The 57671-nt window shown below is 72.1% G+C and carries 49 protein-coding genes (2 of these 49 only partly in view); 29 read left to right on the top strand and 20 right to left on the bottom strand.

What is annotated here, in order from left to right; translation table 11 throughout:
* Window positions 1-1189, bottom strand: the 5' portion of a protein-coding gene (locus KZ829_RS33080) for a DEAD/DEAH box helicase (protein ID WP_220147748.1). The gene continues 476 nt to the left of window position 1, outside the view; the window shows 1189 of its 1665 coding nt (coding positions 1-1189); it begins with the start codon at window positions 1187-1189; its stop codon lies beyond the left edge, outside the window.
* Between the two features lie 158 nt (window positions 1190-1347).
* Between KZ829_RS33080 and KZ829_RS33075 the strand changes: the two genes are divergently transcribed.
* Complete coding sequence (locus KZ829_RS33075; RefSeq protein ID WP_220147747.1) at window positions 1348-2214, top strand: sigma-70 family RNA polymerase sigma factor; 867 nt, start codon at window positions 1348-1350, stop codon at window positions 2212-2214.
* Between the two features lie 52 nt (window positions 2215-2266).
* Here the strand turns inward: KZ829_RS33075 and KZ829_RS33070 are convergent, their stop codons facing one another.
* Complete coding sequence (locus KZ829_RS33070) at window positions 2267-2845, bottom strand: hypothetical protein (RefSeq protein ID WP_220147746.1); 579 nt, start codon at window positions 2843-2845, stop codon at window positions 2267-2269.
* A 175-nt stretch (window positions 2846-3020) separates the two neighbouring features.
* On the opposite strand from KZ829_RS33070, the gene KZ829_RS33065 reads away from it, so the two are divergent.
* The gene (locus KZ829_RS33065) at window positions 3021-5327 is read left to right on the top strand and encodes a HelD family protein (RefSeq protein WP_183215552.1); all 2307 of its coding nucleotides are present in this window, start codon (window positions 3021-3023) and stop codon (window positions 5325-5327) included.
* Window positions 5328-5455: 128 nt separating this feature from the next.
* On the opposite strand, the gene KZ829_RS33060 is transcribed toward KZ829_RS33065, so the two are convergent.
* The gene (locus tag KZ829_RS33060; protein WP_220147745.1) at window positions 5456-6373 is read right to left on the bottom strand and encodes a sigma-70 family RNA polymerase sigma factor; all 918 of its coding nucleotides are present in this window, start codon (window positions 6371-6373) and stop codon (window positions 5456-5458) included.
* 202 nt (window positions 6374-6575) lie between these two features.
* Between KZ829_RS33060 and KZ829_RS33055 the strand changes: the two genes are divergently transcribed.
* A complete protein-coding gene (locus KZ829_RS33055) occupies window positions 6576-7076 on the top strand; it encodes a DUF456 domain-containing protein (protein WP_220147744.1) in 501 nt (166 codons plus the stop codon).
* A 24-nt stretch (window positions 7077-7100) separates the two neighbouring features.
* On the opposite strand, the gene KZ829_RS33050 is transcribed toward KZ829_RS33055, so the two are convergent.
* Complete coding sequence (locus KZ829_RS33050; protein ID WP_372453937.1) at window positions 7101-8324, bottom strand: D-alanyl-D-alanine carboxypeptidase family protein; 1224 nt, start codon at window positions 8322-8324, stop codon at window positions 7101-7103.
* Entirely contained in the window at window positions 8321-8752 is a 432-nt protein-coding gene (locus tag KZ829_RS33045) for a hypothetical protein (protein WP_220147743.1), read from the bottom strand. The genes KZ829_RS33050 and KZ829_RS33045 overlap by 4 nt, the downstream gene beginning before the upstream one ends.
* Window positions 8753-9019: 267 nt before the next feature.
* Between KZ829_RS33045 and KZ829_RS33040 the strand changes: the two genes are divergently transcribed.
* Window positions 9020-9370 (top strand): histone-like nucleoid-structuring protein Lsr2, encoded by a 351-nt coding sequence (locus KZ829_RS33040; protein ID WP_183215542.1) that lies wholly within the window; start codon window positions 9020-9022, stop codon window positions 9368-9370.
* Window positions 9371-9565: 195 nt separating this feature from the next.
* On the opposite strand, the gene KZ829_RS33035 is transcribed toward KZ829_RS33040, so the two are convergent.
* The 4 genes from KZ829_RS33035 to KZ829_RS33020 form a co-directional block, all read right to left on the bottom strand.
* Window positions 9566-10444: an LLM class flavin-dependent oxidoreductase gene (locus KZ829_RS33035; RefSeq protein ID WP_220147742.1), complete on the bottom strand. Its 879-nt coding sequence runs from the start codon at window positions 10442-10444 to the stop codon at window positions 9566-9568.
* Between the two features lie 14 nt (window positions 10445-10458).
* Window positions 10459-10923 (bottom strand): MarR family winged helix-turn-helix transcriptional regulator, encoded by a 465-nt coding sequence (locus KZ829_RS33030; RefSeq protein WP_220147741.1) that lies wholly within the window; start codon window positions 10921-10923, stop codon window positions 10459-10461.
* A gap of 90 nt (window positions 10924-11013) precedes the next feature.
* The gene (locus KZ829_RS33025; protein ID WP_220147740.1) at window positions 11014-12153 is read right to left on the bottom strand and encodes a PP2C family protein-serine/threonine phosphatase; all 1140 of its coding nucleotides are present in this window, start codon (window positions 12151-12153) and stop codon (window positions 11014-11016) included.
* 122 nt (window positions 12154-12275) lie between these two features.
* A complete protein-coding gene (locus KZ829_RS33020; protein WP_220147739.1) occupies window positions 12276-12668 on the bottom strand; it encodes an ATP-binding protein in 393 nt (130 codons plus the stop codon).
* A 135-nt stretch (window positions 12669-12803) separates the two neighbouring features.
* Here KZ829_RS33020 and KZ829_RS33015 point away from each other — a divergent pair, with 135 nt between their 5' ends.
* Together KZ829_RS33015 and fgd are read left to right on the top strand one after the other, a co-directional pair.
* Window positions 12804-14609, top strand: a complete 1806-nt coding sequence (locus KZ829_RS33015; RefSeq protein ID WP_220147738.1) for a sigma-70 family RNA polymerase sigma factor — start codon at window positions 12804-12806, stop codon at window positions 14607-14609.
* Window positions 14610-14656: 47 nt separating this feature from the next.
* Window positions 14657-15655 carry a glucose-6-phosphate dehydrogenase (coenzyme-F420) gene (gene fgd, locus KZ829_RS33010; protein ID WP_220147737.1) on the top strand — a complete coding sequence of 333 codons (999 nt, stop codon included), beginning with the start codon at window positions 14657-14659 and terminating at the stop codon, window positions 15653-15655.
* Between the two features lie 17 nt (window positions 15656-15672).
* On the opposite strand, the gene KZ829_RS33005 is transcribed toward fgd, so the two are convergent.
* On the bottom strand, window positions 15673-16827 hold the full coding sequence (locus KZ829_RS33005; protein ID WP_220147736.1) for a glycosyltransferase: 1155 nt from the start codon (window positions 16825-16827) through the stop codon (window positions 15673-15675).
* 236 nt (window positions 16828-17063) lie between these two features.
* Between KZ829_RS33005 and KZ829_RS33000 the strand changes: the two genes are divergently transcribed.
* Genes KZ829_RS33000 through KZ829_RS32990 form a run of 3 tightly spaced genes read left to right on the top strand, consistent with a single transcriptional unit; the run spans window position 17064 to window position 19679 of the window.
* Window positions 17064-17717, top strand: coding sequence for an HAD family hydrolase (locus KZ829_RS33000; RefSeq protein ID WP_220147735.1), 654 nt, complete (start codon window positions 17064-17066; stop codon window positions 17715-17717).
* Between the two features lie 57 nt (window positions 17718-17774).
* Entirely contained in the window at window positions 17775-19412 is a 1638-nt protein-coding gene (locus KZ829_RS32995) for a sodium:solute symporter family protein (protein ID WP_220147734.1), read from the top strand.
* A 12-nt stretch (window positions 19413-19424) separates the two neighbouring features.
* Window positions 19425-19679 (top strand): hypothetical protein, encoded by a 255-nt coding sequence (locus tag KZ829_RS32990; RefSeq protein ID WP_220147733.1) that lies wholly within the window; start codon window positions 19425-19427, stop codon window positions 19677-19679.
* 4 nt (window positions 19680-19683) lie between these two features.
* On the opposite strand, the gene KZ829_RS32985 is transcribed toward KZ829_RS32990, so the two are convergent.
* Entirely contained in the window at window positions 19684-20766 is a 1083-nt protein-coding gene (locus KZ829_RS32985) for a PQQ-dependent sugar dehydrogenase (RefSeq protein ID WP_220147732.1), read from the bottom strand.
* Between the two features lie 148 nt (window positions 20767-20914).
* Here KZ829_RS32985 and KZ829_RS32980 point away from each other — a divergent pair, with 148 nt between their 5' ends.
* The 3 genes from KZ829_RS32980 to KZ829_RS32970 all read left to right on the top strand — a co-directional run bounded on the left by KZ829_RS32980 (window position 20915) and on the right by KZ829_RS32970 (window position 24937).
* Complete coding sequence (locus KZ829_RS32980; protein WP_246636659.1) at window positions 20915-22399, top strand: alpha/beta fold hydrolase; 1485 nt, start codon at window positions 20915-20917, stop codon at window positions 22397-22399.
* Between the two features lie 82 nt (window positions 22400-22481).
* Window positions 22482-24278, top strand: a complete 1797-nt coding sequence (gene ggt, locus KZ829_RS32975) for a gamma-glutamyltransferase (RefSeq protein ID WP_220147731.1) — start codon at window positions 22482-22484, stop codon at window positions 24276-24278.
* Between the two features lie 29 nt (window positions 24279-24307).
* The gene (locus KZ829_RS32970) at window positions 24308-24937 is read left to right on the top strand and encodes a hypothetical protein (RefSeq protein ID WP_220147730.1); all 630 of its coding nucleotides are present in this window, start codon (window positions 24308-24310) and stop codon (window positions 24935-24937) included.
* Between the two features lie 9 nt (window positions 24938-24946).
* Here KZ829_RS32970 and KZ829_RS44220 read toward each other — a convergent pair whose 3' ends face one another.
* From KZ829_RS44220 to KZ829_RS32945, 5 genes are all read right to left on the bottom strand, one after another.
* On the bottom strand, window positions 24947-26929 hold the full coding sequence (locus KZ829_RS44220; RefSeq protein WP_308285761.1) for a sensor histidine kinase: 1983 nt from the start codon (window positions 26927-26929) through the stop codon (window positions 24947-24949).
* Window positions 26930-27300: 371 nt separating this feature from the next.
* Window positions 27301-27918 carry a tRNA (guanosine(46)-N7)-methyltransferase TrmB gene (trmB, locus tag KZ829_RS32960; protein WP_220147728.1) on the bottom strand — a complete coding sequence of 206 codons (618 nt, stop codon included), beginning with the start codon at window positions 27916-27918 and terminating at the stop codon, window positions 27301-27303.
* A 336-nt stretch (window positions 27919-28254) separates the two neighbouring features.
* On the bottom strand, window positions 28255-29220 hold the full coding sequence (locus KZ829_RS32955) for a TolB family protein (RefSeq protein ID WP_220147727.1): 966 nt from the start codon (window positions 29218-29220) through the stop codon (window positions 28255-28257).
* A gap of 147 nt (window positions 29221-29367) precedes the next feature.
* Window positions 29368-30276, bottom strand: coding sequence for a DMT family transporter (locus KZ829_RS32950; protein WP_220147726.1), 909 nt, complete (start codon window positions 30274-30276; stop codon window positions 29368-29370).
* A 213-nt stretch (window positions 30277-30489) separates the two neighbouring features.
* On the bottom strand, window positions 30490-31104 hold the full coding sequence (locus KZ829_RS32945) for a hypothetical protein (protein WP_220147784.1): 615 nt from the start codon (window positions 31102-31104) through the stop codon (window positions 30490-30492).
* Between the two features lie 165 nt (window positions 31105-31269).
* Here KZ829_RS32945 and KZ829_RS32940 point away from each other — a divergent pair, with 165 nt between their 5' ends.
* Both KZ829_RS32940 and KZ829_RS32935 read left to right on the top strand, forming a co-directional pair.
* A complete protein-coding gene (locus KZ829_RS32940; protein WP_220147725.1) occupies window positions 31270-32013 on the top strand; it encodes a class I SAM-dependent methyltransferase in 744 nt (247 codons plus the stop codon).
* Window positions 32010-32459, top strand: a complete 450-nt coding sequence (locus KZ829_RS32935) for a GNAT family N-acetyltransferase (RefSeq protein WP_308285760.1) — start codon at window positions 32010-32012, stop codon at window positions 32457-32459. Before KZ829_RS32940 ends, KZ829_RS32935 begins: the two co-directional genes overlap by 4 nt.
* Before the next feature lie 72 nt (window positions 32460-32531).
* Here KZ829_RS32935 and KZ829_RS32930 read toward each other — a convergent pair whose 3' ends face one another.
* Complete coding sequence (locus KZ829_RS32930) at window positions 32532-33437, bottom strand: proteasome assembly chaperone family protein (RefSeq protein WP_220147724.1); 906 nt, start codon at window positions 33435-33437, stop codon at window positions 32532-32534.
* Between the two features lie 213 nt (window positions 33438-33650).
* Between KZ829_RS32930 and KZ829_RS32925 the strand changes: the two genes are divergently transcribed.
* Genes KZ829_RS32925 through KZ829_RS32910 form a run of 4 tightly spaced genes read left to right on the top strand, consistent with a single transcriptional unit; the run spans window position 33651 to window position 36819 of the window.
* Entirely contained in the window at window positions 33651-34316 is a 666-nt protein-coding gene (locus tag KZ829_RS32925; RefSeq protein ID WP_372453935.1) for an EcsC family protein, read from the top strand.
* Between the two features lie 31 nt (window positions 34317-34347).
* Window positions 34348-34950, top strand: a complete 603-nt coding sequence (locus tag KZ829_RS32920) for a fibronectin type III domain-containing protein (protein ID WP_220147723.1) — start codon at window positions 34348-34350, stop codon at window positions 34948-34950.
* Window positions 34951-34984: 34 nt separating this feature from the next.
* Window positions 34985-36559, top strand: a complete 1575-nt coding sequence (locus tag KZ829_RS32915) for a Na+/H+ antiporter (protein WP_220147722.1) — start codon at window positions 34985-34987, stop codon at window positions 36557-36559.
* A complete protein-coding gene (locus KZ829_RS32910; RefSeq protein WP_220147721.1) occupies window positions 36556-36819 on the top strand; it encodes a UBP-type zinc finger domain-containing protein in 264 nt (87 codons plus the stop codon). The genes KZ829_RS32915 and KZ829_RS32910 overlap by 4 nt, the downstream gene beginning before the upstream one ends.
* A gap of 16 nt (window positions 36820-36835) precedes the next feature.
* On the opposite strand, the gene KZ829_RS32905 is transcribed toward KZ829_RS32910, so the two are convergent.
* Both KZ829_RS32905 and KZ829_RS32900 read right to left on the bottom strand, forming a co-directional pair.
* Window positions 36836-38089: a glycosyltransferase family 4 protein gene (locus KZ829_RS32905; protein ID WP_372453934.1), complete on the bottom strand. Its 1254-nt coding sequence runs from the start codon at window positions 38087-38089 to the stop codon at window positions 36836-36838.
* A gap of 14 nt (window positions 38090-38103) precedes the next feature.
* On the bottom strand, window positions 38104-39990 hold the full coding sequence (locus tag KZ829_RS32900; RefSeq protein ID WP_220147720.1) for an amylo-alpha-1,6-glucosidase: 1887 nt from the start codon (window positions 39988-39990) through the stop codon (window positions 38104-38106).
* A 183-nt stretch (window positions 39991-40173) separates the two neighbouring features.
* On the opposite strand from KZ829_RS32900, the gene glgX reads away from it, so the two are divergent.
* The 8 genes from glgX (at window position 40174) to KZ829_RS32860 (ending at window position 52419) form a co-directional block, all read left to right on the top strand.
* Window positions 40174-42285, top strand: a complete 2112-nt coding sequence (gene glgX / locus KZ829_RS32895) for a glycogen debranching protein GlgX (protein WP_220147719.1) — start codon at window positions 40174-40176, stop codon at window positions 42283-42285.
* A complete protein-coding gene (gene treY / locus KZ829_RS32890) occupies window positions 42285-44561 on the top strand; it encodes a malto-oligosyltrehalose synthase (protein ID WP_220147718.1) in 2277 nt (758 codons plus the stop codon). Before glgX ends, treY begins: the two co-directional genes overlap by 1 nt.
* Window positions 44558-46285, top strand: coding sequence for a malto-oligosyltrehalose trehalohydrolase (gene treZ, locus KZ829_RS32885; RefSeq protein ID WP_220147717.1), 1728 nt, complete (start codon window positions 44558-44560; stop codon window positions 46283-46285). The genes treY and treZ overlap by 4 nt, the downstream gene beginning before the upstream one ends.
* A gap of 135 nt (window positions 46286-46420) precedes the next feature.
* On the top strand, window positions 46421-46672 hold the full coding sequence (gene yidD / locus KZ829_RS32880) for a membrane protein insertion efficiency factor YidD (protein ID WP_188126736.1): 252 nt from the start codon (window positions 46421-46423) through the stop codon (window positions 46670-46672).
* 44 nt (window positions 46673-46716) lie between these two features.
* The gene (locus KZ829_RS32875; protein ID WP_246636657.1) at window positions 46717-47895 is read left to right on the top strand and encodes a transporter substrate-binding domain-containing protein; all 1179 of its coding nucleotides are present in this window, start codon (window positions 46717-46719) and stop codon (window positions 47893-47895) included.
* Window positions 47892-48932, top strand: a complete 1041-nt coding sequence (locus KZ829_RS32870; protein ID WP_220147716.1) for a hypothetical protein — start codon at window positions 47892-47894, stop codon at window positions 48930-48932. The genes KZ829_RS32875 and KZ829_RS32870 overlap by 4 nt, the downstream gene beginning before the upstream one ends.
* 81 nt (window positions 48933-49013) lie before the next feature.
* The gene (locus KZ829_RS32865) at window positions 49014-49736 is read left to right on the top strand and encodes a PP2C family protein-serine/threonine phosphatase (protein WP_220147715.1); all 723 of its coding nucleotides are present in this window, start codon (window positions 49014-49016) and stop codon (window positions 49734-49736) included.
* A 28-nt stretch (window positions 49737-49764) separates the two neighbouring features.
* Window positions 49765-52419 carry a putative bifunctional diguanylate cyclase/phosphodiesterase gene (locus KZ829_RS32860; protein ID WP_220147714.1) on the top strand — a complete coding sequence of 885 codons (2655 nt, stop codon included), beginning with the start codon at window positions 49765-49767 and terminating at the stop codon, window positions 52417-52419.
* Between the two features lie 908 nt (window positions 52420-53327).
* Here KZ829_RS32860 and KZ829_RS32855 read toward each other — a convergent pair.
* Window positions 53328-56048, bottom strand: coding sequence for an ATP-dependent RNA helicase (locus KZ829_RS32855; protein ID WP_220147779.1), 2721 nt, complete (start codon window positions 56046-56048; stop codon window positions 53328-53330).
* A gap of 259 nt (window positions 56049-56307) precedes the next feature.
* Here KZ829_RS32855 and uraD point away from each other — a divergent pair, with 259 nt between their 5' ends.
* The 3 genes in view from uraD to pucL are tightly spaced (at most 3 nt apart) and all read left to right on the top strand, a layout consistent with a single transcriptional unit that may run on beyond the window.
* Complete coding sequence (gene uraD, locus KZ829_RS32850; RefSeq protein WP_220147713.1) at window positions 56308-56814, top strand: 2-oxo-4-hydroxy-4-carboxy-5-ureidoimidazoline decarboxylase; 507 nt, start codon at window positions 56308-56310, stop codon at window positions 56812-56814.
* The gene (uraH, locus tag KZ829_RS32845) at window positions 56804-57163 is read left to right on the top strand and encodes a hydroxyisourate hydrolase (RefSeq protein ID WP_183215469.1); all 360 of its coding nucleotides are present in this window, start codon (window positions 56804-56806) and stop codon (window positions 57161-57163) included. The genes uraD and uraH overlap by 11 nt, the downstream gene beginning before the upstream one ends.
* A gap of 3 nt (window positions 57164-57166) precedes the next feature.
* Window positions 57167-57671: the 5' portion of a factor-independent urate hydroxylase gene (gene pucL, locus KZ829_RS32840; RefSeq protein ID WP_220147712.1), read on the top strand. 365 nt of this gene lie beyond the right edge of the window; only the first 505 of its 870 coding nucleotides appear in the window; its start codon is at window positions 57167-57169; the stop codon falls past the right edge of the window.

The following is a 57671-nucleotide window of genomic DNA, read 5'->3' as shown; positions in this document are numbered from 1 at the left end:
CCGGCGGGGCGGTCACCGGGGCGGTGAAGGTGCGCTCGCCCGGCGCGAGTTCGGCGAGCAGGGCGTCGCCCGGCCGGGTCCGGGTGGTCACCGGCCGGATACCGGCCTTGCGGGCCAGGTCACGGACGTCGGCCTGCTGCTCGTCGGTCATCAGCGTGATCACCGTGCCGCGGGCGCCGGCCCGGGCGGTACGGCCGGAGCGGTGCAGGTAGGCCTTGTGCTCGACCGGTGGGTCGGCGTGGATGACCAGCGCCACGTCGTCGACGTGGATGCCGCGGGCCGCGATGTCGGTGGCGACCAGGGTCCCCGCGGTGCCGTCGGAGAACGCCGACAGGTTGCGGTTGCGGGCGTTCTGCGCCAGGTTGCCGTGCAGTTCGACGGCCGGCACCCCGGCCGCGTTGAGCTGCCGGGTCAGCACCTTGGCCCGCCGCTTGGTCCGGGTGAAGACGACCGAACGGCCGGGCGCCGCCAGCAACTCGACGAGCACGCCGAACCGGTCGTCGTCGCGCACGTGCAGCACGTGGTGGTCCATCTCGACGGGCGCCTGGGCGGCCGAGTCGACATGGTGTGTCACCGGCTTGTGCATGAAGGACCGCACCAGCACGTCCACCCCGTTGTCGAGGGTGGCCGAGAAGAGCAGCCGCTGGCCGCTGGACGGGGTCTGCGACATGAGCCGCCGCACCACCGGCAGGAAGCCGAGGTCGGCCATGTGGTCGGCCTCGTCGAGGACGGTGACCTCGACGGCCTCCAGTGAGGCGTGTCCGCCGCGGATGTGGTCGTCGAGCCGGCCGGGGCAGGCCACCAGCACGTCGACGCCCGCTTTCAGGGCTTTGATCTGTGGGTTCGGCCCGACGCCGCCGAAGACGACGAGGGTACGCAACCCGGCCGCGTCGGCGAGCGGGCGCACGGTGGCCTCGATCTGGGTGGCCAGCTCCCGGGTGGGCGCGAGGATCAGCGCACGCGGGCGGCCGGGCCGGGCTGGGGCCCTGGACGCGGCGAGGCGGGCCACGACCGGGATGGCGAACGCGTACGTCTTGCCGGAACCGGTGCGTCCTCGGCCCAGCACGTCGCGGCCGGCCAGTGAGTCGGGAAGGGTGGCCGCCTGAATGGGGAACGGGGTGGTGATCCCGAGCCGGTCCAGTGCCGTGGTGAGGACGGCGGGCACGCCGAGCTCGGTGAAGGTCTGCATGAAGATGGGAACTCCGGGTGGTCGATTGCTGATCATTTTACCCGGACACTGTCCGCAACCACTTCGCACCTCAAGGTGAACCCCGCGGCACTCAGCGCGCCGCATCTTTTCCTCAGCGCCGGAGATCCCCTGCCGGCCGGTACCTGAGGAGACCCCTGATGAGTGGTGAAGCGCCTTTCATCGAGCGGCGTGGCGAGGAGCGGCGTGGCGAGGACATCGTCCGGGCGAACATGCCGCTCGTCGGGCACCTGGTGAGGGAGATGCTGGCTCGCGTGCCGTCGCACGTGAACCGGGACGATCTGCTCTCCGCAGGCTACGCGGCACTGGTCTCGGCGGCACGTGGTTTCGACGCCGAGCGGGGGGTGCCGTTCGCCCGGTTCGCCGCCGCCCGGGTGCGCGGCGCCCTGCTGGACGAGCTGCGTGGCCTGGACTGGGCCAGCCGCTCGGTACGCCAGCGGGCCCGCCGTGTCGACGCCGCCCGGGAGGAGCTGATGGCCGAGCTCGGCCGGACGCCCACCGTGCAGGAGGTCGCCGACAAGCTGGGCTGCACCGTCGAGGACATCGAGCACGGCGAGGGCGACGTGCACCGGGCCACCGTGTTCAGCCTCCAGGGTTTCGCGACCGCGACCGCCGACGACATCGTCACCGAGCCGGGCGCCGGTCCGGAGGAGATGTTGCTGCGCCGGGAGCGGTTCGGCTATCTGCGGCACGCCGTCGAGGCACTGCCGGAGCGGCTGCGCACGGTGGTGCAGGGCTACTTCTTCGAGGAGCGGCCGATGGTCCAGATCGCGGCCGATCTGGGGGTCAGCGAGTCGCGGGTGTCGCAGTTGCGTGCCGAGGCGCTGGTACTGCTCCGGGACGGGCTGAACACCCACCTCGACCCGGCCATGGCGGCGGAGAACCCGCCGAAGGAGGGCTGTGTTGCCCGTCGCCGGGCCGCCTACTACGACAAGATCGCCAGCCGGGGCACCATGCGTACCCGGCTCGCCCTGACCGGCCCGGACGGCCTGCCGGTGGCCGCCTAGACAGTGCCCGGGGGCCCGGGGCCCGCCGCGGATCGCGGCGGGCCCCGGAAAATCAGCCGCCCGCGCAGGTGCCGGCCTTCTTCTGCGCGGCGATCGCCTTGTCGGCGCCCAGCTTGTAGAGGGTCAGGCCCTCCTTGGCCGGTTCCAGCCGCCAGGCGTCGGCCTCGTAGACCATGGTGTACGACTGGGCCGCCACCAGTTGCTTCGCGATCACCACGGCCCGGTCGGTGCCCTCCATCCGGGCGCTGGTGAGCTGGATCGCCAGGCCCTTGCGGGAGCAGGCGGTGTTCAGCTTGACGTAGTCGTCCTTGCTGATCGCCTGCTTGCCGGCCGACGTGTACATCTCCCACGCGCCTGCGAAGTCGCCACCGCTGAACCGGTCGAAGACGGTCTGGGCGGCGACCTTCGCACCCTCCAGGGTCTTCGGCTCGGGACCGCCGGCGGCCGCCGCCGCGGCGTTGCCGGCCGGGGCCTCGCTGTCCTCGGTGCAGGCGGCGGAGAACGTGAGGGTGGCGGCCGCGGCGAGGACCAGGGCGCCCAGACGTCGACCTGCGACGGCTCGGCGTGGTGGTTGTCCATGCGAGTTTGCAGCCAGGGCGCCCAGACGTCGATACGGGTGGTGGTTGTCCATGTCCCGCTTAATCCCATCGACAGGGCTGGCGTAACGGGCCGCCGGGGGCGATGACGGGTTCCGGACAGTCCCGCCCGCGGCCGTAACCTGCGGTGCCTCCGCTATTCTGGTCGTTTGCCGAAAGCGTTGCGGCAAACAAAAAAGGCAACCATAAGAATGGCTGCCGATCGCCGGAATGATAGCACGAAAAGGGGCGACTTTGTCAAGCTCGAACGCCGACATCGATTCCGAACAGGCGTACTTGACCACGCTCTACCAGCGGTTGGATCAATTGCGTGACCAGGCCGACAGCAGGCTGCGCGCGATCCTGCTGGAAGCGGGCGGAACCCCGCAGGGCCGGACCCAGCGGGAGGCCACCCGCGGCCACTACGCCGAACAGCTGGCCCAGTTCAATTCGGTGGAGAACGGTCTCTGCTTCGGCCGGCTCGACTTCTCCGCCGGCCGGCCCCGCTACATCGGCCGGCTCGGGCTCTTCGCCGAGGACCGTGATCAGGACCCCCTTCTGGTGGACTGGCGGGCCCCGGCCGCGCGGCCGTTCTATCTGGCCACCGCGGTCAGCCCGGAGGGGGTGACCCGTCGGCGGCACCTGCGCACCCGGGGCCGGGTACTCACCGGGATCGACGACGAGGTGCTCGACATCGAGGCCGGCGACGGCAGCGGCCGGGAGGACGTGACCGGTGAGGCGGCGCTGCTGTCCGCGCTCACCGCCAAGCGGACCGGCCGGATGCGCGACATCGTCGAGACCATCCAGGCCGAGCAGGACGAGGTGATCCGTTCCGGACTGCCCGGTGTGCTGGTGGTTCAGGGCGGTCCGGGCACCGGGAAGACGGCGGTGGCACTGCACCGGGCGGCGTACCTGCTCTACACCTACCGGGAGCAGCTCACCCGTACCGGTGTGCTGATCCTCGGGCCGAACACCACGTTCCTGCGCTACATCTCCCAGGTGCTGCCGTCGCTGGCCGAGACCGGTGTGCTGCTGGCCACGCTGGGCGACATGTTCCCGGGGGTCCGCGCGCACGCCGCCGAACCGCCCGCGGTCGCCGCGGTCAAGGGCGGCCTGGGCATCCTCGACGCGCTGGAGAACGCGGTCGCCGACCGGCAGACCGTGCCGGACGACTTCGTCGAGGTCGACCACGACGGCTATCCGCTGCGCATCGAGCGGGAGGTGCTGCTCGCCGCCCGGACCGCGGCCCGCCGGTCCGAGAGGCCGCACAACGTGGCCCGGCAGGTCTTCGTGACCGAGGCCATCCACCAGCTCTCCCTCCAGATCGCCGAGCGGATCGGCGCCGACCCGCTGGGCGGCGAGAACCTGCTCTCCGAGGCGGACCTCGCGGAGACCCGCCGTGAGCTGCGCGAGGACATCGACGTACAGCAGGCGCTCTTCGACTTCTGGCCGGTCCTCACCCCGCGCCAGGTGCTGCGCGACCTGCTCTCCGACGCCGGCCGGCTGGAATCGGCCGGCCTGCCGGCCACGCTGCTGCGTGAGCGCGGCCACGGCTGGACACCGGCCGACGTGCCGCTGCTGGACGAGCTGGCCGAGCTGCTCGGCGTCGACGACACGCTCAAGGTGCGTGAGCAGCAACGGCAGAGAAAGGCCGCGATCGAGTACGCGGAAGGCGTACTGGAGATCGTCGAGGGCTCCCGGTCGCTGGACTTCGAGGACGAGGGCGCCGAGAAGGACGAGATCCTCTCCGCGCTCGACGTGGTCGACGCCGGTGCGTTCGTCGAGCGGCACGAGGTGATCGACACGCGGACCGCCGCCGAACGGGCCGCCGCCGACCGTAGCTGGGTGTTCGGGCACGTGATCGTCGACGAGGCGCAGGAGCTGTCGCCGATGGCCTGGCGGCTGCTCATGCGCCGCTGCCCGAGCCGTTCGATGACCGCGGTCGGTGACGTCGCGCAGACCTCCGAGCTGGCCGGGACCACCACCTGGGAGCAGGTCTTCGAGCCGTACGTGGCGCAGCGCTGGCGGATCGTCGAGCTGAGCGTCAACTACCGGACGCCGTCCGAGGTGATGGCGGTCGCGGCCGACGTGCTGGCCGCGGTCGATCCCGCGCTACGGCCTCCGCGGTCGGTCCGTTCGGCCGGCGTGACGCCGTGGGCGCGCCGGGTGCCGCCGGCCGCGCTCGTCGAGGAGCTCGTCGCGGTGGTACGCAAGGAGGCGTCCCTGATCGAGGAGGGCCGTCTCGGTGTCCTGGTCCCGGAGAGCCTGGAGTCGTCGCTGGGCGCCGAGCTGGTGGCCGCCGTCCCCGGCGCGGCCGTGGGGGAGCAACCCGATCTGCTGAACCACGTGGTGCTGATGACCGTCCGCCAGGCGAAGGGCCTCGAGTTCGACTCGGTGCTGGTGGTGGCGCCCGACGAGATCATCACCGAGAGCCCGCGCGGCCTCTCCGACCTGTACGTCGCGGTCACCCGGGCCACCCGGAGTCTCGGCGTCCTGCACACCACCGACCTGCCGAAGGTTCTCTCCTCGCTGGCCTGACAGCCGGCCGGAGTTGATCAGTGAGCGCGCTCCGGCGTACCGGGGAAGGGCTGAGGAAGGACCCGCGGGGAGGGTGAGCGGGAAACGAAACGGGCCCGGCGTCGAAGGACGCCGGGCCCGAACGTGTGTCAGGCGGCCGGAGCGGGCTTGACGCCGCGGCCGATCGCGGTGTGGCCGTTGGCGTTGGTCATCGCCAGGCGGCTGCGCATCGACGTGTTGCTGGCGATGTTGGCGTAGTAGGTGGCGCGGCGGCGAGCCGTGATGCTCTCCGGGTTCTCCGGGACCGGGGCCAGCTCCGGGCTGAGGTGGGTGTTCAGGCCGTCGCGCAGCAGCGAGAGGGCCTCGGCACGCAGCTGTGAGACGCGCGACTCGGTGACGCCCAGGTCGGCGGCGATCTCCGCCATCGGGCGCTCGGCGAGGAAGTACTCGTTCACCACGGTCTGGAGGCGATCCGGCAGCGAGCCGATGGCGTGGTGCAGGTAGCCGATCTGCTCGCGGCGCAGCAGCATCTCCTCCGGGCCCGGGGTCGACTCGGTGACCAGGTCGTCGGCGCTGCTCGTGGTGAAGCCCTGCAACGACAGGACGGTGGCCCGCTGCACGTCGGTGTCGGTCTGGTGCAGCTCGCTGGTGGTGGTGCCGAGCGCCTGGGCCAGCTCCTCCGGCGTGGGCGTACGGCCCAGCGTGGTGGTGAGCTGCTGACGGGTCACGTCGGTGTTGCGGGCCTTGGACCGCACCGAGCGGGTCGCCCAGTCCAGGGCGCGCAGCTCGTCGAGGAGCCCGCCGCGGATGCGGGTGGCGGCGAAGCGGTGGAACGGGACGCCGCGGGCCGGGTCCCAGCCGCGGGCCGCGGTGACCAGGGCGTGCAGGCCGGCGCTGGTCAGGTCGTCGCGGTGGATGTGGTTCGGGATCCGGGAGAGCATGTCGCGGACCAGGTGGCCGACCAGCGGCATGTGCGTGCGGATCAGCTCCTCCTGCTCGACGACGGAGAGCACGGGCGAGGCGGTGTCGGCGATCATGTCGGCGGCGGTCGTCGCGGTGCTGGTCATTCGTTTCCCCCGGTTGCTCGTCGGCGCCCCTGGCTGGGTGGGCACCGGCTGACGAGAGAAACTTTCGAGTGCGGGGGGTGCACGCTCCGGTCACTTACGGTTGTCTACCGGTTGCATCGGGCCGTTCTGCCCGTGACGGCTCTTGGATCGGCGGGCGAGGGCTCCGGTTGAGGGTTCGCAAGCGGTACGGCAGTGTGTGCGCATGGATTTGAGCGACACCGGTTCGGCCATCGCCCTCATCTCCGGCCTGGTGATCCTGACCGGCGTGGTCGGGGTCCTGGTGCCGGTGCTTCCCGGCCTGCTGCTGACCTGGTCCGGGGTGATGCTCTGGGCGATCCTCGGAGACGGCGGCGGCGGCGCCCGGCTCGTGGTCGCGGTGCTCGCCACGGTGCTCACCGGCCTGGGCCTGGTGATCAAGTACCTGTGGCCGGGGAAGAAGCTCAAGGACAGCGGCGTGCCGGCGTCGGCGCTGCTGGCCGGCGGTGTGCTCGGCATCGTCGGCTTCTTCGTGGTGCCGTTCGTGGGCCTGATCCTCGGCTTCGTGCTCGGGATCTGGCTGGTCGAGCTGAGCCGGCTGGGCCTGGACCGGGCCTGGCCGTCGACCCGCTCGGCGCTCGGGGCGGTCGGCCTGGCCCTGCTGGTGGAACTCGCGGCGGCGCTGGCGATCGCGGTGATCTGGCTCTTCGGCCTGGCGTTCGCCTGAGAGCTACTTATGGGCGGGTGGGTCCTAGGAGCGGGTCATCCGGCGGCGTCGCCGGACGGCGAACAGCAGCAGCAGCGGCGTGCCGGTGAGCAGCACCGCCACCGAGGCCGCCGCCGCGACGGTCAGCCCGGCCGGCGCGGACGGCCGCTCGTTGGCGGCCCCACCGCCACCACCGTCGGCCGCCGTGGTCTTCTCCACCCGGGGTGAGCCGGCGGCCGCCACCTCCTCCGGGGTGACCAGCCGGCCCACCGACGACCCGGCGGGCAGCGAGAACCCCCAGTCGAGCAGCTTGGCGCCCTGTTCCCAGCCGCGCAGCGGCCGTGCCTCGGCGCCCAGCAGGGTGGCCACCAGGGTGCGGCCGTCGCGGGTTGCCGCGCCGACGTAGCTGTGCCGGGCCAGGGTGGTGAACCCGGTCTTCCCACCGAGCGCGCCCGGGTAGTTGTAGATCAGCTTGTTCTCGTTCTGGAACTGGAAGCCGCCCACCTTCGGCTTCTTCTGCGCGGGCAGCCGGGCCGTCCTCGTCAGCACGTACTTGCGGAAGTCGTCACTGGCGAAGCACACCCGGGCGATCAGCGCCAGGTCGTACGCGCTGGTGAACTGCCCCTTGCCGTCCAGCCCGGACGGGGTGACCGCGTGCGTCTGGCGTGCGCCGAGCGCGGCCGCCTTCGCGTTCATGGCGGCGACCGTCGTGGTGAGGCCGTCCTTGCCACCGCCTCCGGCCAGCCGGGCGAGCGCGTTGGCGGCGTCGTTGCCCGAGTTGAGCATCAGCCCGAGCCAGAGGGTCGCGATCGTGTACTGCCCGCCGACCACCAGGCCGACCGCCGAGCTGCCGGGCTCGATGTCCAGGTCGCCGCGGGTCACGGTGATCCTCTGAGCCGGGTCGAGCTGATCGATCGCGGTCGCGGCGAGCAGCATCTTCTGCACACTGGCCGGGGTCTGGTGGACGTGCGGGCCGCAGGCGCCGAGCACCTCGCCGGTCTCCAGATCGGCCACCAGCCAGGTGGTGGCGGTCAGGGCCGGCGGCTTCGGGCTGTTCTCCGGGACGACCAGGCCGTGGGTGGCGAGGTCGTCGCCGCCGACCCGCATGTCCTCGGCCACCTCGGCGGGCGGGATGGGCCGGGGCGGCGCGCTGGGCTTGGCGATCTTCGGCTTGGGGCACGGGATCTCGGCGCGGGCGGCCGACGCCGTCGCCGGGACTCCGGTGAGCACCAGGAACACGGCCGCACACGCCGCCACGAAAGCTCTCACGGCCAGACGTCCCCGGCCGTCAGCCGCTTCTCCAGCAGGGTGGCCAGGGGGATCGAGTCGCCGTCGCGCCCGCCCGCGCCCACGATCAGCCGCGGCATGCTGGGCGAGAGGTCGGCGCCGGTGAACCGGGCCCGCAGCGACGGCGTCACGGTGAGCACGTAGTACTCCCCGTCGTCGCCGACGGCCACCGAGCGGTCGGATTTCAGGTACCACCCGCGGATGTGCGTCCGGTACGTCGACCGGCCGTCGAGACTGCGCGCGGCCAGCGTGTGCGGGGCCAGGCCGGCCTCGGCGGCACGGCGCACGAAGTCGTCGAGCAGCGCCGAGGCCTGCCGCGCCTCCGCGCTCCGGTCCGCCTCGAGGGCGGCGGCGCGAACGGCAACGGCCCGGCGCTGCTGCTCCCGCCAGGCGGCCTGCTCGTCCTGCATGGCGCCGACCCTAACGCGAGAAGCCGGGTTCCGGTCAACCGGGCTTTCCCGGATTCTGCTCCAATTACCAGGTTCCATTCCGATAACCGGGCCCAAAGAATTGCCGGATCGCGGTGGGGAGTTGCGCCGCGGACCTTCCGCGCGCCAGACTGAGGCTTATTCGGGACCCACCTTGAGTGTCACTCAGCGTAGGTCGGCGGCGGCGGCCTCCACCGTCGTGAATGAGCCTCACCGGGCGCGGTTGATTAATTCTTCTCGGGAGTCGTTATGGCGCGGCAGGTAATCACCACCCTGATCGACGATCTGGACGGCAAGAAGGCGGATCGGACGGTCGAGTTCAGTCTGGACGGCGTCAGCTACACGATCGACCTTTCCGAGGCCAATGCCGGAAGGCTGCGTAAGGCCCTGGACCCGTTCATCTCCGCGGGAACCCGGCTGGGACGTACCACGTCGGGGCGTATCCCGTCGCGTGGCGCCGTTCCGGTCCGTACCGCGGGTTCCCGCGACGAGAACCGGCTGATCCGGGAGTGGGCGATCCGGAACGGGCACAAAATCTCCGAGCGGGGCCGCATTCCGCAGGAGGTCAGCAACGCCTACCGGGCGGCGCACGGGCGCTGATTCCCAACGGTTGTCACCGTGCCGGCGGCCCCTCACCGGCACGGTGCGTGACGTTGCCTTGACGCGGTGCGAGACCGTCGATCTCGGTGCGTGGAGCCGGTGATAACAGGCGGTAAACGGACCGGTTGCCGGAGACCGTGATAAATCCCACTCGATCATCGAGGGAATCGCAATCGGTCCGAATGGGACCCGGCTTTACCGATTAGTGAGGCGGGGCAGCTCCGCGGCGACGGCCTCCAGCACCTTCTCGTCACCCGCGTACCAGCTGGACTCCCGCGGCCAATGCGTGATCACATCGGTGAATCCCAGCTCCCGGGCCCGCCCGGTCGCTTCGGTGAAGGCATCCACGCTGGTCATCGAGTAGATCGGCGACGAGTCCAGGTTCAGGTAACGGTCCACCGATTCCAGCGGGCGGCCGGCGGACTCACATGCGGCGTGGAAACGGTCCCGGATCTCGGCCACCGCCCGCCACCATTCCTCGGCACTGTCGGCCTGCGGGCCGGTCGTCACCCAGCCGTCGCCGTACCGGGCGGCGAGACGCAGCGCCCGCGGGCCGTTGGCGGCGACCACGAACGGCGGCCGCGGCTGCTGCACCGGGCCCGGATCGTTGCGCGCGTCGACCGCCGAATACCAGGAACCGGACCAGGTGGTCGCCGGCTGCCGCAGGATGCCGTCGAAGAGTTCCAGGAACTCGGCGAAACGGTCCACCCGGGCGCGCGGCGTCAGCTCCGGGACGCCGAGGACGGCCGAGTCGAAGCCGATGCCGCCGGCGCCCAGGCCGAGGACCAGCCGGCCGCCGGAGATGTCGTCCAGGGCGGTGACCTCCCGGGCGAAGTGCACCGGGTGGCGGAAGTTCGGCGAGGCCACGTACGTCCCGAGGCGGATCCGGGAGGTGACCATGGCGGCGGCGGTGAGGGTCGGCACGGCGTCGAACCACGGGCCGTCGACCAGATCGCGCCAGCCGAGGTGGTCGTACGTCCACGCGTGGTCGAAGCCGAACTCCTCGGCGAGCCGCCAGCGCCGGCTCGCGTCGGCCCAGCGCCGGTCGGGAAGGATGACGATGCCGATACGCACGGCGGAAGCCTACGTCAGGCCGTCTGCCGTCCCTCCTCTGGTTGTTCCCTGGGGTGCTCGGCCGCCGCGGTGAACGCCTGGAGGGCGCGCAGCAGATCCTCCCGGGCGGCGACCGGCATCCGCTCCAGCACCTCGGCCAGCGCGGCCTGCCGGCGCTCCCGCAGGTCGGTCAGCAGCCGCCGGGCCGCCGAGGTGAGCAGCAACCGCACCTCGCGACGGTCCCGGGGGTCGGCGACGCGGCGCAGCAGGCCGGTGGCCTCCAGCCGGTCGCAGAGGCGGCTCGCCGAGGACGGCACCACGTCGAGGGCCTCGGCCAGCCGGCTCATGTTGGTGTGGCGGTTGCCGGCGACGATGGTCAGCACCCGGAGCTGGGCCGGCGGCACCGCGGGCTGCTGGGCCAGTCTGGCCCGTTCGAGGACGCCCACCAGCGACTCCACCGACGACTCGACAGCCGCGGCGATCTCGGTGGCGTGCTCCATGCCGTTTCCCGTCATCGCCAGTCGCGAACCCGTGAACTTACACGCATTACCCGCCGGGGGAGGTTCACGAACGTCGAAGCCGAGAAAATCTCAGCGTCGCCAGTCCAGGCAGACGGTCACGGCGTCGTCCTCCGGCTCGGCGCCGGCGTGATAGTCGCGCAGGCCCCTCATCACCGTACCCACCGCCTCGGTGGCGGGCTGCAACCGTGTCCGGCGAACCGCGCTGAACAGGGCGGACGCGCCGTACCGGACGAGCCCGCCGGGTGTGGCCGAGTGGACGCCGTCGCTTACCACGAGCATCCGGTCGCCCGGCTCCAACTGGAATCGCTGGATCTCGTAGTGCGCCTCGCCGAACATGCCGAGCGGCAGCTGCTCCTCCAGCGAAACCCTCTCGGTCCCGCCGCCGCGGGCGATCAGGCAGTGCGGCGAACCGGCGTCCACGGCGGCCACCCCGCCGCCGACCAGGTCTATCTCCAGGAGCAGCGTGGCGGTGTGAACGGCGCCGCCGTACCGGGAGTGCACCGCGTCGGAGGCCAGCTCGGCCTGCTCCACGATATCGGCGCCGCACCGGCGGGCGTTGCGCATGGCGTTGACCGCCAGCGAGGTGAGCAGGGCGGCCTCCATCCCGTCGCCGCAGCCGTTGAGCACCGTGACGGTCAGCCGGTCGCCGTCGAGGGCCCAGTCGAAGTGGTCGCCGCGCACGTCGTACGCCGGCTCCAACTGGCCCGCGATGAGGAACCGCTCGTCGCCGAGGGACCGCCCGGGCAGCAGGTCCCACTGCAACTCGGCGGCCATCGTGAGCCGGGCCCGCCGTTGCGCCCGCCGGTAGCGGTCGGTCGCGGCCGAGGCGGCGCGCAGCGCGGTGGCGAGTTCGTCGGCGTCGGCGGTGAGCCGGTCGCCGAGATCCCCGCCGGGTCTCTCGGGAAGTTCGAGGCGCAGCACCCCGACCCGCTCGCCCCAACAGCTCAGCGGCAGGTGCAGCCGGAACGGGCCGCCGTTGGCCCGCTCGGTGCCGGGGCGCTGGCTGCCGAAGCAGCGCAGCGCGGCGGCGTCGGGGTGGTCGCCGCGGCCCAGCAGCGGGCGCAGCCGGGTGAAGGTGAGGTCGGGCACCAGCACCTCGACGGTGTCGGCGGCGTAACGGCGGCGCAGATGCTCGGCGGCCACCTCGGGTAGCCGGTCGGGCGGCGCGGCCCGCAGCAGCGAGCCGAGGGGCGCCGGTTGATCAGACATTCCGGACTCCTCTCCACGGCGTCACGTTCGACCGGGCAACAGCGACAGGTATTTGTTATACGGCAAGCAATTCGCGCCGGAACCACCCCCCATGCGGGTGGCCCGGCGCGATACCCGCTGCCTCAGGCGAAGGACTTCTCGAAGTGGATCAGGCTCCCGGTACGCGGGCTCGACTGCATGCGCACGTTCTCGCCCAGCGCACGGATCAGGAAGAGGCCACGGCCCCGCTCGCTCGTCGTCGACGGAGCGGCGTCCACCACGGGATCGAAACCGGTGCCGTCGTCCACCACGTCGATGGAGCAGCGGTCCTCACCCACGTCGAGGTGCACCTCGAAACTCTCCGCCCCGGCCGCGTGCTTCACCACGTTGGCGCACGCCTCGGTGAGGGCGATCTCCAGATCCGCGCCGGCCTGACGATCCACTCGCAGGATCGTCAGGGCGCAACGCAACAACCGGCGCACCGCCGGAACGCTGTCCACCTCGCGGGGCAGATTGAGCCGGACCGACATGCGCATGCCTCTTCTGTGCCCGATCCGCCGTCCGGCTAACCACGGCCGAATGGTGATCACCGCGCCGAAACGTGTTATCCATGGTGCCCGCGCCCGTCTCCCTCATCGGCGCGACCCGCGCCCGGAGGGCAGGAGCAGACCATGACACGACAACCCGGCATCGCGATCGTGACGGCCGCCCGCGCGGGCGACCCGGCCGCGGTCGACCGTCTGGTCGCCGGTTACCTGCCGCTGGTCTACACCATCGTGGGCCGGGCCCTGGAGGGGCACGCCGACGCCGACGACGTCGTGCAGGAGGTCATGCTCCGGGTGCTGCGCAACCTCGGCGAGCTGCGCGACCCGGCGGCGTTCCGCTCCTGGCTGGTCGCGATCACCGTGCGCCAGGTGCGGGAACGCTTCCGGAACCGGCCGCCGGCCGTCGAGCTGGATCCCGAGCCGCGCGATCCCGGCGCCGACTTCACCGACCTGGCGATCACCCGCCTGGAACTCTCCGGACAGCGCCGGGAGACCGCCGAGGCGACCCGCTGGCTCGACGAGGAGAACCGGGAACTGCTCTCGCTCTGGTGGCTGGAGGCGTCCGGCGAACTCACCCGCGACGAGATCGTCGAGGCCACCGGCCTGGGCCGCCAGCACGCCGCGGTCCGGATCCAGCGGATGAAGGGCCAGCTGGAGACCGCCCGCGCGGTGGTCCGGGCGCTGCGCCCGCCACGCTGCCCGGAGCTGTCCACCACCCTGTCCGGCTGGGACGGGCGGCCCGGCGCGCTCTGGCGCAAACGCATCGCCCGGCACACCCGCGACTGCCGGCAGTGCGCGCCGGCCTGGCAGGACATGGTGGAGGCCGAGCGCCTGCTCGCCGGCATGGCGCTGGTGCCGCTGCCACCGGGCCTCGGCTCCGCCTTCGGCAGGATCCAGATCAACACCCTTCCCGGTACGGGTACGCCGGCCGCGAACGTGACGGTGGCGGTGAAGACCGGTGGCGCCGTGACGTCGAAGGTGCTGGCCGGGGTGCTCGCCGCGGGCCTGGTGACGGGCGGCGGCGCGCTCGCGTACACGTACCGGGAACCGGCGGAGCCGCCCAGGCCGGCGGCGGTCGTCGCGGCACCGGAGGTCTCCATCGCCCCGGCCGCGCCCTCTTCCGCGCTGTCGCCCTCGGCCGTGCCCACCACGAAGTCGCCGTCGCCGTCGGGGAAGGCGACCGCCGTGCCCGCCGCCCGCTCGCCCAAGAAGGGCGCCGGGGTGTGGAAGTTCGCCGGTTCGAAGGGCGCGCTCAAGGACGTCGGCGCGGGCTGGTACTACGACTGGGGACCGGCCGACGACGAGGTGCCGGGCCCGGCCGGCGTCGAGTTCGTGCCGATGATCTGGGGCGCCGCCGACGTCACCGGCGCGACCCTGAAGCGGGCGAAGGCCGAGGGCGACGTGCTGCTCGGCTTCAACGAGCCGGACCTGGCCGAGCAGTCGAACATGACCGTCGAGGCCGCGCTGGCCGCCTGGCCGAAACTGGAGGCGACCGGGATGAGGCTGGTCAGCCCGGCCGTCGCGTTCGGCGGCGACACGGCCGGCGGCTGGCTCGACCGGTTCATGACCGGCGCCGGGGCGAAGGGGCTGCGGGTCGACGCGATCGCCCTGCACTGGTACGGCTCGGACTTCAGCGCCGCCGCGGTGAACCAGTTCCTCGGCTACGTCGACGCCGTCCACCGGCGCTACGGCAAGCCGATCTGGGTCACCGAGTTCGGCCTGATCAATTTCGGTAGCTCGCCGCGCTACCCGAGCGACGCGCAGAAGGTCCGGTTCATCAAGGGTGCCACCGCCGGCCTGGAGAAACGGTCGTACGTCGAGCGGTACGCCTGGTTCGGGCTGCCCGCCGTCGGTGACAGCGCCGACTTCGGCCTCTACACCGATGCGGACAGTCCCACGGCAGCGGGGAAGGCCTACCGCGCCGCCGGATGACCGCCGTGAACCCCGGCCGGCAGCCGGACCGGGGATAGGCTTCGGTGATGATTCGCTTCGGCTACAAGGCGTCGGCGGAGCAGTTCGCGCCGGCGGAGCTCCTCAGATACGGCATTCTGGCGGAGGAGCTCGGGTTCGACTCGGTCTTCGTCAGTGATCACCTGCAACCGTGGCGGCACGACGGCGGCCACGCTCCGGCGGCTCTGCCCTGGCTGGGGGCGCTCGCCGCGCGCACCGAGCGGGTGCTGATCGGCACCAGCGTGCTCACGCCGACCTTCCGCTACCACCCGGCCGTGGTGGCGCAGGCGTTCGCCACGCTCGGCTGCCTGGCGCCGGGCCGCGCGATCCTCGGCGTCGGCTCCGGCGAGTCGCTCAACGAGGTTCTGCTCGGCACGCGGTGGCCGGACGGCAAGGAGCGGTTCGCCCGGCTCAAGGAGGCCGTGCTGCTCATCCAGAAGCTCTGGGCCGAGGACCGGGTCACCTACGAGGGCCAGTTCTACCGGACCGAGAACGCGACGATCTACGACAAGCCGGATGTGCCGGTGCCGATCTACATCGGCGCCTCCGGGCCGGCCGCCACCCGGCTGGCCGGGCGGATCGCCGCCGGGTTCATCACCACCAGCGGCAAGGGGCACCCGCTCTACACCGACACGCTGCTGCCGGCCGTCACCGAGGGCGCCGAGAAGGCCGGTCGCAAGATCGACGACCTGGATCTGCTGATCGAGGTCAAGGTCTCCTTCGACGACGACATCGAGCGGGCCCGCGACGACACCCACTACTGGGGCGCGCTGGCCCTCTCCCCGGAGGAGAAGACCGGCGTCGAGGACCCGGTGGAGATGCAGCGCCTGGCCGACGCCCTGCCGGTCGAGCGGACCGCGACCCGCTGGATCGTCTCCTCGGACCCGGCCGAACACGCCGCGAAGGTCGCCGAATACCTGGACATGGGCTTCAAGCACCTGGTGTTCCACGCGCCCGGCCCGGACCAGGAGCGATTCCTGCGCCTCTACGCCGACCAGATCCTGCCGCAGCTCCGCGCCCGCGGCTGACCCCGCCGGCCGGACACTCACACCGAGCGGAGGTTGCCCCGGTCGCCGTCGGAGCCGCCGCCCTCGCCGTTGATCACACGCAGGTTGGGACGGGCCTGGGCACGGTGCTGGCCGGTGGTGTCCGGGTTCTCCCGCCAGCGCCGCCGGTTCGGGATCTCCCCGGCCGGTCGGGCGGCCGGCGGCAGCGAGGCGGGCCCGGTCGCCGTGATCGAACGGCCGGCCGCGCCGGAACGGCGTTCCACGCCGCGGCGTTCCCCGCGGCGCCGGTCCGGGAATCCGAGCCCGGCGCTGTTCGGGTAGTCGAGGCCGGTGCTGTTCGGGTAGCCGAGGCCGGCGCCGTCGGGGGCGGTCCGCTCGGGATGCCCGGCGATGCTGTTCGGGGACGGCCAGCGGTGTGGCCCCGGACCGGCGGGCAGCCGGTCGATCGTCGGGCGCCTGGGGGCGTTGAGTCCGGTTTCGCCGGGTTCCGGGCCCACGATGATCGGCGGCGCCGGGCGCGCCGTCCCGTCGGTGAGCACCACGATGCTCTCCGGCGTGGTGGCCCGCGCGGCCCGGCGCCGGGCCAGGAGCTCGCGGAACACGGCCGACATGCCGGTGAGCAGCGGGGTGCCGGTGAAGGCGGGGCGCCGGGCCACCGGGACCTCGGTGACCCGCAGGCCGGCGGCCCGGGACCGGACGGTGATCAGCGGCTCACCGTCCCGGCCGTCGCCGCGGGCCGGTTCGGTCCCGGCCACCCGGGGCAGTCCCAGCCGGTCGGCCACGTCACGCCGGAACGCCCGGAGACCGGAGCCGGCGCCGGACGGGCGGCAGCCGAGCAGGACGCTCATGAGCCACAGCAGGATCAGGTCGGTGAACCGGGCCGGAGTGTGCACGCCCTCCGCCACGTCGGCGCCGGAGTGCAGCGCCTCGACGAGGCGGGGCAGCTCGGCCGGGTCGGCCGAACCGTCGCCGGGCACCGTGACGACCACGTCGCCGATGGCCGCCTCGACCCCGCAGGCGAGGGCGTTGCCGGCCCCGGTGCGGGTCTGGCGGATCATCCGGGCGGCCCGGGGCAGCCCACGGACGATCTCCTCGCCGGGCCCCACCACCACGATCACCTCGTGCACCGGAGGCAGCGCGCCGAGCAGGATCGGCAGCCGGTCCGCGGTGGGGACCGGAATCACGACACTCACGGAGGGTGATCTCGGGGCTTTCGGCACTGGCATGTGGGACGGGCTCCCCGGCTCGACGTCAAGGATGCGCCCGAAGCTACCGTCCAGCCACCCGCCTGCACCCTGGCCTATCGGTTGAGTGTGATCATCTGCGCGGACCGAACCGGCGGAGACGCCCCTCCTGCGTCGTGGGAGTGTGACCGAGCGTACAGAAGCGTTTGGGTAGGGTGATCGATGTGCGAGCCGGTGGAGGAGCTGTGAACATCGAGGCGATCGTCTTCGACCTGGACGGGGTCATCATCGACACCGAGGAGGTCTGGGAGGAGGTCCGGCGGGCCTACGTGGCCGAGCACGGGCGGGAGTTCCTGCCCGACAGCCAGGACCGGATGATGGGCATGAGCACCGGGGAGTGGTCGGCGCACCTGGCCGGCGAGGTGGGCGTCCCCCGTACCGCTCCGGAGGTCGCCGCGGACGTCCTGGGCCGGATGGCCGGGCGTTACCGCGAAGCCCTGCCACTGATTCCCGGATCCGTCGAGACGGTCCGGGCGCTCGGCGCCCGCTACCGCCTCGCCCTGGCCAGCTCCTCGGCGCGGATCCTGATCGACCAGGTGCTGGAGACCGCCGGGCTGACCGGCGCCTTCGAGGTGACCCTCTCCACCGAGGAGGTGCCGCGTGGCAAACCGGCCCCGGACGTCTACCTCGAGGCGGTCGGCAAACTCGGCCTCACCCCCGGCGTCTGCGCCGCCGTGGAGGACTCCAGCAACGGTCTGCGCTCGGCCGCGGCGGCCGGTCTCACCGTGATCGCCGTCCCGCACGGCGTCTACCCGCCGGCCGCGGACGCGCTGGCCGGAGCCCGTCTGGTGGTCGGGTCGATCACCGAGGTCACGCCGGAGGCGATCGCCGCCCTGTGACGGTGGTGTGAAAGCCCGTCGATCGGGGTAGTCCGCGGCCACTTAGGGAGGTGGCCCGTGGCGGGACTCCGGCTCGACGTGGGGTTCGTCGACTATCTGATTCTGGCGGTCTATTTCGTCACCGTGCTGGGGGTCGGGTTCGCCGCCCGGCGCGCGATCCGTTCCAGCGCCGACTTCTTCCTCTCCGGCCGGTCGATGCCGGCCTGGGTGACCGGTCTGGCCTTCATCTCGGCCAACCTGGGCGCCCTGGAGATCGTCGGCATGGCCGCGAACGGCGCCCAGTACGGCCTCATGACGCTGCACTACTACTGGATCGGCGCGGTGCCCGCCATGGTGTTCCTCGGCATCGTGATGATGCCGTTCTACTACGGCTCCAAGGTGCGCAGCGTCCCGGAGTTCCTGCGGCTGCGCTTCAACCGGCCGACGCACCTGTTCAACGCGGTCAGTTTCGCGGTGGCCCAGGTGCTGATCGCCGGTGTCAACCTGTACGCCCTCGCGCTGATCCTCCAGGCCCTGCTCGGCTGGCCGCTCTGGACGTCGATCGTGATCGGCGCCTTCATCGTGCTGGCCTACATCACGCTCGGCGGCCTCTCCTCGGCCATCTACAACGAGGTGCTCCAGTTCTTCGTGATCGTGGCCGGTCTGCTGCCGATCACCATCATCGGCCTGGTCAAGGTCGGCGGCATCGACGGCCTGTTCGACAAGGTCCGGCAGACCCCGCTCGGCGACGCCGGCCTGCACACCTGGTCGAACACGGGCGGCACCGACAACCCGCTGGGGGCGAGCTGGATCGGCATCGTCTTCGGGCTCGGTTTCGTGCTGTCGTTCGGCTACTGGACGACGAACTTCGCCGAGGTGCAGCGGGCCCTGAGCGCCAAGGACATGAGCGCGGCCCGGCGGACCCCGATCATCGGCGCCTTCCCGAAGCTGCTGATCCCGGCGATCACCGTGATCCCCGGGCTGATCGCCCTGGTCACCGTGCAGGGGCTGGGGGCGGACGAGGGGGTGTACACGTACAACAACGCGATTCCGCTGCTGATGCGTGACCTGTTGCCCAACGGTGTGCTCGGGGTGGCGGTGACCGGCCTGGTGGCGTCGTTCATGGCCGGCATGGCGGCGAACGTGAGCGGGTTCAACACCGTCTTCACCTACGACATCTGGCAGACGTACATCCGGAAGGACCGCGACGACGCCCACTACATGCGGGTGGGCCGGATCGCGACCGTCGGCGGCATCGTGGTCGGCATCGGCACCGCCTTCATCGCGGCCGGGTTCGACAACATCATGAACTACATCCAGGCGCTGTTCTCGCTGTTCAACGCGCCGCTGTTCGCCACCTTCATCGTCGGCATGTTCTGGAAGCGGATGTCGGCGTGGGCCGGGTTCTGGTCGCTGCTGCTCGGCTTCCTGGCCGCGTTCACGCTCTACATCCTGCACCTGACCGAGGTGATCGAGTTCAACTCCGACCTGGAGCAGAGCTTCTGGGGCGCCGGGCTGGCCTTCGTGACGGCGGTGGTGGTGGCCGCGCTGATCACCCCGTTCACGCCGGGCAAGAGCGAGGACGAGTTGCGCGGCCTGGTCTACGGGTCGGCCGGCGACACCCTCGTCGAGGACCGGGTGTGGTGGCGCAACCCGGTGCTGCTCGGGGTGACCGCGGTGATCCTGGCGTTCGTCCTGTACATCCCGGTCTGGTGAGGAGGCTGAACGATGGCGAGGCTATTCGACGTACGGCGGGTGATCGGTGGCCTGTTCGTGCTCTACGGCGTGATCGTCACCCTGATCGGGATCTTCGACGGTCCCTCCGAACTGGAGAAGGCGCAGGGCGTACGGATAAATCTCTGGATGGGTCTCGGCATGCTGGCCTTCGGGCTGCTGATGCTGCTCTGGCTGCGGCTGAACCCGCCGCCTCCGCTTCCGGAGCCGCAAGCGGAGCCGGAGCCGGACGAGGACCGCGCGGCCTGACCGGTCAGCGGGCCGGGAAGCGCAGGATCCGGTCGTCGCCGTCGCGGATGTCGCCGCGGCCGTCGGTGTTCGAGGTGGTCAGCCACAGCGAACCGTCCGGCGCCACGGCGACCGTGCGCAACCGGCCGTACCTCCCGGTGAACTCGGCCTTCGCCGAGCCGCCGCCGAGCGGCACCGTCCACAGTCGTTCGCCCTTGAGCGCGGCGACGTAGAGGGTGCCGCCGGCGACGGCGGCCCCGCTCGGGGAGGCCTCGTCCGTGCCCCACTGGACGATCGGGTTCGCGAACCGGTCGTCGCTGCCGCGGCCCTCCACCTCGGGCCAGCCGTAGTTCTTCCCGGGCTCGATCAGGTTGACCTCGTCCCACTGGTTCTGCCCGAACTCGATGCCGTACATCCGGCCCTGTGCGTCCCAGGCCAGGCCCTGCACGTTGCGGTGACCCAGGCTCCAGACCGGGGAACCGGACCACGGGTTGCCGGGCGCCGGGTCGCCCTCCGGGGTGAGCCGCAGGATCTTTCCGGCCGGGTCGTCGCGGTCCTGTGAGCGCGACCGCTCGCCCGCGTCCCCGGTGGCGGCGTAGAGCATGCCGTCCGGGCCGAACGCGATCCGGCCGCCGTTGTGGTTCCCGGCCTTGGCGATCCCGTCGAAGATCACCTCCGGGTCGCCGCCGGACCTGCGGAACCGGACGATCCGGTTGTCGTCGGCGGCCGTGTAGTACGCATACACCCAGTCGTCCTTGACCGCGAGCCCGAGCAGGCCGCCCTCGCCGCCGGCGTCGACCGCGGCGAGCCGGCGCAGTTCGCTGGGCTTGCCGCCCGGCCGCACCTGGAGGATGCGGGCGGTGTCGCGCTCGGCCACCAGGGCGGTGCCGTCCGGCAGGAAGGCCAGACCCCACGGCACGTCCAGGCCGGTGGCCACGGTCTCCGGCGCGGAGAGATCCGGGGTCCGCGGGGAGGTGACCGAGGGCGCCGGAGCACCCGAGCGGGCCGGCACCGGCGCCACCGTCGGTGCGACCGCCTCCCCGTTGGAGGAGCAGGCGGTCAGAACGGCCACACTGGTCGCCGCGAGGGCCCGGCGGATCGATGCCATTCCCCAACCCTGCCACGCATCTCCGGAGACGGCTCGCCGAGATGTGCCCTATATGCGGTAAATGACGCTGTTTGCCGGATCGGCCGGGTCGATCCGGCCCAAGATGGGGCCGCGTGGTGCCGAGCCGCGTGGGGCGGAGGTCTGGGCTTTGCGAGCTTTGGCACGGCGGGTCACGGCCGCGATCCTCACCCTCACGACCCTTCTGGCGTACGCCCCACAGCCGGCCCACGCCGACCGGGCGCCGGGCGCCGAGTCGCCGATCGCCTGGAAACCGTGCCCCGGGGACGCCACGGTGCAGTGCGGGACCATCCGCGTACCGGTCGACTGGTCCGCGCCGTCCGGCCCCCGCCTCGACATCGCCCTGGCCCGCAGCCCGGCCACCGACCGGGCCACCCGGGTCGGGACGCTGCTGGTCAACCCCGGTGGCCCCGGCGTCTCGGCGGCCAACCTGGTTCTGGACCACGAGTACTTCGGCACCGACGTGCGCCGCCGCTTCGACATCGTCGGGGTCGACCCCCGCGGTGCCGGCCGCAGCGCCCCGATCCTCTGCGACCAGGCGCTGGTAGACCGGAAGCCGGCGCCCCTGTTCACCACCGAGGCCCAGTTCCGGCAGGCCGGCGAGTACAACCGCCGGCTGGCCGCCGACTGTGCGAGCCGCAGCGGGGCGGTCTACCTGCACGCCGACTCGATCAGCGTGGTCCACGACATGGAGGCCGTCCGGATCGCCCTCGGTGAACAGCGGATCAGCTTCTACGGCGCCTCCTACGGCAGCCTGCTCGGCCTGCTCTACGCCGAGCGCTATCCGGACCGGCTGCGCGCCCTGGTGCTGGACAGCGTGATGGACCACAGCGCCGGGGTGGACGCCTTCCTCACCCAGACCGCGGATGCCGTACAGGCCGCCTTCGACCAGTTCGTGGCCTGGTGCGCCCGGGACAGCATGTGCGTGCTGCGCGGCCGGGACATCAAGCTGATCTGGGCGGAACTGATGCGGCGGGCCAGGGCCGGGCAGCTGATCGACCCGTACGACCCGCCGGCCCGGATCGGCGCCTGGGAGCTCGTCTCGGCGGCGTTCAGCGCGTTCTACGACCCGCAGTGGTACTCGTTCGCGTACTACCTGAAAGACGCGTACGAGCCGCAGCCCGCACCCGTGCCGGCGGCCGGTTCCCCCGTCCTGGAATCGGCCGACCTCACCCCGCACAGCTTCGGGGCGGTCATGTGCCAGGACTGGTGGCTGCCGGTCGACGGGTTCACCGCCTACCAGGGCCGGATGCGGGCGCTGGCGGTCCGGGCCCCGCAGATGCTTGCCTCGCCGCTCGCGCTGAGAGCCTTGGGCGGCTGCCTCGGCCGCGAGGCCCCGGTCAACCCGCAACGGCCGATCCCGCCCGTCCCCGGGCCGGTCCTGGTGGTCAACTCCCGGTACGACCCGGCCACCGCGTACGTGTGGGCGCAGCAGGTCACCCGGCAGCTCGGCCCGGCCGCCCGGCTGCTCACCTACCAGGGGTGGGGGCATGTGGCGTACACGCACAGCCCGTGCGTCAGCGGCGCGGTCGATCGTTACCTGATCGGGCTGACCATGCCCGCGTCCGGCGCGTCCTGCCCGGCGATCGAGCCGAAACCGTTCGGCGTCGGATGAGGAGTCGGCCGATCGGTTGTGCGCCGCGCCGATCCCCGGTAGGCAGGGATAGATGGCCGACGTTGTCCAATCTGGAGGGCCGATGCGGATCCTGCCCGCGCTGACAGCGCTGTCCCTGACCACCCTGGGGTTCGTGGTCACGTCCCCACCGGCCCTGGCCGGCGGTGGCACACCGGTCAAGGAGCCGACCGCGGTCGGCTACGGCGGCGCGGTCGCCACGGTCGACGCCACCGCCACCGCGGTCGGCCTCGACGTGCTGCGGCGCGGCGGCAACGCGGTGGACGCCGCGGTCGCGGCCGCCGCCACGCTCGGCGTCACCGAGCCGTTCTCGTCCGGCATCGGCGGCGGCGGATTCCTCGTCTACTACGACGCCCGGAAACGGGCCGTGTTCACGATCGACGGGCGGGAGACCGCGCCGGCCACCGCCACCGACAAATACTTCATCGACCCGGCGGACGGGCTGCCGTACGACTTCAGCGAGGCCCGGGTGAGCGGGCTCTCCGCCGGCGCGCCCGGCACCCTGGCCACCTGGGAGGAGGCGCTGGACCGGTGGGGCACCCGCTCGCTGGCCGCCTCCCTGCGGCCCGCCGCCCGGGTCGCCGAGCAGGGCTTCGAGGTCGACGCCACGTTCCGTCAGCATGTCGCCGACAACGCCGCGGCGTTCGGCCAGTTCACCTCGAGCCGGGAGCTCTACCTGCCGGGCGGGGCGCCGCCCGCGGTCGGCACGATCCAGCGCAACCCCGACCTGGCGGCCACCTACCGGCTGATCGCGGAGAAGGGCACCGGCGTCTTCTACCGGGGCGCGGTCGCCGGCGACATCGTCGGGACGGTCCAGCACCCGCCGGTCGCGGCCGACCCGTGGGGCACCTGGGCGTACCCGATCCGGCCCGGCGTGCTCACCAGGGCCGACCTGGCCGGCTACCGGCTGCGGTTCCCGGCCCCGACCCGCTCCGACTACCGAGGGCTCACCGTCTACGGCATGTCCACGCCGTCCAGCGGCGGCACCGCGGTCGGCGAGGCACTCAACATCATCGAGGCCGGGCTGCCCACCTCGGCGACCGCCACCGACCGACTGCACTACTACCTGGAGGCGTCGGCGCTCGCCTTCGCCGACCGGAACCGGTACGTCGGGGCGTACACCGATCGACCGGTCCTGAAGAAGTTGATCTCGGATCGCTGGGGCGCGCAGCGGGCCTGCGAGATCGACCGCACGAAGGCCCTGGTCAAGCCGGTCGCACCCGGCGACCTCAACGGCTCCGGCTGCGCCACCGCCACCGTGGGCGGCGCCGTCGAGGAGGGGCAGAGCACCACCAACCTCACCGTCGCCGACCGCTGGGGCAACGTCGTCGAGTACACCTTCACCATCGAGGCGACCGGCGGCAACACCATGGTCGTGCCGGGGCGCGGCTTCCTGCTCAACAACGAGCTGACCGACTTCAACTTCGCGCCCACCCAGGGCTCCGCGCCCGACCCCAACCTGCCCGGCCCGGGCAAGCGGCCGCGCAGCTCGATGTCGCCGACCATCGTGCTCGCCGACGGCAGGCCGTTCCTGGCGCTCGGCTCGCCCGGCGGCGCCACCATCATCACCACCGTGCTCCAGGTGCTGGTCAACCGGCTCGACCTGGGCATGACCCTGCCGGAGGCGATGGCCGCGCCGCGCGGCTCGCAGCGCAACAGCGCCGGCATCCAGGCCGAGGCGGCGTTCCGCAACCAGTACGGTCCGGTGCTCACCCCGCTCGGCCACACGTTCGCCGCGGACGTTGCCGAACTCGGCGCGGCCACCGCGATCGAGTTCACCCGGGGCGGCGGCTTCATCGCCACCGCCGAACCCACCCGCCGGGGCGGCGGCGCGGCCGCGGTGGTCCACCCGAAGCGCTGACCGGCGGAGCATGGGGGAGGATCGGCCCCATGTTCTGTGCGAAGTGCGGCGCGCCGCCGTCCCTGGACGGTGGCGCGCACCGGTGTGTCCGGGTGAACGATGGCGAGCTGGAGACGTTCGCCGTGGCCAGCCGGCGGGTGATCCGGTTCGCGGTGACCTACATGATCGTCGCGGTGGCCACCGCCGTGCTGGCCTCGGTCGGGGCGGACGCGCTGGTGCGGGGCGCCACCGACCCGACCGGGGTGGGCCCGATGGGCTTCATGGTGGTCTTCGCCATGATCGCCGGGTTCCTCGCGCTGGTCTGCCTCATCGGACTGGTGGTCTGCACCATCGTCTGGATCATCAGCGCCCACCGGGTCACCGACGCCGGCCCCGGCATCGCCGGCTACAGCGCCCTGTTCCTCACCCTCGCGCTGATCACCGCCAGTTACGTGCTGTCCGGGCAGTTGCACGCGTACGCCGTCACCGGTCTGCGGTTCGGCGGCCTGCTCGTGCTGATCATCGGGGTGGTGCTGACCCGTAACCGGATCCGGCGGCTCACCGACATGCCGATCCCGTCCGGCAAGAAGTCGCTGATCACCGAGGAGGACTGGAAGGCGTCCGAGTGGGACCCGGAGGTCCAGCGGGAGATCGAGCGCCGGGGCCGGCCGACCGACTGAGGCCCGGGCCTACCCGGTCAGCGGCAGCCGGAGCAGCACGGTCGTACCGGTGTCGCCGCCGGTCAGCTCGACGCTGCCGTGGTGCTTCTCCACCACGGCCCGGCTCAGCGTCAGACCCAGGCCACTGCCCGGCAGCGTACGGTCGTGGCCGCGCGCCGTCCGGAAGTGCCCGGTGAACATCTGCTCCCGCTCGGCGCGCGGCACGTCGGTGGCGGAGTCCGAGACGGCCAGCTCGGCGTCCCGCCCGGTGCCGCGCAGCGACACCGTCACGTGACCGCCGTCCGGGCTGAAACGGACCGCGCTGCCCAGCAGGTTCTCCACGACGTGCCGCAGCCGGTCCCGGTCGCCCGGAACGATCAGCTCACCCGGCAGGTCGGCGTCGATCACCACCGGGGCGCCGTCGATGGCGGCCCGCGCCCGGTCGACCACCTCACGCACCACGGCGGCCAGATCCATCGGGGTACGCCGTACGTCCGCATGCCCCGCGTCCAGCGCCGACAACTCCAGCAGCTCGTCGATGATCTCCCGCAGCTGGTCGGTGTTCCGCTCGATCACCTCGATCAGGCGCGGCCCGTCCCGGACCAGGGTCGCCTCGTCCGCCGACCGCAGCAGCCCGGTGTAGGTGCTGATCGACGTCAACGGCGTGCGCAGCTCGTGCCCGATCAGCGCCAGATACTCCTTCTTGCTCCGGGCCAGCTGCCGTTGCAGGTCCTCCGCCCGGCGCCGCTCCACGAACTGCCCCAGATGCGCGGCGATCCCCAGCATCAGCGCGACCAGCTCGTCCTCCGGATCCTCCACCGAGTCGGCGAAGACGGTCAGCACCCCGATCGGCCCGGTCCCGTGGTGCACCGGGATCGCCAGCGCGGTGTGCAGCCGGCCCGCCGAGGTGCCCGGCGAGATCAGGCTCTGCGCCCGGCCCACGTCCCGGATCCACAGCGGCTTGTCCACCTGCCAGGCGCGACCGGCCAGGCCCTGACCGTACGCCAGCCGCTCCGGCACCGGGATGCCCGACGGCCAGCCCGGGGCACTCCACCGGGCCGCCGCCCGGATCGTCCCGTCGCCGACCGTCCACAGTTCGGCGTGCACCCAGTCCAGGGTGGCGACCACCGCCTCCAGCACCCGCGGCCCGGCCGCCTCGATGCTCGGCGCCTCCGCGAGAGCCGTCGTGACGGCCAGCTCACAGCTGCGGAATCGTTCCGCCCGCCGCTGCCGGGTCACGTCCTGCACCGCCTGGACCGCCCCCAGCACCCGCCCGTCCAGACCGTGGATCGGCTGCGCGTCCATCAGGAAGTACCGGGTCCGGTGGCTCCGCCCCTGCGCGGCGATCGGCGTGTCCCGGACCCGCTCCCCGCGCAGCGCCCGGAACAGCCCCAGATCGTCCCGTTGCAGCGGCACCCCCGAGATGTCGGCCAGCCCGGTGACGTCCTCGATCGGCGAATCGCCCCAGAGCCGGCGCATCCGCTCGTTCGTGAACACCACCCGGCCCTCGGCGTCGCACGCGGTCACCCCGTCGTGCAGGCTGTCCAGCACCGCGTCCAGGAACCGGTGCTGCTGCTCCAGCTCGTGGCGTGCCAGCCGCTCGCCGATCAGCAGGGTCGCCACCTCGGCCGCCTCGGCCACCGCAGTCACCTGCTCCGGCGTCCACTCCCGCGGCCGGTGGTCGTAGGCGCAGCACACCCCGAGCACCAGCCCCCGCCGGTCGTACACCGGACAGCCCAGGTAGGCGCCGTCGTCCCACCCGATCACCCCGTCCGGCACCCGCTCGTCCAGGCGCGCGTCCTCGATGATCAGGGGCTCGCCACCGCGTGCCACGATCCCGCCGAGCGAGTTCTCCAGCCCGGTGCTGGTCACGTCCGCCCAGTCCGTCGAGACGCCCCAACTGCCGTACAGCCGCAGCCGATCCTCTTCGATGAACTGGATGCAGGCGCTCGGCGCGTTCGCGGCCCGCGCCGTCAGGGCCGCCAGTTGATCCGCGGACCCGCTGGTCAGCACCCCCCGATGCAGGGCGGCCGGAAACAACTCGGCCCGGCTCCCGTCGACCGCCGTCCCCCGCGAGGGGTCAGCGGCCGCCGGCGGAGCGGAATGCCCGCCGGCGGCCGACCCCCCGATCGGCGCGCCCGGCCGTCCCTCACTCGGAACCGCCGGACACGCTGCCTGGGACGCGGCCGATCGAGGATCGACCGGACCCGCCCCGGGAGGTTCGGCCGCGTGCGCGACTGCCGCGGCTTCCGCCGCCTGCGCCCTTCCGGACCGCCCGGCGCCGCCGGGGACATCTCGCCGCATGGCCGACCTCCACCCCCAGCGTAGATGCGCGAAAGGGTTGAAACCGGCAAATCCTCACCGGTCGCGAACGGATCGGCGGTTCAGCTCCGCTCGTACCGGAGATCGCTGATAGGCCGGCCCGCGACGGCCCCACGCCTCTCGAACTTGGTCTCCGGCCGCCCGTGCGGCATGGCCGCGAGGCGCCGCAAGCCCGGATCCGCGTCGAGCGTCTCCGCCATGGCCACCGCGTACTCGGGCCAGTCGGTGGCACAGTGGAACACCCCACCCGGCCGGAGCCGCTCCCGGAGCAGGGTGACGTTCCCCGGCTGGATCAGCCGCCGCTTGTGATGCCGCGCCTTGGGCCACGGATCCGGGAAGAACACGTGCACCGCGTCCAGCATCCCCGGCGCGATCCGGTGCACCAACTGCATGGCGTCACCGCACGCCACCCGGACGTTGGTCAGCCCGAGATCACGGCTGAGCGCCAGCAGGTTCCCGATCCCCGGCGTGTGCACCTCGACCCCGAGATAGCCCCGCCCCGGATCCGCCGCCGCCATCGCCGCGGTGGCGTCCCCCATCCCGAACCCGATCTCCAGCACCACCGGCATCTCCCGCCCGAACAGCGCGACGAGATCCAGCGGAGTCCGGTCCCCGTCCTCGACGGTCATCCCGTACCGCGGCCACAGAGCCGCATGCGCGTCCGCGTGACGGCTGCTCATCCGCCCACGGCGCGGATGAAAGGTACGAATCGGCCTGGCTGCGTCGGTCCCGGTCTCACTCATCGCGGCCCACGATAGGACGCCGACCCCGCCGACCCGAAATCAAACCCTCCCCGGTACGGCGTCCCCGCCCCCGAAGAATTCACCCCGTCCCGTCCTCTCCGCCACCTGACCGCAACGCAAGCACGCGAGCCGCCGCCGGGCCGGTCCGCCCCTCACCCTCAAGGCCGGCCGGACATCCCACTCTCAGCCCGGAGAACCGTGGCACCGGCTCGCGAGCCGGTGCCACAGTTCTCCGGGAGTGCGGTGGGGGCTTTCCGCGTACTGATGAATGGGTCAGCGGGGCAGCGGCTGGACGCTGGGCTGGGAGCCGGTGCGGATCGGGGTGTGGGCGCCGGTGGCCAGACCGAGGAGGGTGACCCAGGATCCGCCGTTCTTCTGGCTGGTGATGACGGCGCGGGCGCTGTCGATGTAGGCGAGTTCCCGGTCCATGGCGCTGCCGACGGTGCGCTTGGCGCCGGTGGCGGTGTCGTATTCGATGACGTGGACCGGCTTGCTCTCGGCCGGGGTCTCGCCTTCCTGGTAGGCGGTCCAGGAGAGCTTCGCGCCGTCCGCGCGCCAGCTCGGCACGACGGCGAAACCGCTGTTCTGGAGGCTGCCGCCACCGTAGGCCGCGACCGTCTTCTCGTCGCCGACGGAGACCGTGCCGATGGTGAGGCAGGAGTCGTAGACGGACTCGCAGTCACCGCCGCGGAAGGCGACCCGGGTTCCGTCGGGTGACCAGGCGACCGCGTCGTCGGTGCGGAGCCGTTCGTTCAGGGAGCCGGTGGCCTTCGTGGTGGCGGTGCGCTCGGCCGGCAGCGCCTCGGTACGGCAGTCGCGCGGGAACAGCACCTCCGGCTTGGCGGCCGCGGCGCCGGCGGCGATCCGGTACACACCGGGGCCGCCGGAGCAGGACAGCGAGGCGAAGGCGATCCATTTGCCGTCCGGGGACCAGGACGGGCCGGCCGCCGGGCGGGTGGTGAGGCGGCGCTGCCCGGTGCCGTCCGCCTTCATGGTCCAGAGCTGGCCGCTCTTCAGGTAGGCGAGCTGCTGGCCGTTCGGCGACCAGCGGGGCCGGGCGTGACCGCCGCCGGTGGTGAGCCGCTTCTCGGTGGGGCCCTTGCTGACGTAGACGTCGCCGCCGCGCACGTAGGCGACCAGGCTCGGCAGTGTCGTCGCCGCCTCCGCCGCCACGGGCTGGAAGAGCGAGCCGCCCAGTCCGATCGCCGCCGCCAGCGCCACGCTTCCGAGCTTCTTCATGGCCGAACGCCCCCCGAGATCCGCCAGTTTCCGCTTACACCAGGGGTAATCGTCGCAACCGAGCTGCACCTAAGCGGTTACCGCGCGGATACTTGGAAAAATCTTGCCCGATCTGGTGACATCCGACAGTACGGACGTCATCCACCGTCAGTCCGCGTCGAGGTAAAGGGTGGCCACCGCGCCGAGCAGCAGCAGCCCGCCCACGATGGTGGCGGCGCCGAGCGGCTCGTCGATCAGGACGACGGCGAGCAGTGCGGCGGTGAGCGGCTCGAGCAGGGTGACCATCACGGCCACGCTCCCGGAGATGCGGCGCAGCCCGGTGTAGAACAGCGCGTACGCCAGCGCCGTGGTGACCGCCCCGGCGTAGACGAGCAGCGCGACCGGGGTGGCCCGCGGGGTGAAGGACAGCCCTTCGACCGCGGCGAGCGGCAGTAGGCTGATCGCGCCGATCACGCAGGACAGGGTGGTGAGGGTCAGCGGCTCGACGCCCTGGGTGGTGTGCCGGCTGACGGCGGTGGACGCCGCGTAGACGACGCCGGACCCGATCGCGGCGAGCAGCCCGTAACCGGCCGCGGTGGCGGTGCCCGGTTCGACGGTGGCGCCGGCGATCAGCACGAGGCCGGCGATCGCGGCCACCGAGGCGCCGAGGGCGGCGGCACCGGGCCGCTGCCGGGTGCGCAGTGTCTCCCAGGCGCTCAGCAGCACGGGAGCGAGCCCGAGGCTGACCACGGTGGCGATGCTGACCCCGCCGAGACGGACGGCCACGAAGTAGAGGGCCTGATAGGCGGCGAGCCCGACCCCGGCCACCGTGATCGCGAGCGGTGCCGCCCGGAACGCGGCCACGATCGGGCGGCGGGCCGCCAGGCCGATGAGCAGCAGGACGGCGGCCGCGACGGCGAGCCGGTAGAAGCCGATGGCCAGGGCGCCGAGGCCGGTGCGTTCGGCGACGACCTGGACGACGACGCCGGTGGTGCCCCAGAGGACGCCGGCGGCGGAGACCTGCAACAGGCTCAGCCGGGCACCGGGGACGCGGGACGAGAGAGTGGTGGTGAACACATGCGCTCCGTGCGGAAGTGAGTCGTCAAGGGCCGGCGACGGAGCGCAAGGCGAGACAGCCGGTCAAGCAGGACTCGACCGGCGTGGCGGCGCTCCGGTCAGGAGCGCGGCGGCGGCAGGACGCCGGGGAAGGGACTCACGCCCGGCAGCCTAACGCCACATCGGCGGGCGCCGTTGCCCGGTGTGGGGGAGCACACCGGGCAACGGCACCGATCAGGCGGCCGGAGCGGCGGTGGCGGCCCACATCGCGGTGAAGGCGGCCGCCTCGCCGGCGAGCCAGCTCTCGACATCGGCCGGACGGGCCGCCGCGTCGATGCGGTGGGCGACACCCCGTCGCAGATCGACCAGGACCGGCTCGGCGTTGGGCAGGATCTGGTCCATGTGGCGGGCCATGAGGTGCAGCATCGCGGTCGCGGCCTCCGCGCTCGGCGGCTCCTCGTCGAAGTGCAGCCGGACGGCCTCGCGCCTGCCGTCGGCATAGCGCAGGCCGAAATGTGGGTTGATCTTCACGGCCAGGGGCCCGACCGTGGCGATGGCGTCACGGGTCTGCGCCAGATCGACCCGCTCCGGGTCGCCGAGCGACGCCAGGTAGGTGCGGGCGCCGGCGCGCAACGCCTCGTAGAGCGGCTTCCAGCGGTCCTTCACCACGTCGACGACGCCGCCGAGGTAGCTGCCGCCGGTGCGGAACGCGATGTCCGCCTTCAGTGCCTTGACGAGCTGGCCGTGCGGGTTGAAACCGCTCCGCCGCTCCCGCTGCCGGCGCAGGCCGCCGACGAAGGTGGCCTTCGCCGGGCCGGTGCGGGACACATACCGTGTGAAGCCGAGCATCGTCGCATAGGGAGGGATCACGGGCACGGGGGTGGTGGTCGAGATCGTCACGTCGTCTCCTCACTCGCGCTGCGGAAATCCGCCGAAGATCCGCAGCTCAGGTCCCCTCTTTCGTACATACATTCTAATCGACGGGTACGACATTCCCAACGTGGAAGGAGTCCGATGAACGAGGCGGGAGCGCGGGTTCGGGACACCCGGCGGCGGCTGCGTGCGGACGGTCCCGGATGGACCCGCGGACCGGAGCTGGACTTCGAGGCGGTGACCCTGCCGGAGTGGGACTGCGATCTGCTCCGCGACCTGCTGATCGCGGAACGGGTGGAGACGGTCGTCGAGGTCGGGCTCGCCTACGGCGGTTCGGCGCTCGCGATCGGGGAGGCGCTGCTGGCCGTCGGCGGGACCCGGCCACGGCATGTCGTGATCGACCCGTACCAATCGGAAGGTTTTCATGACACCGGCTGGAAGCTTCTGGTGGAGGCGGGCCTGGACCGGATCGCCGAGCTGATCCGGGAGCCGTCGTCGATCGCCCTGCCCCGGCTGCTCGCCGGAGGGACCGTGGCGGACGCGGCGTTCGTCGACGGCAGCCACCGGTTCCACGAGGTGTTCGTCGACCTCTACTTCCTTCGCAGGATCGTGAAACCGGGCGGGCTGATCGTCCTGGACGACGACTGGGCGCCCTCGGTGCGGACCGCGGTCCGCTACTACGAGCGCAACCTCGGCTGGACGGTGATCCCGGCGGCGTTCGCGCGGGGCACCCGGATCGCCGAGGGCGTCCGGACCGCCGAGCGGATGCGCGTCTCCGGCGGCACGGGCGTGACCGGCGAACCTCGCTGCCGGGCCGTACGCCTCCCCACCGACTTGCGCGAACCCGCCTTCGACGACTTCCATCCGTTCGGGGAGGACGCGTGATCCGCCGGCGTGAGCCGGCCGACCTGGACCGCTGCGTGGCGGCCCTCCGCGCGGTGCACGAGGTGGACCGCTACCCGCTGAACTGGCCGGCGGATCCACGCCGCTGGCTGGCGCCGGAGGAGCAACTGTGCGCGTGGGTGGTGGCCGGCGCGGACGGCGCGGTGCTGGGTCACGTGGCCGTGCACCGGGGCGGCGAGCTCTCCCGGCTCTACGTCGTGCCGGCCGCGCGCCGCTGTGCGGTGGCCGGCCGGCTGGTGGGCGCCGCCCGGGAGTGGGCCGCCGGGCAGGGCCACACCCTCACGCTGAACGTCCCGGAGGACGACCGCCGTGCCGGGACGGTCGCCTTCTACGAGGCGACCGGTTGGCGCCACACGCACACCGCCGTCGCCGACTGGACCGTCGGTGGGCGGCCGGTCCGCCTTCGCCACTACGTCGATGTCAAATGATCGACAAGCGTCCACGCTGAGCAGCGCCGGTCACTGACGGGCCCCGCCGCCACCACCCACGCGGGGCGCCGGTCAGCTGTCGTCGCGGCCCTGCTCGGCGAGGAAGCGCTCCAGCTCCGCGCCGAGCTCCTCCGCGGTCGGCAGCGGCGTGTCCGAGCCGGCCAGCAGATTGCCCTGACGGCCGCGGATGAAGGCGTCGTACTGTGCTTCCAGCGAGGCGACCAGGCGGGTGGCCTGCTCGTCGTCGGTGATCTGCTTGTCCACCTCGACGCGGACCAGCTTGGCGGACTCACGCAGCTCACCGGTCGGCAGGGCCAGGCCGGTGTTCGCCGACACCGAGTCGAGCAGCAGCTCCGCGGCCGCCGGATAGGCGGTCTGGGCCAGATAGTGCGGGACGTGGGCGGCGTAGCCCAGCGCGTCGTGGCCGGAGTCGCCGAGCCGGAACTCGAGAAGGTTGCCGACACTGGCCGGCACCTGGACCCGCTGCAACCACGACTCGTGCTCGCCGAGCAGGCGCTTGTCGGTGGCGTGCGCGGTGACGCCGACCGGGCGGGTGTGCGGGACGGCCATCGGGATGGCGTTGAGGCCGACCGTGACCTTGACGCCGAGACGGTCGATCAGGCCGGTCACCGCGGCGATGAAACGCTCCCACTGGAGGTCCGGCTCGGGGCCCGCGAGCATCAGGAACGGTGTGCCCAACCGGTCCTTGACCAGGTGCAGGGCGAGGACCGGGTCCTCGTAGCTGGTGAAGTGGTCGGCCTCGAAGATCATCGGAGGGCGACGGGACCGGTAGTCCAGCAGCTGGTCCAGGTCGAACGTGGCGACGACCTCGCTCTCCAGCTGCTCCAGCAGATTGTCGCGGGCCAGCTGGATGGCGCTGCCCGCGTCGACGAAACCGGTGAGCGCCTGGATGAGCACCGGGCCGTCCAGAGCCGGCAGGTCACCGGTCACCTCATAGAGCCCGTGTGGGTCGAGCACGCTGCGATCCTCTCTCGAAGCACGCGCCCGCTGACGCGGGCTTCTCCCTGCCAACCTCGGGCCGGCGTTTCTCATTCCGGCCCCTCGCATCATCTCGTACGCCGTACGCGCGCCACACGGCTGTGACGGTGAACACCCCGCGCCGTGGGGGGACGTGCGCGCACCCCGCACAATGGGTCCCCAGATCCCTTCCCTCGCCCCCTCGGAGTGATCTTGACTCGACCGCAGTCCGTACCCGAGACCACCGCCCCGCCCGGAACCCTGTGGACCCGGATGAAGGCCGACCCCCAGTACGCGCCCGAGCATCTCGCCCTGGATGCGATCCGCCGGCTCGGCCCCGAGGCCGCCGACTGGCACGCCCGGATGCGCGCCGACCGTCCCGAGCTGGAGCCGGAGCAGCTGGCCGGGCTCGCCGTCCGGCACTTCACCAACCTGGCCCGCGTCTCCGGGGCGGTGTCCGGCGCGACCGGCCTGCCCGGAGCGGTCCTCGACGTCGGTGTGCTCGCCTGGACCCAGGCCCGGATGGTGCTGCACATCGCGGCCGCCTACGGCGCCGACCCGGCGGCCCCGGAGCGCGCCACCGACCTGCTCGTGCTCCAGCGGGTGCACCGGCTGGCCGAGACCGCCCGGACCGCGCTCGGCGTCGCGGCCGGACGGGAGCGCGCCAGCCGGATCTTCACCGGTGACTCCGGGCGGCCGCTCGCCGGCGTACTGGTCACCCTGGGTGTGAAACTCGCCCGGATGGCCGGGCTCAAGGCCGCGAAGCGGCTGTTCGCCAAGATGATCCCGGGCGCCGGCATGATCTTCGGCACGTGGGTGAACTCGGCGGCCACCAAGGACCTGGCCCGGCGCGCGGGAGAGTATTACCGCAAGCCCTAAGGTTCTGCTCCGGCGGCCCGAAAGTGCTGTCGTGCTGGGATACCGGAAGTCCGCCGTCGCCCTGTCCGCCGTCGTGCTGCCACTGCTGATCGCCGGATGTTCCGCCTCCTCGGGCAAGCGGTCCGGGGACGACGAGACGACCTCCGGCGTCGGCACCAGCTGGATCCTGGTGGACCAGGGCCAGGCGACGCCGTCGCCGAGCACCACGCCCGGCACGGCCTCGCCGACCCCGTCGGCCACCCTGCCGCCGCTGCCCACGGCGTCGCCGAGCGCGAGCGGCAGCGCCACACCGAGCTGTACGCCGCGGAACCACTCCACGCCGATCGAGGGGCTGGCCGTCACGCCGTCCAGCACCAGCGCGGTGGTCACCTGGTACCACCCGGGCGGCTCGAACATCGTCGACTACCGGGTCACCGCGATCAGCCAGGACCTGGTCAGCGGCGTGCAGCCCGAGATCGGCTGGACCCGCAGCGCCCCGGCGAAGTGCGGTGAGGTCAGCGCCACGGTGTCCGGCCTCCAGCCGAAGAGCCACTACGTCTTCTCGGTCGACGCGGTGCTGAGGGCGGACGACCTGCAGCGGGAGGGCACCTACACCCGGACGGTCGCCCGTTCCTACGTGGTCACCACCACGTAGGGGCGCCGGCCGGTGACTCTCTAAGCTTCCCGGCATGGAGAGCATCGTCGACACGGTCGTCCTGGTGGCGATCTCGGTGGTCGGTGCGGCCCTGGCCCGCCGGCTGGGCTTCGTGGCGCCGCTGGTCCTGCTGGTCGCCGGGCTGGGCCTGTCCTACGTGCCCGGCTTCCCGGACGCGCACCTGGAACCGGAGCTGGTGCTGATCGGGATCCTGCCCCCGCTGCTGTACGTGGCGGCGCTGCAGACCTCGGTCCCCGCGTTCCGGCTGGCGCTGCGGCCGATCCTGCTGCTCGCGGTCGGTCTCGTGGTCGTGACCGCACTGGTGGTGGGCTTCCTCGTACATCTGCTTCTGCCCGCCGTGCCGCTCGCCGCGTGCGTCGCGCTCGGGGCGATCGTCGCCCCGCCGGACGCGGTCTCCGCGACCGCGATCGCCCGCCGGGTCGGCCTGCCGCGCCCGGTCGTCACCATCCTCGAGGGCGAGAGCCTGCTCAACGACGCGACCGCGCTCGTCATGGTGCGGGTCTCGGTCGGCGCGCTGATGGGCACCGCGATCGGGTTCTGGGAGATCACCGCCGCGGTGGGCCGCGCGGCCGGCGGCGGGCTGCTGATCGGCCTGGCGTTCGCGGTGGCGGCGGCCTGGCTGCACCGGAAGGTCGAGGACCCGCTGCTCGACGACGCGGTGGCGCTGCTCACCCCGTTCGTCGTGGTGATCGTCGCGGAGACCCTGCACACGTCCAGCGTGGTGGCCGTCGTCATCGCCGGGCTCTACCTCGGGCACCGCATCCCCTACCTGCTGTCGCCCACCTCCCGGTTGCAGACGGACGCGGTCTGGCGGCTGATCGTCTTCCTGCTGGAGGGCGTGGTCTTCCTCCTGGTCGGCCTGCAACTGCGCGACGTGCTCAGCGCCATCGAGACCGACACGGCCACCACCGTCAAGGTCACCGCCGTGGTGTTCGGGGCGCTGCTGGTGATCCGCTTCCTGTGGATCTACCCGGCCACCTATCTGGCCCGGCTCATCCCGCGGATCCGCAACCGGGAGGACCGGCCGCCGGCGACCGTGCCCACCGTGATCGCCTGGGCCGGGATGCGGGGCGTGGTGACCCTGGCCGCCGCGCAGACGCTGCCGGAGCCGGGCGTCGACGACGTCCCGGTCTACCCGCGTGAGCTGTTCGTGTTCGTGGCCTTCGCGATCATCGTGCTCACCCTGCTGGTGCAGGGCACCACCCTGCCGTGGCTGGCCCGCCGCCTCGGCGTCCGGGAGGACAGCGGCGCCGAGGACGCGCTTGCCGAGGCCGGGGTGCAGCACGCGGCCGGGCGGGCGGCGCTGGAGGCGCTGGAGGAGCACGCCGACGGCGCGCCCGAGTCGGTGGTGGAGCGGCTGCGCGGGCTGGTGGAGAACCGTGGCAACAACGCGTGGGAGCGGCTCGGCAGCCAGGAGCGGGAAACCCCGTCGGCGGCGTACGGTCGGCTGCGGCGGGAGATGATCAGTGCCGAACGGCACGTCTTCAAGACCGCCCGGAACGAGGGGCGGATCCCCGAGGAGGTGCTGGTCCGCGCCCAGCGTGAGCTCGACCTGGAAGAGTCCCAGCTGCAACGGAGTGACGATTGACCTGCCAGCATCTCAAGGAGGCGGTGGAAGCCGCACCGCTCAGCAGCTATCCGGACGGCTGTCCCCAGTGCGTGGCCGCCGGCTTCCAGAACTGGGTGCACCTGCGGCTCTGCCTGGGCTGCGGGATGGTCGCCTGCTGTGACTCGTCGCCGCGGCGGCACATGTCGGCGCACCACGCCGCCGAGGGCCATCCGGTGATGCGGTCCTTCGAGCCCGGCGAGTCCTGGCGCTGGTGCTACGAGGACGAGCAGCTCGGATGAGGATCTGCTCCGGGGCTCAGCTGTGGGAGTGGGCGGTGGTGGGGGAGGGGATGCGGGCCAGCACGGACTCCGCCTCGCGGGTCACCTGGCCGGCGTCCTGGGTGCGGGCCAGCTCGTAGACGTCCACGGTGCGGGCCGCGATGGCCGGCCAGTTGAAGTCCTCGTGGACCCGCTCGTGGGCGCGGAGCGCCAGGGCCCGGGCGTACTCGCGGTCGGCCAGCACCGAGCCGGCCGCCCAGGCCAGGGCGGCCGGGTCGTTCGGGGCGAACTTCACCCCGGTCACGCCGTGCTCGACGATCTCGGCGAGGCCACCGGTGTCGGCGGCCGCGACCGGGGTGCCGGCGGCGGCCGCCTCCAGGGCCACCATCCCGAACGGCTCGTAGATGCTCGGCACCACGTAGCAGTCGGAGGCGCCCATCAGGGCGGTCAGCTCGTGCCCGTCGAGGAAGCCGGCGAACGTCACCTCCGGATGGTCGGCGGCGAGCTCCTCCAGCTCGGCCCGGTACGGCCCGTCGCCGGCGATCACCACCCGCAGACCGGGGAACCGGTCCCGCAGCTCGGGCACGGCGGACAGCAGGTGCTGCACGCCCTTCTCGTAGACCAGCCGGCCGGCGCAGCTGACCAGCGGTCCGGAGCCGGCGTACCGGGCGCGGGCGGCGGCCACCGCTCTCGGCCGGGCCCGCCAGCGCAGCGCGTCGACCCCGTTGAAGACCACGTCGGTACGGTCCGGTTTCACCCCGAACAGGCGGCCGACCTCGCGTTTCATGTACGCCGAGCAGACGATCGCCCGGGCCGCGCCGGTCGCCAGCCAGCGTTCGATGTCGTCGATGGTGTGGTTGTGGGCCTCCGGGAGCCAGCCCTGGTGACGGCCCGACTCGGTGGCGTGGACGGTGGCGACCAGCGGCACGTCCAGGTGGTCGCTCACGGTCATCGCGGCGTGCGTCACCAGCCAGTCGTGGGCGTGCACCACGTCGTACCGGCCGGTGCGGGTGGCGCGCAGCGCGGACCGGGTCAGCGTGTGGTTGAAGGCGACCGCCCAGGCCAGCAGGTTCCCGTCGACCACCTCGAAGCCCGGCGGGTCGTCCGGGGCGCGGATCACACGGACGCCCTCGGCGTACTCCTCCAGGAGCGTGCCCGGCGTGTGCCGGGTGACCACCGTGACCTCGTGCCCGGCCCGGACCAGCGTGGTGGCGAGCGCGTGCACGTGCCGGCCCAGCCCGCCCACCAGCAGTGGCGGGTACTCCCAGCTCAGCATCATGATCCGAAGCACCGGTGCCACCTCCCTCACGTCAGGTACCGCTGTTTCACTCGTAGCACCTCGGCGACCGATCGCGCGGAGAAAAGGCAGCCGGTGGCCCGGTGGGGCGAGTCCCCCTCGGCGGTGTCACCCAGCGAGCCGACGCCCGTCTCGCCGAGATGCGCGGCGAGCCCGGTCAGCAGGCCCTCGACCGGCTGGCCGGTGGCCGCGCAGGCGTCCGCGTACGGGCCGATCAGCCATGTCCAGACGGCGCCCTGGTGGTAGGCCGGGTCGGGTTCGGCGGGCGGGCGGCTCTGGTAGCCGTACTCGGACGGGGCGAGGGTGCGCAGGCCGAGCGGTGTGAGCAGGGCCTCGCCCACGGCCTGGACCGCGCCGCCGGGACGGCCGCGCATCGGGGCGTACGGCAGCGACCAGGCGAGCAGCTGGTACGGCCGCAGCGACGGGTCGTCGTGGTAGGCGCCCGCGCCGAGCGGGTAGGTGGTGGCCGGGCCCTCGACCACGTCGTACAACCAGCCCTCGGGCGCCGGGAAGCGGGCCTGGAACGACTCGCGCGCCAGCCGCAGCCGGGCCCGCGGCTCGGCGTCGTCGCGGCCGGTCTCGCCGAGCAGTTCGCACATCGCGGCCAGGGCGTTCACCCACAGCGCGTTGATCTCCACGGGCTTGCCGACCCGCGGCACGGCCGGGAGGTCGCCGGGGGCGCCGGGCGGGATGGTGAGCCGCAGCAGCCCGTCGGCCGGGTCGAGACTGAGCGGGCCGGACCCGTCCAGGCGGTGCCGCAGGAGCCGGCCGAGCGGGATGGCCAGCTTGGCGGCCAGGGCCCCGTCGCCGGTCCGCGAGACGTGCCGGTCCACCGCGTGCACCAGCCACAGCGGAGCGTCCAGCGGGTCGTGCCGCAGCCACGGGGCGGCCGGGCCGGACGGCTCGCCGACCGCCGCCCGGGTGCGCGAGATCAGCAGCTCACGGCCCTCGTCGACCCGGCCGGTGTCGAGGAACAGCCCCTCGTAGGCGATCATCGTGTCGCCGGCCCAGCGGCCCTGCCCCGGGTAGCCGGCGACCACGTCGGGCCCGTCCGGGGTGCGGATCACGAAGCGGTCGGCGGCGAGGACCAGCGCTTCCCCGTACCCCTCGGCCTTGGAAAGGGTGACCAGGCGATGGGCGCGCTCGCGCTCCGCGGCGATGACCGCCGGCACGGGTGGCGGTGTCTCGCCGAGTCCGCCGGCCCACACCGAGATCCCCAGAGTCTGGCCCGGCCCGGCCTGCTGGAAGAAGCTGCCGGCGTGCCAGAGGTCGTCGTCCGCGCCGTCCTCACGGGTGTGCACGCCGACGTGCCAGAACCCGGCGGGCTGCCAGCCGGGACCGTGCAGCCGGTAGGCGCCGTCGACGATCACGCCGTCGGCGACCGGCTCCACGGAGAGCGCCGGGCCGCTCGCCCGGCGGGAGGTGCCCTCGGTCCGCCAGGTGCACATCGCGGCGACCGCCAGACCGATCGGGCCGGGCGCGCTGACCACCCGGTGCGCCACGGCGAGCGACGGATGGCCGTGCCGCATCGCCAGCTCCCGTTCGACCACCACGTCGCCGATCCGCCAGCGCCACCGTGGCAGCCCGTCGACCAGTCGGAACACCTCCAGGTGGGTGTGCCCGGCCGGGTCGATCGCCCCGGACGCCCACTCGTGGGTGTAAAGCGGGATCTTGACCCCGGAGGGCAGCGTCACGGTGAGATCGAGCGAGGTGAGCGCGACATGTCCGGAGGTGACCAGCAGGGCGTGCCGCCGGCGGGTGCGCAGACCGCTGATCGTGCCCGCCGCGTAGCCGCCGAGGCCGTCGGTGACGAGCCATTCCCGGCCGCCACCGGCCTCGGCGGAAACGGACCCGCAGACCTGCGGCCCGAAAATGATCTGATCGTTGCGCGGCACGATGACCCAAACCCCCGGATGGGGAGATATCAGTGGCTAACCGGACAGTCGGGCCGACGTTAGCAGTGAAGTCCGCGAGAATGACCTCTGACGCGGCCGCGCAGGGTTAGCCGGTCCCACGGATGGGCATGCACTCGCCCGCCGACCGCGATCATACGGACGGCCGAGGGGCGGGAGCACGATATGCAGGTCTGGCCTGGTCACCGGTACCCGCTGGGCGCTACTTACGACGGGACGGGCACGAATTTCGCGATCTTCTCCGAGGTGGCCGAGGCGGTCGAACTCTGCCTGTTCGACCCCGCCGGCAACGAGCGGAAGGTCCAGCTCCACGAGCAGGACGCGTTCGTCTGGCACGCGTACCTGCCCGGGGTCGAGCCGGGGCAGCGGTACGGCTACCGCGTCTACGGCCCGTACGAGCCACATCGCGGGCTCCGGTGCAATCCGCACAAACTGCTGATCGATCCGTACGCGCGGGCGATCGACTCGGACATCGACTGGCATCCGTCGCTGTACGCGTACGACTTCGACAACCCGGATCAGATGTCGGATCTGGACTCGGCGCCGTACATGCCCAAGGGCGTGGTGGTGAACCCGTACTTCGACTGGGGCAGCGATCGGCGCCCGGACATCCCGTACCACCACTCGGTCATCTACGAGACCCACGTCAAGGGGCTCACCCAGGCGCACCCGGACATCCCGCGGGACATGCGCGGCACCTACTCGGCGATCGGCCACCCGGCGATCATCGAGCACCTGAAGAGCCTCGGCGTGACCGCGGTCGAGCTGATGCCGGTCCACCAGTTCGTGCACGACAACCGGCTGCACGACCTGGGGCTGCGCAACTACTGGGGTTACAACACGCTCGGGTTCTTCGCGCCCTACCACGGCTATTCGGCGATGGGCTCGCTCGGGCAGCAGACCCAGGAGTTCCGCGGCATGGTGAAGGCGCTGCACGCGGCCGGCATGGAGGTCATCCTCGACGTCGTCTACAACCACACGGCCGAGGGCAACCACCTGGGCCCGACGCTCTCGCTGAAGGGCATCGACAACCGGACCTATTACCGGCTGGTGGACGATCAACCCCAGTTCTACATGGACTACACCGGTACGGGTAACAGCCTGAACGTGCGCAGCCCGCAGAGCCTCCAGCTGATCATGGATTCGTTGCGGTACTGGGTGACCGAGATGCATGTGGACGGCTTCCGGTTCGACCTCGCCTCGACGCTGGCCCGTGAGTTCTACGACGTCGACCGGCTGTCGACGTTCTTCGAGGTGGTGCAGCAGGATCCGGTGGTCGGTCAGGTGAAGCTGATCGCCGAGCCGTGGGACGTCGGGCCGGGCGGCTACCAGGTGGGCAACTTCCCGCCGAACTGGACCGAGTGGAACGGCAAGTACCGGGACACGGTCCGCGACTTCTGGCGCGGCGAGCCGGCCACCCTGGCCGAGTTCGCCTCCCGGATCACCGGCTCGGCCGACCTCTACCAGGACGACGGCCGTAAACCCTTCCACTCGATCAACTTCGTGACGGCGCACGACGGGTTCACCCTCAACGACCTGGTGACCTACAACGACAAGCACAACCAGGCCAACGGTGAGGACAACCGGGACGGCGAGAGTCACAACCGGTCCTGGAACTGCGGTATCGAGGGCCCCACCAGGGACGAGAACGTCCTGGCGCTGCGGGCCCGGCAACGGCGCAACTTCCTGGCCACGCTGATGCTCAGCCAGGGCGTGCCGATGATCTCGCACGGCGACGAGATGGGCCGCACACAGCAGGGCAACAACAACGCGTACTGCCAGGATACCGAGCTGAGCTGGATCGACTGGCAGAACGCCGACGAACAGCTGCTGGAGTTCGCCCGCAAGGTGACCGCGTTCCGGCACCGGCACCAGGTCTTCCAGCGCCGCCGGTTCTTCACCGGCCTGCCGGTGACCGCCCGCGGCGGCGGCGACCCGCTGCCCGACCTGGAGTGGTTCACTCCGGACGGCCGGCAGATGGCCGGCGACGACTGGGGCAACGACTTCGGCCGGGCGGTGGCGCTCTTCGTCAACGGCGAGGGCATCCGCGAGCGCGGCCAGTACGGCCAGCGTCACGTGGACAGCTCGTTCCTGCTCTTCTTCAACGCGCACGACGCGCCGCTCGAGTTCACCACTCCTCCCGCCGAGTACGGGGAGAAGTGGGAGAAGGTCATCGAAACCGCTGATCCGTCCCCTCACCGCCCGGCCATCGTGGAGGCTGGGCACAAGATCTGGGTGCCGGATCGGTCCCTCATCGTGCTGGACAGGACGGTGTGATGCCCGACAACAGGCCGAGCGGTACCTATCGCGTTCAGGTCCGCCCCGACTTCCCCCTGCACATCACCGCCGAGCTCGTCGACTACCTCGCCGATCTCGGGGTGAGCCACCTCTACTCGGCCCCGTTGCTGACGGCGGCGCCCGGCTCCGAACACGGCTACGACGTGGTCGACCACTCGTCGGTGAACCCGGCCCTGGGCGGCGCCGACGGGCTGCTGCGTCTCAGCCGCGCGCTGAAGGCGGCCGGTCTCGGCCTGGTCGTCGACATCGTGCCCAACCACGCGGGGATCGCCGTCCCGCATCTGAACCCCACGTGGTGGGACGTCCTTCGGCGAGGCCAGAAGTCGGACTTCGCCCACTTCTACGACATCGACTGGTCGCGCGGCCGTCTGCTCGTCCCGGTGCTGGCCGACGCCCCGGACGCCCTCGACGACCTGCGCGCCGAGGACGGCGAGCTGCGGTACTTCGACAAGCGGTTCCCGATCGCCGACGGCACCGGCGACGGCACGCCACGGGAGATCCACGACCGGCAGCACTACGAGCTGGTCAACTGGACCCGCGGCGACACCGAGCTGAACTACCGCCGCTTCTTCGCCATCACCGACCTGGCCGGCCTGCGCGTCGACGATCCGGAGGTCTTCGACGCCACCCACGCCGAGATCCTGCGCTGGTACCGGGAGGGCATCGCGCAGGGCATCCGGGTCGACCACCCGGACGGGCTCCGGGACCCCGCCGGATATTTCGCCCGGCTGCGGGAGGCCGCCCCGGACGCCTGGATCGTGGTGGAGAAGATCCTCGAGCCGGGCGAGAGACTCCCCGCCTGGCCGGTCGACGGCAGCACCGGCTACGACGCGATGTGCCTGCTGAACGGCGTCTTCGTAGACACCGGCACGGAGGCTTTCTTCGACACCCTGGACCACCACCTGACCGGTGTCACCACCTCCTGGCAGGACCTGGTCCACCAGGCGAAGTACACGGTCGCCACCGGGTGCCTGGCCGCCGAGCTGACCCGCCTGGCCGATCTGGCGCCGACCGTCGAGGACGCCCCCCGGGCCCTCGCCGAGCTGGCCGCCTGCTTCCCGGTCTACCGGTCCTACCTGCCGGCCGGGTCCCGGTACCTGGCCCAGGCCCGGTCCGAGGCGGGCCGTCGCCGGCCACACCTGATCAGCGCGCTCGACCAGCTCACCGCACGCCTGCGCAACCCCGCCGACGAACTCGCCATCCGGTTCCAGCAGTTCACCGGCGCGGTGATGGCCAAGGGCGTGGAGGACAACGCGTTCTATCGATGGACCCGGTTCGTGGCCCGCAACGAGGTGGGCAGCGATCCGGCCAGGTTCGGCACCACCCCCGACGAGTTCCACGAGGCCGCCCTGGAGCGCCAACAGGACTGGCCCGGCTCGATGACCGCGCTGGCCACCCACGACACCAAACGCGGCGAGGACGTACGGGCCCGCCTCGCGGTCCTCGCCGAGGTGCCCGGTGACTGGACCGAGGTGGTGCGCCGGTGGACCCGGTTCGCTCCGCTCCCGGACCCGTCATTGGCCCATCTGATCTGGCAGGTCACGGTGGGCGCCTGGCCGATCTCCCGGGAGAGGCTCCAGGCGTACGCCCAGAAGGCCGCCCGCGAAGCCGGGACCGGAACCTGCTGGCTGAACCCCGACGAGTCCTTCGAGACCGCCGTACGGCAGATGGTCGACCGGATCTACGACGATCCGGCCCTGCACCGTGAGGTCGCCGACTTCGCCGCCTCGATCACCCCGCCCGGCTGGTCCAACTCGCTCGGCCAGAAGCTCCTCCAGCTCACCATGCCCGGCGTGCCGGACGTCTACCAGGGCACCGAGCTGTGGGACCACTCGCTGGTCGACCCGGACAACCGGCGGCCGGTCGACTTCGCCGAGCGCCGCGCCCTGCTCAACCGCATCGACGACGGCTGGCTGCCGCCGGTGGACGCGACCGGCGCGGCCAAGCTGCTGGTCACCGGCCGGGTGCTGCGGCTGCGACGGCAGCGGCCCGAGCTGTTCGGCTCCTACCGGCCGGTCTACGCCGAAGGGCGGGCCGGGCACCACGTGGTCGCCTTCGACCGCGGCGGTGTGGTCGCCGTGGCCACCCGGCTGCCGATCGGATTGTCACGGCACGGCAGCTGGGGGGATACCAGCCTGTCACTGGACGGTCACAGTTGGACGGAAGTGTTCACGAACACCAGCTACGGTGGCAATCGACTGCCGGTGGCCGAGCTGCTGCACACCTATCCCGTCGCTCTCCTGGTGAAGGAATGACTGTCTTCGAGGTATGGGCTCCGGACAAGCGGGTCAGACTGCGTCTCGGCGACCATGACCACGCCATGGAGGCCGGCGTGGATGGCTGGTGGCGGGCCGACCTGCCGGCCCCCGCCGACGCCGCCTACGGCTTCCTCCTGGAGGGGCGGGAGCAGCCGCTGCCGGACCCGCGGTCGCCCTGGCAGCCGGACGGGGTGCACGGCCTGAGCCGGCTCTACGACCACTCCGCCTTCGCCTGGACCGACCAGGCGTGGACCGGCCGGCAGCTGCCCGGCTCGGTGCTCTACGAGCTGCACGTCGGCACGTTCACGCCGGAGGGCACGTTCGACGCGGCGATCGAGCGGCTGGACCACCTCGCCGACCTCGGCGTCGACCTGGTCGAGCTGCTGCCGGTCAACGCCTTCAACGGCACCCGCAACTGGGGCTACGACGGGGTCTGCTGGTTCGCGCCGCACGAGGCGTACGGGGGACCCGACGGCCTGAAACGCTTCGTCGACGCCGCACACGCCCGGGGCCTCGGCGTCGTGCTGGACGTCGTCTACAACCACTTCGGCCCCTCCGGGGCGTACGCGCCGATGTTCGCCCCCTATCTGAGCGGCGGCAGCAACCCCTGGGGCAGCGCGGTCAACCTGGACGGCCCGGGTTCCGGCCACGTGCGCCGCTACATCATCGACAGCGTCCTGATGTGGCTGCGCGACTACCACGTCGACGGCCTGCGGCTGGACGCCGTGCACGCGCTGCACGACGAGGGCGCCGTGCACCTGCTCGAGGAGATGGCGGTCGAGGTCGAGACGCTCGCCACCGAGCTGCGGCGGCCGCTGTCGCTGATCGCCGAGTCCGACCTCAACGACCCCAAGCTGATCACCCCGCGCGAGGCGGGCGGGTTCGGCCTGCACGCGCAGTGGGACGACGACGTGCACCACGCGCTGCACACCCTGCTCACCGGCGAGCGCCAGGGCTACTACGGGGACTTCGGATCGCTCGACTGTTTGCGTACCGTGCTGGAGGGTGCGTTCTTCCACGCCGGCACCTGGTCGTCGTTCCGCGGCCGCCGGCACGGCCGCCCGGTCGACCGGCAGCGCACCCCCGGGCACCGGTTCGTCGCCTTCCTCCAGAACCACGACCAGATCGGCAACCGGGCGGTCGGCGACCGGCTCACCGCCACCCTCTCGCCCGGCCTGCTGAAGGTGGCCGCCACCCTGCTGCTCACCTCACCGTTCACGCCGATGCTCTTCATGGGCGAGGAGTGGGCGGCCAGCAGCCCCTGGCAGTACTTCACCAGTCACCCGGAGCCCGACCTGGCCGCCGCCGTTCAGAACGGACGGCGTAAGGAGTTCGCCCGGCACGGCTGGGCCGAGGCCGACGTCCCCGACCCACAGGACCCGGCCACCTTCGAGCGCTCCAAACTCGACTGGTCCGAGCTCCAGAAACCCGGCCACGCCGAGATGCTGGAGCTGCACCGGAAACTGATCCGGCTGCGCCGGAGCATCCCCGGCCTCACCGACCCGTGGCTGCACAAGGTCGAGGTCCGGCACGGCGACCGGCACGTGGTGATCCGTCGCGGGCCCAACGTGGTGGCCGCCAACCTGGCGGACACGCCCCAGACGGTCAGCGTGCCGGCGCTGCCCCGATCGGTGCTGCTGGCCACCTCGCCCGGCGTGGTCGTCGAGCGGGACCGGCTCGTCCTGCCGCCGGAGAGCGCCGCCGTCGTCGCGGTTCGCTGACGTGCCACGATCCGCCATCATGTGCTGGTGAGCGTGCGGAAATCACGGAAGAAGAAGAAATCCCACTGGTGGGACTCGTGCAACCCGGCCTGTGACTGTGACATCCCCGGCTGCGACTGCTTCTCGCTGAGCACCATGGTGCGGCTGTCCTCGGTGCTCTTCTTCGAGAAGAGCCGGTCCGAGCGCGTCGTGGTCGGCGCGATCCACGGCTACCGGAAGGTCTCGCCGAAGCTGCCGACCCGCTGTCGGTACACGCCCACGTGCAGCGCCTACGCGTTGCAGGCGATCGACCGGCACGGCCTGCGGGCCGGGCTGCGGCTCACCGCGGGCCGGCTCGCCCGGTGCCGTCCCGGTGTCCCGTTCGGCACCGGGGACCCCGTTCCCTGACACCGTCGTGCACCATGACTCGTCAGGGACGAAGGGACGGGTCGATGGGGGACGAGAACAGGCCGCCGGGCGAGCAGCCGGGTCAGCAGTGGCGGCTGCCCCGGCAGTTGCAGATGGCGCCGGAGCTGGTCCGGCTGCTGCTGCGCACCCCGCCGCCCCCGGCGCCGGGACAGCCGGAGCCGACCGCCGAGGAGATCGCCTCGCAGACGCTCGCCCAGCAGGAGGTGATCGAGGAGGTCATCACCGAGGTCCAGAACGCCATCGTGGTGGACCGGGAGTACCGGTTCAAGGTGTGGCGGCTGGCCGGGCTGGGGCTGCTCATCGTGATCACCATCGCGGTGGTGCTGGGGCGGTTGTTCGTGGGCGGGCCGCCGTCGGTGGCTGAGCTGCGTGAGCAGGCCGGCGTCGACTCGTGGACCGAGCTGAAGATCGGGGTCAAGGACGATCAATTCGGTACGGCCTACTACAACCCGGTCACGAAGCAGTGGTCCGGTTTCGACATCGACGTGGCGTACATGATCGCGGAGGATCTCGGGTTCCGCCGGGAGGACGTGCGGTTCTACGGCATGGAGAGCGAGGACCGGGCCCGGATGCAGGCCAACGATCCGGTCTCCGGCGAGCGGGTGTCGGTGCAGATGGTGATCGCCAGCTACAGCATCACTCAGGAGCGCGAGGACCGGCCGGGGGTGACGTTCTCCCAGGGCTACCTCGACACCGAGCAGTCCGTCCTGACCCTCAAGGACCATGCGCCGGTCGCCGCGCTGAAGGACCTCAAGGGCAAGCGGGTCTGCAGCCTGTCCACCTCGACCAGCCAGTCCGCGCTCGGCGAACTCGGTGCCATCGTGATCCAGAAGAACCGCGTCCGGGAGTGCTTCGCCCTGCTCGACATCCGGGACGTCGAGGCGGTCAGCACCGATGCCGCGATCCTCGCCGGATGGAAGAACCAGTATCCCGACAAATACTCGCACTTCGACCTCGGCCTGGACCTCACCGAGCGCTGGGGCGTCAACGTCGGTGAGAATCTCGCCCTGAAGGAACTCGTCGACCTCACCCTCTACCGCTCCTGGGCGGATCCGAAGGACAGCCGCTGGGAGGAGGCCTACGACCGCAACTTCCAGGTCGAGGTGGAAGCCAACGGCGACACCCCGATCGCGGTGGCCCACCAGCCGAGGGCCGAGCGGCCCGACGTGCGCTGGCTGCCGTGGGAGGACCCGCTCGGATGAGCGAGATCGAGATCCACACCGGCGCCGTCAGCAAGGAGCGGCCGCTGCCCCGGCAGAGCTACCGCGCCGAGCTGAACTGGCTGCTCGCCGTCCTGCCCGGCTTCCCGCTGCTGCTGCTCGTGCTGCGGTTGTGGTACCTCAGCCGGCAGGACCTGCCCACCATGCTGCTGCTCGTGCAGTACATCAACCCGCTCGGCATGGTCGGCGCGCTCTTCATCACCCTGAGCTGGACCATCCCGGCCGCCATCCTGCTGGTCCGGGTGCTCGGCGGCATCCTGCTGGTCAGCGTCCCGGGGCGGACCGCCAACTCGTTCCTCGCGGTGACCGCCCTGCGGATGCCCGGCTGGGTGGTGGTGATCGCCGCCGGGATCGCCGCCTTCACCTGGCAGTTGAGGATGCTGCCGCTGCTCATGATGCTGATCGTCGCCATCCTCGGGCTCACCGCGGTGCAGGGGGCGCCGGGGGAGCCGTGGCTGATGTGGTGGCTCACCCTCGGTGTGCCGGTCCTCACCGGGATCCTGGTCTGGCTCTTCGTCTGGCCGGGGGTGGTGGCGGCGGTCCGTGCCGGGGAGTGGGCGACCGCGGTGCTCCTCGCCGTACCCCCGCTGTTCGGTCCTCTCCTGACCGGTCCGGTGCCGGAGCGATGGGCCCGGATCGCCACCCACTGGCCCGCCGTGGCGGCGGCCTTCGCCATGCCGTTCGTGGTCGGCGTCGTCTTCCTGCGCGCCCCCGTGCTGCCGGACAGCGCCGTCGAGGTGGCGCCGGAGAAGGAGCCGGTCCGGGTCGTCCGCGGCCAGCTCATCGCGGTCGACGACACCTCCACCACCATGCTCCGGCCCACCGGCGAGGTGATCTTCATCCCGAACGGCGAGGTCCGCTCCAAGACCCTCTGCCCGCAGGCGGTACAGCCGCCGGAGAGCGGCGTCACCGTCCGGGGATGGCCGGTCGAGGCGTCCGCACTCCAGTGGATCGCACCGACACGCACCGTCACCGAAATCGATCCACGGTGCCTCGGGCGCCCGCTTGACCGGGGTTGAGTGTATTTTCAGCAACGACATGTGCGACATGCCGCCCACCACGTGTAGATAGGTTGGCGCCGACCTGGCAGGCTGCACGCCATGACCTTGCACCTCCGGTGGGCGGCCGTGACCGACCAAGGACACGTCCGGAGCAACAACGAGGACTGTCACTACGCCGGTGATTGGCTTCTCGTCGTCGCGGACGGCATGGGCGGCATGGCCGCCGGCGATCTGGCCAGCCGGATCGCCATCGAAGCCATGGTCTCGCTCGACACCCCGATCGACACCGAGCATCAGATGGACGCCCTGCACCGCGGGCTGGAGTTGGCCAACGGCCGGATCGCCGAACAGGTGGCCGCCGACCCCTCCCTCGCCGGCATGGGCACCACGCTGACGGCGGTCCTCTTCAACGGCGAACGGGCCGCCATGGCCCACGTCGGAGACTCCCGGGCGTACCTGTTGCGCGAAGGCCGCCTCAACCAGCTCACCAAGGACGACACGTACGTCCAGATGCTCGTCGACCAGGGACTGATCAAACCGGAGGAGGCGGCCGCGCATCCGCGGCGGGCCGTCGTCACCCGGGTTCTCCAGGGGGAACCGGTGACCCCGGCCTACGTCATCGTCGAGCCGCGGCCGGGCGACCGCTGGCTCCTGTGCAGCGACGGGCTCACCGGTGTGGTGCCGGACCCGGTCCTCGAGGAGGAGCTGCGCACTGTCCAGGATCCCAAGTCGTGCGCAGAGCGTCTCATCGATCTCGCGCTCCGTGGCGGTGGGCCGGACAATGTGACGGTGGTAGTCGCCGACGTGACAGCCGGGGACTGACCCGCTCCCCTGTCTGAAGGTGGCTCTCGTGGCAGTCATCACCACGGCGCTGATCCTGGGCCTGGTCGCGTTCGGTGAACTCGTCCTCGGCACCCCGCGCCACTTCACCGCCACGGCGCAGCTGACCGCCGGGGTCGTCGCGGCCACCGTGTGCATCGCCGTCGGCCGCGGCCGGACCGGCTTCCCGCGCCAGTGGCGACTGTTCGCCGCGGCCGGCCTGGCCGTCTGGACGCTCACCCGGGTGTGGTGGGCGCTCGGCGACCCGCCGCCGGCCGTGTACGGCCTCGGCTACCTGGTGCTGCCCGCCTGCATGCTGCTCGGCCTGCTCGGCGCCGTGCACACCCGCCCACGGCCGGTGCCGATGTCGCCGCTGCGCGACCAGATCGCCCTCGTCATCGACAGCGCGCTGATCACCGGCTCGGTGCTCGCCCTGGTCTGGTCGGTGATCCCCGGCGACCCGCTCGGCGACCTGACCGGGACGGCCCTGCTCGGCTACGTCATCGCCGACCTGATCCTGCTCACCATGGTGGTGCTGCTGCTCACCACCCGGCCCGACTCGCCCGCCGGGCGGCGGCCGCTGCGGCTCGTCGGTGTGGCGCTCGTCGCCTTCGGCGTGGCCGACACGATCCGGCTCCTCGACGGTGGCTCAGCCTGGCTTCTCGGGCTGGAGAACGCCGGGCATCTGATGGGGCCGGCGTTCATCGCGCTGGCCGCGCTCAGCCCGAGCCGTCCGGCGCTCACCCGGCCGGCCGCCGAACTCCTCCAGCGGGACTGGTTCCGCCTGCTACTCCCCTACGGGCCGGTGCTGGTGACCGGGGCGGTGCTGGTGGCGGGAACGGTGGCGGGCAACGCGCTCACGCCGTTCGAGGCCTACCTCGGCTGGCTCGGGCTGGCCCTCGTGGTGACCCGGCAGATGCTCACCATCGTGGACAACACCGTCCTGTTCGACCGGGTCGCGGAAACCCAGCGGCGGTTGCACCATCAGGCGTACCACGACCCGCTCACCGGCCTGGCCAACCGGGCGCTGTTCCGGGAACGCCTGGTACTCGCCATCGACGCCCACCACCAGCACAGGGTGCCGGTCGCCGTCCTCTTCGCCGACCTCGACGACTTCAAACTCATCAACGACACGTTCGGGCACGCCATGGGCGACCGGGTGCTGCACGCCATCGGCGAGCGGATGCGGGCCTGCGTGCGCCCGCAGGACCTGGTGGCCCGGCTGGGCGGCGACGAGTTCGCGGTCGTGCTCGACCAGGCGCCCCAGCCCGCGCCCGCGCCGCGACGCCGTCTCCGGTCCCGCTGGGGCATGGCGGCGCGAGGCCGTCGCTACATCCTCTCCGCCGCGGGGGTACGGGTGACGAGCGGCCCCAGCACGCCCGGTCAGCCGCTCGGCCGTTCCGTGGACGGTCCCTCGCGCACCACCGAACCCGTCCTGCCACACGTCCCGTCCTCTCGCCGGCCCGCCTCCCACCAGCCGAACGGCGGGCCGCCGGCCGGGTCGGTGCCGGTCGTCTCCGCGTTCGGTCCCCCAACCGCCGGCGCTTCCACGGCCGCGCCCGGTTCCGGGCCGGTTGCTGAGGCCGTTCCGCACTCTGGAGCCGCAACCCTTTCCCCCGGAGCCGGGGCGGTGCCGTCGGCGGATGACGCCGGGCCGGTGGGGGAGAGCTGGGCCGCGGAGGCCGAGGCGATCGGGCAACGGCTGATGGCAGCGTTGCGGGAGCCGTACATCATCGATGGCCGCTCGGTCGGGGTCGGCGTCAGCATCGGCCTGGTCGCGGCGGACCCGGGCGACCGGCTCTCCGCCGACCTGCTGCTGCGCCGCGCCGACGCCGCGATGTACGCGGTCAAGCGCCGCGGCAAGGGCGCCCTTATCCGCTACACCGGCCGCCGCGACTCCGGCCCCAACGCCGACCTGCCGCAACTGCTGGCGGGCGCCCTCGCCGACGGCGGCAGCCCGGCCGAAGCCGGGTTCGAGGTCCACTACCAGCCGATAGTGCGGCTCGGCGACAGCGCGACCGTCGCGGTGGAGGCCCTCGCCCGCTGGACCGACCCGGTGGCGGGCCCGGTCCACCCCGACGTCTTCGTCACGATGGCCGAACGCACCGGCCTGGTCGCCGCCATCGACGACTTCGTCCTCGACCGGGCGTGCGCCGACGCCGCGGTCCTGGCCGAACGCTTCGGCCGCCCGATCGACCTGCACGTCAACGTCTCCGCCGGCAGGCTGGGCCAGCAGGGCCTGGAGGACGCGGTGGCCGCCGCGCTGGCCCGGCACGGAGTGCCGGCCGCCCGCCTGGTCATCGAGATCACCGAGACGCTGCGCATCCCCGACCTGCCCCGCGCGGCCGCCGTCGTGGGCAGGCTCCGGGCCTTGGGCGTACGGGTGGCACTGGACGACTTCGGCAGCGGCTTCAACGCCCTCGCCCAGCTCCACGCCATCCCGGTCGACATCGTCAAACTCGACTCCACCCTGACCGACGTGTCCAGCGCCTCGGACCGTTCCGGCGCCCTGTGCCGTTCGGTGCTGTCCATCTGCGCCGAACTCGGCATCACCGTGGTGGCCGAGGGCCTGGAAACCCCCGAGCGTTCCGCGACCCTGGAGGAACTGGGCTGCCCACTGGGCCAGGGCTACCTCTTCGGGGCTCCCGCGCCGCTCGCCCAGCTGGGTCCCTCGCCCACCGACTAGAGATCTTTCGCGGTCGGCGTTTCGCTCCTTTTCTCGTACGCGTGTCGTCGTCGCCGCCTTTCAGGGCCGTCCCGTCCGGTCGGCGCGCGCCCACTGCCCGCTCCGGCCTGTGCCGCGCCCGCCGGGCTGAGATCGGTGCCCGGGCAGGCCGAGCGGGTTGCCACCCCCTCATATGCCGCCGGTCACGGCCCGCTCGCCTTTCGGTCCCGCTGGGTGGGTGGTCGCGGTGTTGCCGGCCAGGCACCCGGGTTGCCCGCTCTCGGCCGTTGCGCCGGTCACTCGGGGCGGGTTGTCGCGCTTACACCAGGGTGGGGCGCACACGAAGGCGGTGTCGTGGTCGCCTACGTGGCATATGGCCGCCCACGTAGTGGTTTCCGTGTGCGCTCACCCCGAAAGCCCGAACGGCGATGTTGGGTGATCGCAGTTCGGGCCGATCTTGATTCCTGGTTGCTATCCGGCGGTAGATCATCGCTCATGATCTATTTTCGCCGGAAGAACCTGGGTTACCGGATACAGCCGGACGACCACGGTCGCGCAAGATCGCGCCGCCCGGCAACGATCGCCCAAGATCACGGTGAGTGACTTTCAGGCAGATTTCCCTGGCGCGACCGGCATCAAGCGCCACCGCCCGCCTGGCGCGAGTGGCGTGACGGCTGGAATACCGCCCCGGATGCCTGGTGACCACCACCGCGACCACCCGCCCAGCGCGAGCGGCAGCACGTGCGGGGGTATCCAACCGATCTCAGCCCGGCGGGCGCGGCACAGGCCGGAGTAGGCGACAAGCGTGCGCCGACCGGACGGAACGGCCCTGATCAGACGGGGACGAGGACACTCGTACCGGAAAAGAAGCCGGAAGCGAAACGCGGACCTCGACCACAAAGGCACTACAGGGGCGCGCCCGCACCGAGTCACCGTGCGCGTGGGTTGGTGCGGCGGGTGGGCTCCGCCGTGGTCGGATCCTCCGGCCACGGGTGACGCGGGTAGCGGCCACGCATCTCGGCCCGCACCTGCGGATAGCCCTGCACCCAGAACGACCCGAGATCCCGGGTGACCGCCACCGGCCGCCCGGCTGGGGACAGCAGATGCAGCAGAACCGGAACCCGGCCGTCGGCCAGCCGTGGCGCCTCCCGCCAGCCGAACGCCTCCTGCACCTTCACCGCCAGCACCGGCGCCGCCGGATCCCGGTAGTCGATCCGCACCTGTGAGCCGCTGGGCACCGGCAGCCGTTCCGGGGCCACCTCGTCCAGACGGCCCGCCACCCGCCACGGCACGAGACGTCGCAGCGCGGCGGCGACGTCCAGCTTCGCCAGGTCGGCCCGGCGCCGGGCGGAACCGAGATCCAGCCAGTCCTCCAGGCTCGTGAGCAGCGCGGCATCGGACACGTCCGGCCACGGATCGCCGAGCGCCGCGTGCGCGAAGGCCAACCGCTGCCGCAACTCCTCGGTGTTGCGGCTCCAGGTCAGCAACCCGAGCCCCGAATCCCGCAGCCCGGTGATCAGGGCCTCCCGGACGAGCACCGGGTCGGGATCGCTCAGCCGACCGGAGACCAGCGTGATCGCCCCCAGTCGCTGAACCCGCCGGGCCACCACGTCCCCGTCGATCCAGCCGATCTCGGTGGTGTCGGTGAGCAGGGGCGCGGCCACCTCCCGAGCGGTCTCCTCGTCGATCGGCGCGGCACCGCGGATCCGCGCCACCCGTGCCCCGGCCGGCCGATCGGCGTTCGCGACGGCGAGCCACGGTGTGCCGGCGAGCGAACTCCCCGCCGGCAGTTCGGCCGCGGTGCCACCGGCCATGAGGTACGCCCGCCCGCCCGGCTCCCGAGCCCGCGCCACCCGCTCCGGGAACGCCAGCCCCACCACCAGCCCGGCCGCCAGGTCGTCACCTAACGCCGGGCTGTTGGGCGGGGCGACCCGCTCACCCGGGGCGGGCACCCGCGCGTGTGTGCCGTGGCGGGTTGAGGCGGCCGGCTCGCCCGTGGTGAGTGCCTGGGCGGCCGTGTCGCGGTGGGATCGGGCGGCTCGTTCGCCGGGGCTGGAGGCCTGGGTGGGTGTGTCGCGGTGGGATCGGGCGGCTTGCTCTCCCGGGGCGGGCGTGGCGATCTGGGCGGGTGTGTCGCGGGGGGATGGGGACTCCGGGTGTGGTGGCTGGGTGGCTCGGTCGATGGCGCGGGTCAAGCGGCGGACCTCGGCCCGCCAAACGACGTCGTTCGTGGCTCGGGAGCGGCGCCACGCGGCGACCACGTCGTCGGTGGCCGCCCGGTCGTCGTCGAGGACGGCGACCAGTTCGGCGGCGCGCCGGGCTCCGATCGTGACGGCGCCGTCGAGGAGGGCGCGGGCCCAGCGCGGGTGGAGGCCGGCGCCGGCCAGGGCGCGGCCGCGTGAGGTGACCCGGCCGTCGGAATCGAGGGCGCCGAGATCGTGCAGCACGGCGGTGGCGGCGCGGAGGGCGCCGGCCGGTGGCGGGTCGGGCAGGGCGAGCCCGGCGCCGTCGGGATGGCCCCAGAGAGCCAGGTCCAGGGCGAAACCGGTGAGGTCGGCGGCCGCGATCTCCGGCTCGGGCTGGGCGGGCAGCCGGTCGTGCAGGGCCGGTGACCAGCACCGGTAGACGCGGCCCGGCGCCTCGCGGCCGGCTCGCCCGGCGCGCTGGTCGGCGCTGGAGCGGGAGACCGGCACGGTGGCCAGGGCGCCGAGGCCGCGGGCGTGATCCATCCGGGGCACCCGGCTCAGCCCGGCGTCGACCACCGCGCGGACCCCCGGGACCGTGAGGCTGCTCTCGGCGACCGCCGTGGCCAGCACCACCCGGCGCCGGGGGCCGGCCCGCAACGCCGCGTCCTGAGCCGAGCCGGATTGGCGGCCGTGCAGGGTGACCACGTCGGCGTCCAGATCGCGGAGGCGGCCGGCGACCGTCTCGATCTCCCGTGCTCCGGGCAGGAAGACCAGGACGTCGCCGTCGCCCTCGGACAGGGCACGTCGCGTCGTCACGGCCACGTGGTCGAGCAGGCGTGGGTCGACGCGCAGGCCGTGCGGTGGCGTCACCGGGCCGGCCGGGGGAGCCCAGACCACCTCGACCGGATGGGCCCTGGCGTGCGCCGTGACCACCGGCGCCGGGGTGCCCGGCTCACCGATGACCGTGGCGAGACGGTCGGCGTCCGCGGTGGCCGAGGTGGCGAGCAGGCGCAGGTCGGGGCGGAGCGCGGCGCGGACCTCGACCAGGAAGGCGAGCGCCAGATCGGAGTCGAGATGCCGCTCGTGGCACTCGTCGAGAATCACCGTGCCGGTGCCGGCGAGCTCCGGATCCGCCTGTAGGCGCCGGACCAGAAGACCGGTGGTGACGACCTCGACCACGGTCTCGCGGGACACCTGACGCTCGCCGCGCACCGCGTAACCCACCCGGCCACCGGGGCGCTCACCGAGCAGCGACGCCATCCGGCGGGCGGCCGCCCGCGCGGCGACCCGCCGTGGCTCGGCCACGATGACCCGGCCGCCGGTGGCGAGCGCCATCGGGACCAGCGTGGTCTTGCCGGTGCCGGGTGGGGCGACCAGGACCGCGGCGCCGGAGTCGGCGAGGGTGGTGGCGACCCGGGGCAGCACGGGGCGGACCGGGAGGTCGGGAAGAGCGTCGGCGGCGATGAGCACGGGCCCAGTCTGGCTCATCCCTGTGACACTTCCGCGGTTGTCCACAGGCCGCCCACCGCCTACCACATTCCCGGCGCGAACGGGCGTTGTCCACAGAAGCCGTTACGCCCACCGGCGTCGTCCACAGGCGAGATTTTCTTGCGTGTTTCGTGGCAGGGTGGCGGACGAACGAGCCCTGTTAATTCTTCGGTCCGCCGGTGCACACGGCGGGCCGTGCCTGATTGACTGGCCAAGATCGACGAGGGGGTGACCGATGGGTGTGGTCGATGTCTTCAACGCTCTGCCCACGGAGCGTCTGGAGGAGGAGCTGCTCGCCTGCTGCGCGGCGCCCGCCTGGGCCGGCCGGGTGGCCGCGGGTCGGCCCTATGCCGACCGGGCCGCGATCCTCGCCTCCGCCGACGCCGCGTCACGGGCGCTGAGCTGGTCCGATGTGCTGCTCGGGCTGTCCGCTCACCCACGCATCGGCGAGCGCGCCGCCGGGGAGTCCAAGGAGGCCGCCTGGTCCCGGGTGGAGCAGTCGGCCGCGGCGGTCAGCGCTGACGAGGAGACCAAGGCCGCCCTCATCCTGGCGAACAAGGAGTATGAGGCCCGGTTCGGGCACGTGTTCCTGATCTTCGCGAGTGGCCGCACGCAGGCCGAGATCCTCGCTGTGGCACGGGAGCGCCTCGGCAACGACGACGCGGGAGAGCGGGCGATCGTGTCCGACGAGCTGCGCCGGATCGCGCGGCTGCGGCTGGAGCGGGTGCTCGATGCCCTCTGACGGCGTGACGGCCGAGTTCCACGCCCGGATCTCGACCCACATCCTGGACACGGTGACCGGCGAGCCGGCCCGGGACGTCTACGTCCGGCTGGAGCGCCGCGACGCCGACGGCTGGGGCACCATCGCCGAGGGCCGCACCGACGACGACGGCCGCCTGCGCTACGAGGTGCCGATGCACGCCTGGCAGGCCGGCGGTTACCGCCTCTTCTTCTACGTGGAGCCCTATCTGGGCGGCGACTGCTTCTTCCCGGAGATCACGATCGCCTTCCACGTGCACGACCCGAATCGTCACTACCACGTGCCGTTGCTGCTGAGCCGGTACGGCTACACCACCTACCGAGGGAGCTGACCGTTGGCGATCGTTCTCGGACCGAACCGTTACGGCAAGGCGGAGACCCGTCTCGTCCGGGTGCACCGCGACGGGGAGACGCACGGCCTGGTCGACTTCAACGTCAGCGCCGCGCTCTCCGGCGACCTGACCGCCACCCACCTGACCGGGGACAACTCCGGTGTCCTGCCGACCGACACGATGAAGAACACGGTGTACGCGTTCGCCAGGAAGCACGGGGTCGGCGAGCCCGAGGCGTTCGCCCTGCTCCTGGCGCGGCATTTCGTCGCCACCCAGCCACAGGTGCACGGGGCAAAGGTGTCGATCGAGTCGTTCGCGTGGGATCGGCTCGGCCCGCACTCGTTCCGGCGGCGCGGCGATCACACCCGCACCACGGTGGTCACCGTGACCGAGGAGGCCACCCAGGTGGTCTCCGGCGTCACCGGCCTGGTGCTGCTGAACTCGACGGATTCCGAGTTCCACGGTTTCGTGCAGGACGAGTTCACCACCCTGCCGCCGGCCACCGACC

It is taken from the genome of Actinoplanes hulinensis, from assembly GCF_019429605.1.
GTDB classification, from domain to species: Bacteria; Actinomycetota; Actinomycetes; order Mycobacteriales; family Micromonosporaceae; genus Actinoplanes; species Actinoplanes campanulatus.
This window is presented reverse-complemented; position numbering and strand designations above follow the sequence as displayed.

Coding starts and splice junctions, on each gene's coding strand:
- uraH (WP_183215469.1), top strand. CDS start 56,804: ATGCCCTCTGACGGCGTGACGGCCGAGTTCCACGCCCGGATCTCGACC.
- KZ829_RS33060 (WP_220147745.1), bottom strand. CDS start 6,373: ATGACCAGCACCGCGACGACCGCCGCCGACATGATCGCCGACACCGCC.
- KZ829_RS33070 (WP_220147746.1), bottom strand. CDS start 2,845: ATGGACAACCACCACCCGTATCGACGTCTGGGCGCCCTGGCTGCAAAC.
- KZ829_RS33045 (WP_220147743.1), bottom strand. CDS start 8,752: ATGCAGGACGAGCAGGCCGCCTGGCGGGAGCAGCAGCGCCGGGCCGTT.
- KZ829_RS32865 (WP_220147715.1), top strand. CDS start 49,014: ATGACCTTGCACCTCCGGTGGGCGGCCGTGACCGACCAAGGACACGTC.
- KZ829_RS32990 (WP_220147733.1), top strand. CDS start 19,425: ATGGCGAGGCTATTCGACGTACGGCGGGTGATCGGTGGCCTGTTCGTG.
- treY (WP_220147718.1), top strand. CDS start 42,285: ATGCCCGACAACAGGCCGAGCGGTACCTATCGCGTTCAGGTCCGCCCC.
- fgd (WP_220147737.1), top strand. CDS start 14,657: ATGATTCGCTTCGGCTACAAGGCGTCGGCGGAGCAGTTCGCGCCGGCG.
- KZ829_RS33020 (WP_220147739.1), bottom strand. CDS start 12,668: ATGCGCATGTCGGTCCGGCTCAATCTGCCCCGCGAGGTGGACAGCGTT.
- KZ829_RS33025 (WP_220147740.1), bottom strand. CDS start 12,153: ATGTCTGATCAACCGGCGCCCCTCGGCTCGCTGCTGCGGGCCGCGCCG.
- KZ829_RS33055 (WP_220147744.1), top strand. CDS start 6,576: ATGGATTTGAGCGACACCGGTTCGGCCATCGCCCTCATCTCCGGCCTG.
- KZ829_RS32870 (WP_220147716.1), top strand. CDS start 47,892: ATGAGCGAGATCGAGATCCACACCGGCGCCGTCAGCAAGGAGCGGCCG.
- uraD (WP_220147713.1), top strand. CDS start 56,308: ATGGGTGTGGTCGATGTCTTCAACGCTCTGCCCACGGAGCGTCTGGAG.
- treZ (WP_220147717.1), top strand. CDS start 44,558: ATGACTGTCTTCGAGGTATGGGCTCCGGACAAGCGGGTCAGACTGCGT.
- KZ829_RS32955 (WP_220147727.1), bottom strand. CDS start 29,220: ATGAAGAAGCTCGGAAGCGTGGCGCTGGCGGCGGCGATCGGACTGGGC.
- glgX (WP_220147719.1), top strand. CDS start 40,174: ATGCAGGTCTGGCCTGGTCACCGGTACCCGCTGGGCGCTACTTACGAC.
- KZ829_RS32970 (WP_220147730.1), top strand. CDS start 24,308: ATGTTCTGTGCGAAGTGCGGCGCGCCGCCGTCCCTGGACGGTGGCGCG.
- KZ829_RS33015 (WP_220147738.1), top strand. CDS start 12,804: ATGACACGACAACCCGGCATCGCGATCGTGACGGCCGCCCGCGCGGGC.
- KZ829_RS32945 (WP_220147784.1), bottom strand. CDS start 31,104: ATGCTCGGCTTCACACGGTATGTGTCCCGCACCGGCCCGGCGAAGGCC.
- KZ829_RS33030 (WP_220147741.1), bottom strand. CDS start 10,923: ATGGAGCACGCCACCGAGATCGCCGCGGCTGTCGAGTCGTCGGTGGAG.
- KZ829_RS33075 (WP_220147747.1), top strand. CDS start 1,348: ATGAGTGGTGAAGCGCCTTTCATCGAGCGGCGTGGCGAGGAGCGGCGT.
- KZ829_RS33040 (WP_183215542.1), top strand. CDS start 9,020: ATGGCGCGGCAGGTAATCACCACCCTGATCGACGATCTGGACGGCAAG.
- KZ829_RS32915 (WP_220147722.1), top strand. CDS start 34,985: ATGGAGAGCATCGTCGACACGGTCGTCCTGGTGGCGATCTCGGTGGTC.
- trmB (WP_220147728.1), bottom strand. CDS start 27,918: ATGAGCAGCCGTCACGCGGACGCGCATGCGGCTCTGTGGCCGCGGTAC.
- KZ829_RS32940 (WP_220147725.1), top strand. CDS start 31,270: ATGAACGAGGCGGGAGCGCGGGTTCGGGACACCCGGCGGCGGCTGCGT.
- KZ829_RS32985 (WP_220147732.1), bottom strand. CDS start 20,766: ATGGCATCGATCCGCCGGGCCCTCGCGGCGACCAGTGTGGCCGTTCTG.
- KZ829_RS32875 (WP_246636657.1), top strand. CDS start 46,717: ATGGGGGACGAGAACAGGCCGCCGGGCGAGCAGCCGGGTCAGCAGTGG.
- ggt (WP_220147731.1), top strand. CDS start 22,482: ATGCGGATCCTGCCCGCGCTGACAGCGCTGTCCCTGACCACCCTGGGG.
- KZ829_RS33065 (WP_183215552.1), top strand. CDS start 3,021: ATGATAGCACGAAAAGGGGCGACTTTGTCAAGCTCGAACGCCGACATC.
- yidD (WP_188126736.1), top strand. CDS start 46,421: ATGGTGCGGCTGTCCTCGGTGCTCTTCTTCGAGAAGAGCCGGTCCGAG.